Here is a 57,671-nt window from a genome sequence, read left to right as displayed (position 1 = left end):
AGTGTCTTTCCGTCGTAAATTCTAGTAATTCCAAGAATGTTTAGCTTATATTTTTCGCCTTGCATAACAACATCACCACGTGTTTCTTGATTAATATCTTCTGCAGTATTATGTAGTACATACTTAAAATCGATAGCAATATTATCATAGCTTTTTACTTTTTGAGAAACTTCGTCTAACAATTTTTTTGCATCATTTTGTGCAAAACTTGTAGCGCTTAATAAAATGGTGAATATGAAAATTAACTTCTTCATAATAAATACTTCTTTTTTTTGTTTGTTATAAACTTTCGTTTGCTAATAATTGGTCGAGACTTACTAAATCTGGAACTAAAACTTGTCTTGCTTTACTACCTTCAAAACCGCCAACAATTCCGGCAGCTTCTAATTGGTCTATTAAACGTCCTGCACGATTGTACCCTAATTTTAACTTCCGTTGTAATAGGGAAGCAGAACCTTGTTGTGCAATAACAATAAGTTCGGCAGCTTCACGAAATAGTTTGTCTCTGTCTGAGATATCTATATCAAGACTTGTGCCACTTTCTTCACCAACATACTCTGGCAGTAAATATGCATCTGGATATGCTTTTTGCGCACCAATAAAATCTACTATTTTCTCCACTTCTGGCGTGTCTACAAAAGCACATTGTATACGTACTAATTCATTTCCTTGGGTGTACAGCATATCTCCACGACCTATAAGTTGGTCTGCACCAGAGCCATCTAAAATAGTTCTAGAATCTATCTTACTCGTTACTCTAAAAGCTATTCTTGCTGGGAAATTGGCTTTAATAATTCCTGTAATTACATTGACAGAAGGTCTTTGTGTTGCAATAATTAAATGGATTCCAATGGCACGAGCTAATTGTGCTAAACGAGCAACCGGCGTTTCTACTTCTTTACCAGCAGTCATAATTAAATCGGCAAACTCATCGACAACCAATACAATATACGGCAAAAAAGCATGACCATCATTCGGATTTAATTTACGTGCTTTAAATTTGGTGTTATATTCTACAATGTTACGACATAATGCATTTTTAAGCATTTCATAACGATTGTCCATTTCAATACAAAGCGAATTAAGAGTATTAATTACTTTGGTATTATCGGTAATAATAGCTTCTGCTTCATCTGGAAGTTTTGCTAAATAATGACGTTCTATTTTATTAAATAAAGTAAGCTCTACTTTTTTAGGATCGACCAAAACAAACTTCACTTCTGCAGGATGTTTTTTGTAAAGGAGGGAAGTAAGTACCGCATTTAAACCTACCGATTTTCCTTGTCCTGTTGCTCCAGCCATTAACATGTGTGGCATTTTGGCAAGATCGACAACAAAAGTTTCATTACTAATGGTTTTTCCAAAAGCAATTGGTAATTGCATATCTGATTTCTGAAACTTTTGAGATGCTATTACAGATCGCATAGAAACGATGGTCGAATTTTTATTTGGTACCTCAATACCAATAGTTCCTTTTCCAGGAATTGGTGCAATAATACGAATACCTAAAGCCGAAAGCGATAAGGCAATATCATCTTCTAAGTTTTTAATTTTTGAAATACGAACTCCTGCTTCCGGAACAATTTCATAAAGTGTAACTGTCGGTCCAATAGTCGCTTTTATGCTTGCAATACCAATTTTATAATTATTTAGGGTTTCAACAATTCTATTTTTGTTGCCTTCCAGTTCTTCTTGGTTTATAGAAATGCCTTCGTTATCGTATTTTTTTAATAAATCTAAAGGCGGAAATTGGTAATTACTAAGTTCTAAAGTGGGATCAAATTGTCCAAAATCTTCTACAAGTTTGTTTGCTAGATTATCGGTTTCCGAAACTTCTTCGGCAACTTTCTCTACTTCCATAGCTAGCTCTTCTTCCTCAATTTCTTCTTCTTGTGCTACTTCTACTTTAAATGCTTCCGTTGTAACTAAAGGTTTTTCCTCTTTTTTTATTTCCGGTTTGCTTAGTTTTATTTCGCCTTTATCTAAAGGAACGTTAAATGCTGCTTTTATTTCTTCTGCTTCTGCAGTTAAATCATTATCTAAAGGAGTGAATTCTTCTTTAAAGTCTTCAATCTCTTCATTAATTTCTTTTTTCGCTTTACGGAATACTTTTTTAAACGTATCTACAGTCATTTTAAAACGTGTAGCTAAATACGTAATTAAACCAAAAACGAGCATCAATACGGTTCCTATTTTACCAATATAATCTTGTAAATAGGAATTGATTTCAAAACCAATTACACCTCCTAGTAAATCGTTTTTATGTGCAAAGAAACCGAATAGGATAGATAGCCAAATAACGATCAATGTTCCCCAAAACCAGTGTTTACCTAGTTTTTCTTTTTTTAGATTTAATAAAACATAAACACCAGAAAGAAATATTAAGCCAGAAAATATAAAGGAAGAAATCCCAAAACCACGTTGTATAAAAAAGTCGCTTAACCAAACGCCAGATTTACTTAACCAGTTTTGCGTTTCTACGTTTCTAGAAGCAAACTCAGATAAAGTACTTTGGTCTGCCTTTCCTGTAAAAAAGAAAGATAGAAAAGCGATAAAAAGCAATAATCCAAGTATTATTAATAAGCTTCCTAAAACCAATTTTTGCTGGCTAGACAACTTAAAACTTGGCGCTTTTAATGATTTAGTTTTCTTGGTGGTAGTCTTTGTAGTCTTCGTTTTCTTTTTTGCCATAGGTATTTTCCACAAAAGTGAAAATCTTTAAATTTCTAATTTTTGCTGAATATGTTTTCAGACCGTTTTAGTCTAGATTGAAAACAAAAATACAAATTACAAATGGTAACGAAACTTTATTCTAAAAAATTGTAAACAATGTTTATAAGAATAGGAAGTTTGGGGCATTCTATTAAAAAATTTTCGGAAAATATATAATACAACCTATGATAGCTGCTGCAATGGCGAAAATAAAAACAGCTCCAGCTGCAAGATCTTTTATAAGTCCGATTTTAGTATGATGCTCCGGGTGAATAAAATCTGCAATCTCTTCAATAGCTGTGTTTACGCCTTCTAGTGCTAGAATAAGTGAAATACATAATATTTGTATAATCCATTCCGAGGAAGAAATCTCGTAATAAAATCCTAGAAAGGTCATAATAATACCAATGCAAAACTGAACTTTAATGCTATTTTCGGTAGTTATTAATAAGAAGGCACCTTTAAAAGCATATTTCACACTTTTAAGTCTGTTTACAAGAAAAGATTCTTTTTTTGTCATTATATAACTTTTAAAGCTACCTCTTTTTAGGATATATTATTTTAAAGCTTCTAATGCAGCTTTATAATTTGGTTCATCACCAACTTCTTGTACTTGCTCTGTATAAGTAACAATTCCATTTTCGTCTAAAACAACTACACATCTGGAATGTAATCCTGCAAATGCTCCAGTAGTAATTTCTAAACCATAATCTTTACCAAACTGTCCTGTTTTAAAATCAGATAGCATACTAACGTTTTCTATACCTTCTGCACCACAAAAACGTGCTTGCGCAAATGGTAAGTCTCTAGAAATACACACTACTTTAGTGTTTGTCATTTTTGCAGCTTCCTTATTAAAAGTCCGCACAGAAGTAGCGCAAGTTCCTGTGTCTACACTAGGAAATATATTTAAGACTACTTTATGTCCTGTGAAATCAGATAGTTTTTTAGTAGATAAATCACTTACTGTTAATGTGAAATCAGGAGCTTTTTCTCCAACTGTTGGTAAACTACCACATGTTTCTGTAGGTGCACCACCTAATGTTATTTTAGCCATTTTTATATGTTTTAATTAAAATATAAAATTAAGAATAATTAAATGCTAATACTATCCAACGATAACTTTTTTTATTTTTTTTAAAACACTCAAAATGTTGTTGTATATGGCGTTATATCTAATGGCTACGTTAATTTCTTGTTAAAGCACCTGTAAACTCAAAACCAACATTAGTAAATCTTCGTTTATAGAATAGAGACAAGAAAATAACAATTTAAAAAAAAACGAAATTATGAAAACATCAAAATTATTAAAATCTGCATTATTTACTGTAACAATTTTCACTTCTATTAGTGGTTTTTCTCAAGATAAAATAATGAATAGTGACAAAATGCAACAAGAGAAAACGGTGATGGTTGGCGGAGCAGAAATGTATCCAAGTAAAAACATAATAGAAAACGCGGTGCATTCTAAAGAGCATACCACTTTAGTAGCAGCCGTAAAAGCAGCAGAATTAGTAGAGGTATTGACTAGCGAAGGACCTTTTACTGTATTTGCACCAACAAACGAAGCATTTGCAAAACTACCAGAAGGTACCGTCGAGACTTTGTTAATGACTAAAAATAAAAAAACATTGCAAACCGTATTAACGTATCACGTAGTTGCCGGAAAATGGAATGCAAAGGATGTTTTAAAGTTGATTAAAAAAGGAAATGGAAAAGCGGAAATAGAAACCGTAAGTGGAGGAATGATTACGGCTTGGTTAAAAGGGCAAGACATATATATTATAGATGCAAACGGAAACGAAGCAAAAATTACTATTGCAGATGTTAATCAATCTAATGGCGTTATTCATGTAATAGATACTGTTTTATTACCAAAATCTTAGTTTTAGGGATTAATTAAGGTTAGTTAGTGAAAAGTCACTTCAATTTGAAGTGGCTTTTTTTTGTTTAAGAAGGTAGCTTTCTTTAATTTTAATGATTAACTAAATATTTTAAGCATAAGTAAATATTATGAGAAAATAAAAATAATCAATTTTACTTATAGCTATTTGGTTTGTTTATGTAGTAAGTTTATAAAAAATTAAACTGTAAAATTTTAAAATATGGATCATAACAATAATGGAGACGCTAGTAAATGTCCTTTTATGCAAGGAGCAATTACTACCACAGAGAAAGCTGTAACAGACTGGTGGCCAAACACCTTAAATTTAGATATTTTACATCAACAGGATACCAAAACGAATCCACTAGGAGCCGATTTTGATTATCAAGAAGAGTTAAAGAAGTTAGATGTAGATGCCTTAAAAAAAGACCTTCATGAGTTTATGACCGATAGTCAAGATTGGTGGCCCGCAGATTGGGGACATTATGGCGGTTTAATGATTAGAATGGCTTGGCATTCTGCAGGTTCTTATAGATTAGCAGATGGACGTGGCGGTGGAGGAACAGGAAACCAACGTTTTGCTCCTTTAAATTCTTGGCCAGATAATGTTAGTTTAGATAAGGCAAGACGTTTACTTTGGCCTATTAAGAAAAAATATGGTAATACCGTAAGTTGGGCAGATTTAATTATTCTTGCTGGAACTATTGCTTACGAAAGTATGGGACTAAAAATATACGGTTTTGCATTTGGTCGTCAAGATATTTGGCATCCAGAAAAAGATGTGTATTGGGGTGCCGAAAAAGAATGGTTAGCACCAAGTGATGAACGTTATGGTAATGTGGATAGCCCAGAAACAATGGAGAATCCATTAGCAGCAGTACAAATGGGATTAATATACGTAAACCCAGAAGGCGTAAACGGGAAGCAAGATCCGTTAAAAACAGCATTGCAAGTACGCGAAACATTTAAGCGTATGGCAATGAATGATGAAGAAACGGTGGCTTTAACAGCTGGTGGACATACCGTTGGTAAAACACACGGTAACGGAGATGCTAGTATTTTAGGTCCAGATCCAGAAAGTGCTGATGTGGATGCACAAGGTTTAGGTTGGGCAAATCCAACAAAATCTGGTAAAGGTAGATATACGGTAACAAGTGGTTTAGAAGGTGCTTGGACAACTCACCCAACAAAATGGGATAACGGATTTTTTGAAATGTTATTTAACCACGAATGGGAATCTAGAAAAAGTCCTGCAGGCGCAGATCAATGGGAACCGGTTAGTATAAAAGAAGAGGATAAGCCCGTAGATGTTGAGGATTTAACAACAAGACTTAATCCAATGATGACAGATGCCGATATGGCCATGAAAATGGATCCTATTTACAGAGAAATTTCCTTAAAATTCATGAATGATTTTGATGCATTTTCTGATACATTCGCTCGTGCTTGGTTTAAATTAACACATCGTGATATGGGACCAAAAGACCGTTGGTTTGGTCCAGATATCCCTCAAGAAGATTTAATTTGGCAAGATCCTATTCCAAAGGGAAATTATAATTATAATGTCGATGCTGTAAAAGATAAAATTGCAAGTACAGATTTAACTGTTTCAGAACTTGTGTCTACCGCTTGGGATAATGCAAGAACCTATAGAGGATCCGATTTTAGAGGCGGATCAAATGGAGCACGTATTCGTTTAGAGCCTCAAAATACTTGGGAAGGTAATGAGCCTGCGCAATTACACAAAGTATTAGCTGTTTTAGAACCTATTGCAGATGAGTTTGGTATTAGTGTTGCAGATGCTATAGTGTTAGCTGGTAATGTTGGTGTAGAAAAAGCAATTAAAAAGGCAGGAATGCATATTAGTGTTCCTTTTGCTCCAGGTAGAGGAGATGCTACACAAGAGATGACCGATGTCGAATCTTTTGAGTCTATGGAGCCACTTGCTGATGGTTATAGAAACTATCAGAAAAAAGAATATGTAGTGAGTCCAGAAGAAATGTTATTGGATAAAACACAATTACTAGGTTTAACAGCGGTAGAAATGACGGTTTTAGTTGGAGGAATGCGTGTTATGGGTACCAATTATGGAGGGACAAAACATGGTGTTTTTACAGAAAATGAAGGTGCATTAACTAATGATTTCTTTGTAAATCTTACCGATATGATTTTTGAATGGAAATCTGTAGATAATGGTATTTATGAAATTAAAAATCGTAAAACTGGTGAAGTTAAATTTACTGCAACTCGTGTAGATTTAGTATTTGGTTCTAACTCTATTTTACGTTCTTATGCAGAAGTGTATGCGCAAGATGATAATAAAGAAAGATTTGTAACAGATTTTGTTGCAGCTTGGACTAAAGTGATGCGCGCTAATCGTTTTGATTTAAAATAAAAAACAGGAATTAATTTATAACAAGAGAAAAGGAGTGTGCTTAAAAACGCATTCCTTTTTTATTTATAAGAATGAGATGAAAGACATAAATAATTTATTTGAAAGTATAAAAAACAGAGATAATAATACTTTAAAAGTATTGTTAGAGGCAAACCCCAAACTAGCTGAAGTTCATGACGAACGTGGTTTTACTCCTTTAATTTTAGCAACGTATTTTGATAATGAAGCTGCGACAAAAATATTAGTAGAACATAAAGCACCAATTAATGCTAAAGATGCCTCGGGAAATACCGCTTTAATAGGCGTAAGTTTTAAAGGAAATGTTGCTTTCGTAAAATATTTAATGGAAAACGGGGCTAATTTGAATGAAGTGAATGTCAACGGAACTACTGCCTTGTCCTTTGCAACACAATATGATAAAGTAGAAGTAGTGAAGTTACTTTTAGAACATAAAGCAGATAAAACGATTAAAGATAACGAAGGAAAGACTGCCTTAGAGTATGCCGAAGCAAAGCATTTTATGAAAATTGTAGGGCTTTTGGAATAAGCTTTTTATGATTGTTTAACGTTAAAACCTAACAAATAGATATACAACGTGTTTACATTGCAGTATTTTAAATCGTATTCTCTAAATCTTGTCTTCCTATTATTGTTATTATATCTATAACATCTTCATTTGCTTTAAATAAAATACTATCAGATCCGCATACACAGCGTCTATACCCTTTTTTTATAAAATCAACCGATTGAAATGAATATGGTCTGTGAGCAATGCTATGGAAATACTCAAAAAAAGAATCAAAGTATTTATCTACTTGTGTAATTCCTAATTTTTCCACTCTGTACGGCTGTGTTCTTATCACGTCTTCTTTCGCAGTATTGCGGATTCTAAATGCAGCCATGGAGTAGGTCTTTCGATTGTTTTAGAATTTACTGTTTTTAAATTCTAATAGAAATATGTTGCAGTTGCAAACCACACTTCCGTGGAAAGTGTTTTTAATCCAGGCTATCTTGTTTATCTTTGATGTAATGAATAAAAAAATTGTAATTATTGGTGGCGGACTTTCTGGTTTGTATTTAGGATATATATTAAAAAAGGAAGGTTTTGTAGTTAAAATTCTGGAAGCTAATACTAGAATTGGTGGAAGAATTTTTACCAAGAATGTTTATAATACAAAAGTCGAATTAGGAGCAACTTGGCTTTGGAAATACAACGAGGAACTATTAAAACTGTGTAAAGAATTAAACATTACTTTATTTGAACAAAACATGCAAGGTGATGCTTTATTTGAAGCAATGCTCGCCAATTTACCAGAACGTTTTCAGCTTCCACAAAATCAAGAAATCAGTTATAGAATTGCTGGCGGAACAGTTGCTATTTTAGAAAAATTAGCAGCAGATCTCTCAAAGGATGAATTGTTACTAGACCAAAAAGTGGTTCAAATTAAAAGCGCGGAAAGCGGTATAGAAGTAGTTACAGAAAACACAGCTTTTACTGCAGATATTGTTGTTTCTACAATACCACCTCAATTACTAGTAAATACAGTAGGTTTTTCTTCAGAATTAGATGCAAACCTTTTAAAAGTTGCCAATAATACACATACTTGGATGAAAGATGCAATTAAGTTTGCTTTGGTTTATAAAACTTCTTTTTGGAAAGAGAAAGGCCTGTCTGGTGTTGGTTTTAGTAATGTTGGTCCGTTTACAGAAATCTATGACCATACTGATTTTGAAAATAACCACTTTGCATTAATGGGTTTTTTAAACGGAGGTTTGGCTATGGAGACTAAAGCATACCGAGAAGCAAAAGTAAAGGAGCAGCTTTTTAAATTTTTCGGAGAAGATGGAAGTGATTATCTTTCGTATGAAGAAAAGAATTGGAGGCAAGAACCTTTATTACATGTAGCTAATAATGCATTTTTAAGTCCGCATGAAAACAATGGTCATTCCATATATCAAAAAGAGTATTTGGGAGGTACGTTTATAATTGCTGGTTCTGAAACTTCACCAAGTTATGGTGGTTATATGGAAGGAGCGATTTATCGCGGGAATCAAATTGTAGAACAAATAAAAAGCAAGTTCATATAAACTAAAAAAAAAAACCAAGCTTTCACTTGGGTTTTTAGTTTTTATTCCTACTTATCTATAGCATGTAAAATATGTTTTATAAAGTAGATAGCTGCATCTCTTTTAGTTACTGCTTTGTTTAATCGTTTTCAGTAAAATAATCTTCATTAGAAACGGCCTCGTCACTTATAGATATGCTTCCTGTTTTAAACCAAACTTCCGCATAGTTTCTGTCTGCATATTGTTTTTGAATATCTCCACCATGTGTTTCCTTTTTTACAACTGTTTAGTGTTGTTAAAATACTAAAGAATAGGCCTATTGCCAATGCTGTAATTGGTTGTTTTGTCATTGTAACGTGGTTTTTATTTTTAAAGAAATAGGGCATTAGAGGAGTATGAAATGCTTTAATGTTGAAAATAAGATAGATAAATAATTGGTTAACCAATTATTTATAACAAAAAACCACCTTGCTTTAGCAAAGTGGCTTTTAAATACTAATTTTTATTTTTACTTATCAATAGAACCTAAAACACGTTTCATAAAGTTATTTACTGCATCTTTTTTAGTTGCACCTTCTTTAATCATTTTATTCACTTCAATTGCGCCATACATATTAGAGATTAATTCTCCAATAATGTCTAGTTCATCATCTTTTAATGAAGGAACTTCGGTTAAGGCTTCTAGAGTTTCAATGGTTTCAATGATATAGTCTTCATCATTGTCTTCTATAAATTGCGCTAAGTGCTTTATTACTGGTAATTTCATTGATACATTTTATTTTCGTTTCCGTGAAAACGGAAATCTATTTATAGTAAATTAAACGCAGTCGAAAGGTTTGAGGTTTCGACTGCGGGAAACTTGATATTTAAGCTACTTCGTCTACTAATTCTTTTAAAACGTCCAATTTGTTCGTCTGTACTTGATTTACAAATTTTCCATCTTTAAATGTAGCAAACGTTGGTAAATTATCTACAGTAGCTAATTTTCTAGATTCTGGGAATTTTTCCGCATCAGCGATAACAAATGTTATATTTTCTAACTCTCCAGCTAATTTCTTAACTTTTGGTTTCATAATACGACAGTTACCACACCAAGTTGCAGAATATTGCACAACAACAGTATTGTTTGCTGCAATAATTTCGGCTAAATTATCTTGACTTAATTCTTGAATCATAACCAATTAGTTTACGTGATTCGCTAAATATTCAGCAGTACCTATTCTATCCGCACTCATTGCGTCTTTACCTTCTTCCCAGTTTGCAGGACAAACTTCTCCTTTTTCTTGCACGTGCGTTAAAGCATCGATAATACGTAAAAACTCATTTACGTTTCTACCAATTGGCATGTTGTTTATACCTTCGTGTTGTACCACACCATCTTCATCTATTACGTAAGTCGCACGGTAAGTTACGTTGTCACCATCTACAGTAACAACACCCGTTTCTTCGTTATATTTTTCGTTAGTGATATCTAAAATACCTAAAGTATTTGCTAGGTTTCTGTTCGAATCTGCTAAGATTGGGTATGTAACACCTTCAATACCACCATTATTTTTTGGTGTATTTAACCATGCAAAGTGTACTTCTGGAGTATCACAAGAAGCACCAATTACAATCGTGTTTCTTTTTGCAAATTCTTCTTTAGCAGCTTCAAAAGCGTGTAATTCTGTTGGGCAAACAAAAGTAAAATCTTTTGGGTACCAGAATAATAATACTTTTTTCTTATTGTTTTTTGCTTCTTCAAGAACGTTTATTTTGAAAGTATCTCCCATTTCGTTCATTGCATCCACATTTAAATCGGGGAATTGTTTTCCTACTATTGCCATTATTTTAAAATTTTATAATTATTACATTGTGTTTTCTGAGAACAAAGATACATTGGAAGACTAAAAAAACAAGCCTAATAAAATTTTAAAATCTTATTAGGCTATAAGTTTTAATTATAGTAAAATGAAAACGTGATAGTTTACGGTTATTTGGATTTTAGCTGTCTTATTTTAATATTTAGTGCCGCAAAAAGGAGCGTGGTAAATGGGCTTAGCCAGTTAAAAATGGCATACACAAAGTACTCTCCAACACCAACACCTAAAACGCCAGATTGATATGCACCACAGGTATTCCAAGGGATAAGAACAGAAGTTACAGTACCCGAATCTTCTAAAGTTCTGCTTAGGTTTTCGGGAGCAAGACCTTTGTCTTCGTATGCTTTTTTAAACATTTTTCCGGGGATTACTATCGCTAGATATTGGTCACTGGCAATTGCATTTAATCCTAAACAACTAATTACGGTACTTGCAAATAAACCAAATACGGTAGTTGCTAATTTTAAAAGTTCTTTGGTAATTCTGGATAAAGCACCAATGGCATCCATGATACCTCCAAAAACCATAGCACAACAAATTAAAAAGATAGTCCAAAGCATACCTTTCATTCCTCCAGAACTAAATAAATCATTTAATTTTTCATTATCTGTAGTTATTTGTGTGTCTGTAAAAATAGCGTTTGAAATTGCAGAGAAGTTAGAATCGGATAACCCATTTAAAACATCCATTTGAAAAACAAAAGCAAAAACAGCAGCTAATAATACACCAGCACCAAGCGCTATTAACGGTTTTGTTTTAAGTAATATTAAAGCGATTACACCTAATGGCACAAGAAATAATAAAGGTGTAATATTAAAAGTGCTTTTTATACTAGTAAGTAAGCCGCTAATATCTGCACTTCCTGTAGTATCGATAGTAGCACTCATAATAGCAAATGCAATAAGTGTAATAATAATGGTTGGCACCGTTGTAATGGCCATGTATTTAATATGCGTAAACAAATCTGTTCCAGCCATTGCAGGAGCAAGGTTTGTTGTATCACTTAATGGTGACATTTTATCTCCAAAATAAGCGCCAGAAATTACAGCTCCAGCAATCATTCCAGGGTTTATACCTAATGCAGTACCAATACCAACTAATGCAATACCAACGGTTGCAGAGGTTGTCCAGGAACTTCCGGTTGCAATAGATATAATAGCACAAATAATTACGGAAGCTGGTAAAAATATAGCAGGACTTAGAACTTGTAATCCATAATATACCATTGCAGGAATTACACCACTAACTAACCAAGTTCCTGCTAAAGCACCAACAAGAAAAAGTATCATAATGGGAACAAAGACACTTCTGAGGTTCTCCCAAATTTCTTTAACCATTATTAAAGGAGTCACTTTATTATATAAACCATCAATAAACGCAACAAAACCACCAATTAATAGAATGATTTGATTGGAGTATTCCCCAAACATTTCGCCCTCTGCAAGAAAGATATTGTAAGCTAATAAGCCCATTAAAATAACAACAGGAATAAGCGCTTCCCATATATTAAGTTCTTTATTGTCAATAATTTTTTGGTCTTGAATATTTATTTCGGAAAGATTATCGTCTTTATTCATCAATTTAGTTGGTTTAAGAAATGTAATGTTACGATTTTCGTATAAAGTATGCAAATGGAATTATAGATCCTTTTTTCTATGTTAAAACGCTTTTTAGGTAACTGAGGATGGAAGAACATGTAATGCTTTCCTATAAAATTATATCTCTTGAAGCATGATCAATAGCTGCTTATTATGCTATAAGAAAAGAAAAGTTATGGCTCTTTTTTTTGATGTATATAGCTTGAATTTAGTGATTTAAGGTGATGTTTTGTCTGCTGTTTGTTGTAGTGTTTTTTGATCTCACAAAACCCGGAAAATGCTTATGGTTTTAGATAGAAAAGATTACTTTTGTCGCCCAAATCAATAACTTAATCTAAAATTATGAAAAAAATTACATTAAATTCTTTATTAGTTTTATGTGCCTTATTATTAAATAACAGCATGTATTCTCAAACATTAATCAAGCATGAAAGCTTTGAGGATTCTGATTATTCAGGGTATACTACTTCTGTGCTTTTTATGGATTATTCTGGTAGTGATTATTTTTTAAGAGGAAATAATGATACCACTTGTCCTACGTGTTGGACAAATATTTCAAATTACGAAGGTTCCAATTTCTTACTATGGGAAGATTTTGATGGTCATATTGGTGGCGATGGCTCCATAACGATTACACTAGATCCAATTAATATTTCTAATTATTTAAATATGGAGCTTAGTATTGGAATGGCAGCACCAAATGCAACATATAACCGATACGAAGCAGAAGATTTCATAATGGTGGAATACCAAGTGGATGGCGGAACATGGACACGAGCGCATTATGCTTCTGGAGGACCAGAGACAGCAAGTGAAGCAGGAAGGTTTAGGTATGATGATAATCGTGATGGTTTTTATAATGCTTTTGAAACCGTAATCGAAACAGAAATGGTATATTTTAACGCAAATTTAAATAGTATTTCGGGATCTAGTATAGCTGGTACTAGCATGAATATTAGAGTTACAACTTTAAGTGGTGTACAAGAAGAAATGGCTATTGACAATATTCGTTTAACAGGAACATTTACTTTATCTGCAGAAGATAATGTAATGGAGAGTTTAGCTGTATATCCAAATCCTGCTTACCATACAATTACGTTAAGCAATCCGAAGCAATTGGTTTTAAATAACGTGAATCTATATGATTTAAGAGGAAGGCTAGTAAAATCGATTCCTTTAAATTCTGGTTCTTTAGAAGAAACTATGGATATTTCTAATTTAGAAGCAGGAGTTTACTTGTTAGAAATACAAAGTAACAATGGAACGCTTACCAAGAAAATGATTAAAAAATAAGGTTACTAAGAAGCAAGCAAGTTTAATATTTAAAAATCCGTTGAAAATGTTTCAACGGATTTCTTATGTACTATTATTTCACTTAGCTATTTTAGGAAATAGATTAGAATTAAACCATTTCTGGTTTAAGAATATCTAATGTTTTCATACACGATTTCATAGTGTCAAAAGTACGTTCTATATCTGCATCCAATCCTATAGAAAAACGAATAAGGCCATCACTTAATCCCATTTCTTTTTGTTCGTCTTCTGGTATTTCAGAAGAAGTAGAGCTTCCTGGAGCAGAGAAAAGCGTTTTGTAAAACCCTAAACTTACTGCTAAATAACCTAGGTTTTTTTCTTGCATTAATTCCATTAAAGCATTCGCTTTATCTATAGAACCAACATCGATAGTAAGCATGCCGCCAAATCCATATTTTTCGTTCATCATAGATTTAAATAATTCATGCGAAGGATGCGAAGCTAATCCGGGATATACGGTTTTGATACCTAAATTTTCAAATTTCTCAGCTAAATACGTCGCATTTAAACTATGTTGTTGCATTCTAATATGAAGGGTTCTTAGATTTTTTAAAACCGAGGCTGCTCGTAAACTATCCATGGTAGATCCTAAAAGCATGCAAGCACCGTTATTTACATTGCGTAAATCATTAATAAATTCTTGGGTACCACAAACAACACCACCAACAGTATCACTAGAACCATTAATGAATTTTGTTAAACTGTGGATCACAATATCTGCACCCAATTGTCCCGGAGAAATAGATAAAGGGGAAAAGGTGTTATCTACTACCAATTTTAAATTATGTTTTTTTGCTAGCTTGGCTAATCCTGCTATATCTGCAACCTCTAATAACGGATTACTAACAGATTCACAGAATATTATTTTGGTATTCGGAGTAATAGCAGCTTCCACAATATCTAATTTTGTAATATCTACAAAAGACGTTGCAATACTAAAACGAGGTGTAAAGTTTTTTAAGAAAGCGTATGTCCCTCCGTAAATAGTTCTGCTAGAAACAATATGATCTCCAGAGCCACATAATTGTAAGATTACAGGAGTAATTGCACCCATTCCTGATGCAGTAACGTTTGCCGTTTCTGTACCTTCCATTGCAGCAAGTGCTTCACCCAAATATAAATTAGAAGGCGTAGAGTGACGCGAGTATAAATAGCATCCATCTGCATTACCTTCAAAAGTATCGAACATGGTTTTTGCAGATAAGAAGGTATAGGTCGAGGAATCTGAAATGGAAGGGTTTACACCTCCAAATTCTCCAAAGTATTGAAGATCTTGTATGTTATTTGCTGGTTTAAATGCCATAATGGTAAGTTGATTTAGTTTATATAGATGTAAACTTCCGTGTTATTAGATTAATAATCAATAGATGTGTTTATATTTAGATTTTAAATCTATTATTTGTTATTTTAGTAGTTTAATAGTAATTGGAAATAAGGTTATTTCTGTTTTTACTGAAAATTTTTCGATATGACTTTTGATGGAATAGATAAAAAACTGATTCAGCTTTTACAAGAAGATAGTAAGCAAACCAATAAAGCCTTGTCTAATAAATTAAATCTTTCTGTTACCGCAGTTTATGAAAGAATAAAAAAACTGGAGAATCAAGGTGTTATTAATAAGTATGTGGCTTTGGTGAATAAGGAAAAAGTAGCCAAATCTTTTGTCGCTTTTTGCCATGTAAAATTGACGCAACACACCCAAGATTATGTGATTAAATTTGAAAAAGAAGTAGCAGATTTACAAGAGGTTTTAGAGTGCTATCATATAAGTGGAGATTACGATTACCTTTTAAAAGTGCTTGTAAAAGATATGGAAGCTTTTAGAGAGTTTATGGTAAATAGGTTAACGAAAATTAATCATATTGGGAGCACACATAGTATGTTTATGATTAATGAAGTGAAGCATACTACTGCAATAACGATTTAATTCTAAAAGTAAATAATTTTCATAAAATTATCAAAAAATCTAGATTCAAAAATCAGATTAACATTATATTTAAAGTGAAATAAGAGGGTTTAATTTTCATCTTATTGTTAATCAATGATATACGAATTACATGAAAAAACTTTTACTTCTTTTATCCATAGCTTTAGTTTTAGCTTCTTGTGCAAATACTGAAAAATATAACACCCAAATAACATCTTTGCATACCGTAGAAACTTTACAGAACGATGTCGATAAAGCCTACGCACAATTAAAGCGACACCATCCTAATCTTAATTTATATATCTCTAAAGAACGATTAGATTTTAAGATGGATAGCTTAAAAAAGAGTATCGATAAACCGTTAACAAGTTATGCGTTTTACGCAAAAATAGGGCCAGTTATTGGTAGTATAAGACAAGGGCATATTAGTGTGTTTGCGCCAAAAAAGCGATTGGAAAGAAAAGAGTATAAAGCGCTTTCTAAAAAAGAATTTACATTTAACGACTTAGATTTTGATTATTTAGAAGATAAACTTTTAGTTACCAATATCAGGTCTAAAGATTCTTTTCTGTTAGGAAGTGAAGTGCTTAAAATAGAGGGTGAAAATATTTCGGATTTAGTAGCTAAATACAAAACACAAATTACTTCCGATGGGTATAACACCACATTACATAATAGAGTTTTAGGAAAAAGATTTGCTTCCTTTTATAGTAGCGATAAATATTTTATAGATAGTTTACAAGTTACTTTTAAAAAGAAAGACTCTTTGTTTCAAAAGGTTTTTAAACGCGTAAATAAAGAAGAAGTAAAGAAGGATACGATACAGAGCGATAGCACAAAAAAAGAAATAGCCGTTAAACTTACAAAGGAGGAACGTAAAGAAAATAAGCAAAAAGCAAAGGTAATAAGAAAACATAATCAGATGTATGGCTATGTAAAATCTAGAAATGAATACACTCGAAATGTAGAATTTATTGGCAAAGATAGTACCGTTGCTTATATGCAAATAAGAGGTTTCATGGGCGGTAGATATAAAGCATTTTACGAGGAAGTTTTTAAAGAAATAGATTCCGTAAAAGCCGAAAACTTAATCATTGATTTACGAGATAATGGAGGAGGAAGTCTAGCTGAAATAGCCGAACTATATTCTTATTTAACAGATAAACCATTTCAGTTTCTGGAAGCAGGTGAAGTAAATAGTAGAATTCCTTTTTTAAAAATGGCAATGTCTAATACGTCTTCCACAGTATCTAAAGTTTTAGTTGGTGCATTTTCACCATTTATAGCAACGTATGGTCTTTTTAAAACTAAAAAAGAAGATGGTAAATTATATTATAAATTTAAACAAAGTAAACAAGCAGATCCTAACGAAAATAATTATAAAGGAGATGTTTATGTGCTAATTAACGGACATTCCTTTTCTGCATCCTCCGTTTTGTCTAATCAGTTACAAGCCAATAAAAGAGCTGTTTTTGTTGGAGAAGAAACAGGTGGTGCATATAATTCTACCGTTGCAGGTATTTTTAAAATCTATGAATTACCAGAAACGAAATTGAAAGTTAGAATAGGTTTAATGGAATTAGAAACACCACATAAACAAGAACCAGAAGGTTATGGCGTGAAACCAGATCATGTAATTTTACCTACTATTAAAGATAGAATCGAAAACAACGATCCAGAATTAAATTGGATTTTAAATACGATTGAAAATAAAAGGGAGTAGGGCTTTTACCCAAATAATAACTGTGCTACTTAACGCTATTTTTTGTACATTTAATTATGCAACCTAAGTTTTATAGATTTATAGAATTCTTTATTATTTTTATTCTACTTCCAGTAAGTTTTATATGGAACTACTCCGTTATTATAAAACTAATTTTTAGTTTTTTGGGGTTTGGGTATGTACTTTATATTTTGCTTAAAGTAGAGAAGAATACATTTAAAATAAATCCGAATTTAAATTGGATTCATTTTTGGAAAATGACGTTACTAAAAACGTTTTTGATAGCAATTTTAACGATATTATTTGTATGGTTTACAAGTAAAGAAAGTCTTTTTAGTGTGTTATTAGATAAACCTTTTTTATGGATTGCTATTTTGTTTTTTTATAGCGTTTTTTCTGTATATCCGCAAGAGTTGTTGTATAGAACTTTCTATTTTCAACGGTATAAAAAGTTATTCAAAAGTGAGGTTGTACTCTTTTTAGTCAATGCGATAGTGTTTTCTTTAGCACATTTGTTTTTTAAAAATATTCTAGTACTAATTATGACTTTTTTAGGAGGAATACTTTTCGCAATAACCTATAATAAAACGAAGTCTACGCTTTTAGTTTCTATCGAGCACGCTATTTATGGTTGCTGGCTATTTACAGTTGGTATGGGAGAAATGCTTGGTTTTCCTAGTTAAAAATATATTTTATAAATTGCTAATTATTTTCTAATAGTTAGCAATTCGTATTTATGAAATTTACTCAAATTAAAGAACAGTATAAATCCATTTTCGAGTCTTACGATACACCATCTTTAGAAACGCATATTCAAAAAATTATTGACTTAGATTTTTATTTGCCATATAGTTCCACTTTTTACTGTATTACAAATACGCAGGACCTTACCTTCGAATATATAAGTAAAAACTTTAAGTCTTGCTTAGGGATTGATGCCAATGACTTAAAAGCAAAAGGAATGCGGTATTTCTGGAGTAGAATACATCCAGATGACATTGATGTGTGGTTGAGCGCCTTAAATAGCTTGATGGAGTTCACTATTGGTAAAATACCAGAAGATAAAAGGAAGAATGCCAATTACACCTGGAACTATAGATTAAAAAATGCAAAAGGGGATTATGTAAATATTATTCAAAACACAACGCCTTTAGCTTTTGATTCGGATATGAAACCCATTATAGGTTTAGCGCATTACACGGTTTTAGATGGGAATATAAAAATGGAAATTACAGCTTCTGCAAAGTTGTTAAACAATAAAAATGAATATGAAACCGTATACTTTAATAATCATTCTCAAAAACTATTGCAAGGCGGAATAAGTAATAGAGAGCGCGATGTTGTTCGGTTATTGGTGTTAAATAATACCAGTAAGCAAATTTCAGAAAAACTAAATATTAGCTCACATACCGTAGATACACACCGAAGAAATATTCTGAAAAAATTAAATATCTCTTCTACAGGAGAATTAGTAGGAATGCTAAAAACAAATAAAAATCTAATTTAAAAGTTTTCTAAAAAATTACTCAATTTGAGTATTGTGTTTAGCTTCTAAATAGATGAAATTTGTATTGCTATTAGTCAGTACTAGGGAATTAGCCTATTCTAAAGTTTAAATTTATTTATTCTTATGAGTAGGCTATTTATATTTAATAGTTTCCTGCTTCCTTTTCTTTCCCATACAAATTCTATTAAATTTCGTTAATCGTAATTCGTAAAACATAAATCAATGTTGTACTTTTGTTATACAAATTAATAAATCACAAAAATTATCTTATGAATTCATACGATGTAGCAATAATAGGTTCAGGACCTGGAGGATATGTAGCAGCAATACGTTGCGCACAATTAGGAATGAAAACTGCAATTATTGAAAAATATTCTACACTTGGAGGAACCTGTTTAAATGTTGGTTGTATACCAAGTAAAGCACTTTTAGATTCTTCACATCATTACGAAGATGCTGTCAAACATTTTGAAGAGCATGGTATCGATATTCCAGGGGAAATAAAAGTGAATTTAAAGCAAATGATTGCAAGAAAACAATCTGTTGTAGATCAAACTACAAGCGGAATTGATTTTTTAATGAAGAAAAATAAGATCGATGTTTATGTTGGTGTAGGAAGCTTTAAAGATGCGACACATATCACGATTACTGGTGAAGAAACTACAGAAATTGAAGCAAAAAATACCATTATTGCTACAGGATCTAAACCGTCTACATTACCATTTATAAAATTAGATAAAGAACGCGTAATCACTTCTACCGAAGCTTTAAAATTAAAAGAAGTTCCGAAACACTTAATCGTAATTGGTGGTGGAGTTATTGGGTTAGAACTTGGTCAAGTATATAAAAGATTAGGTGCGGAAGTGTCTGTGATAGAATATATGGATAGAATCTTACCAACCATGGATTCTGGTATTTCTAAAGAATTAAACAAAGTTTTAAAGAAGCAGAAATTTAAAATAAATATCTCGCATAAGGTAACATCTGTAGAGCGTAATGGCGATGCCGTTGTTGTAAAAGCAGAGAATAAAAAAGGAGAAGAAGTAACCTTTACTGGAGATTATGTCTTAGTTTCAGTTGGTCGTCATGCATACACAGATGGTTTAAATGTAGAAGCTGCAGGAGTAAAATTAACAGAAAGAGGAAAAGTAGAAGTGAATGAGAATTTACAAACTAGCGCTTCTAATATTTATGCTATTGGTGATGTTATTAAAGGAGCAATGCTTGCACATAAATCGGAAGAAGAAGGAACTTTTGTTGCCGAAACTTTAGCCGGACAAAAACCACATATCGATTATAACTTAATTCCTGGTGTTGTTTATACTTGGCCAGAAGTAGCTTCTGTTGGTAAAACAGAAGAACAGTTAAAAGAATCTGGAGTAGATTATAAAGTTGGTCAATTTCCAATGCGTGCTTTAGGTAGAAGTAGAGCGAGTATGGATTTAGACGGATTTGTAAAAATTCTTGCAGATAAAACTACAGACGAAATTTTAGGAGTACACATGGTTGGTGCTCGTGCAGCAGATATGATTGCAGAAGCAGTTGTTGCTATGGAATACAGAGCGTCTGCGGAAGATGTTTCGCGTATGTCTCATGCACATCCAACATTTACAGAAGCAATAAAAGAGGCGGCTTTAGCGGCAAACGATAGAGCTTTGCATATCTAAACTTATAGGTTACACGGAGCGCAGTCGAAGTGTCTTAAATAAAAAAAAAGCGAATCATTTAGATTCGCTTTTTTTATTATTAATATTTTTCCAATACGCTTAAAACATCCTTTTTGTAACTTCTGCTTATTGGCAACGCTTTTTCTTTTATCGTAACATGCTCATTGGTAAAAGAAGTGATATGATGTAACGAAATGATAAACGATCTGTGGATTCGTAAAAAGGTGTTCGATGGTAACTTTGCTTCAATGGCGCTAATGGTTTCGCGAGTAACTATGGTTTCGTTTGCAAGGTGAATCTTTATATAATCGCTATAACTTTCTACATAACGGATGGCTTCAAAATCGACTTTTAGCATGCGTCTGTCCGATCGGACAAACATAAAATCCGCAATTTCTATTTCTTTTGGTGCATCTACTTTTGTAGTACTATACACTTCAAAATAGGTGTTTACCGCCTTTAATAAACGCGCAAACGGAATGGGCTTCAACAGGTAATCGACAGCTTGTAATTCAAAACCTTCTACCGCATAATCTCTGTATGCAGTGGTGAAAATAATTTTAATGTCTTTGTTTATAGATTTAGCAAAAGAGATTCCGGAAATCTCTGGCATATTAATATCTAGAAAAACCAAATCGATGGTATGATTGCTAATTACATTAAAAGCTTCCATCGCATTACTACAACTTGCAACAACGTTTATATTGTCGATTTTAGAAAGATGCGTTGCTATAATTTCTCTAGCAATAGCTTCATCATCTACAATCAGGCAGTTTATGTTTTTTTGGTTTTGCAATTAGTTGTTGTTTAGTTTTAAAGCGACTTTAAAGTGCTTTTCTGAAGTATCAATTGTTAAGTCGTACTTATCCTTATAGAGTAAATCTAACCTTTTTTTTATGTTCTGCAAACCGATACCTTTATTTTCGTTTTCGGGAATAGCACTTGTGTTTTTAATGGAAAAAAGAATATTTTCTGGAGTAGTCACTAATTCAATTTCAATTTTTAATACCCCATTTTTTATACTTCCATGTTTAAAACTGTTTTCTATAAATGGAAGCAAAAGCATAGGCGCTATTTGGGTGGTTTCTAGAATATCTTCACTATTAAAAGTAATATCTAAGGAATTATTAAAACGCATTTTTTCTAAAGCGATATAGTCTTTTATGTGATTTATTTCATCTGCTAAAAGCACAAAAGGCTTATCTACTTGATACAGTAAGTAATCTAATAAATTAGAAAGTTTTAATATCATTTCTGGCGTTTCATCTGCTTTTTTTAAAGCGAAACCGTACATGGTATTTAAGGTGTTGAACAAAAAATGAGGATGAATCTGCATCTTTAAATAGTGCAATTCTTGTTCTTTTAATTTTAGCTGACTATCTAGAACTTTAGTTTCTAATGCTTTGGTTTTTTCGGCATGTTTCAAATTCAATTTTAATAATTTAAAAGCACTAACCAAAACAACTACTATGTAAACTGCAGTGGTAATTAAAATAATGTTCCTCGTTAACGGATTCATATCCGCATACTTAAAATTCGATACATATATCAGACTAAAAAAAACGGAAACCATGATTAAATATCCAGAAATAATTATCGTGTAGACGCTATATAAAACAAATCGAAAGTACCTTTTAGTGACTAAATAATCTGGTATTAATTTATAAATGGAAACATAAGTAGTCGCTATTGTTATTGGTAATAAAAACAAGGAAAACGTTAAGGTTTCTTCATAGTTTTTACTGCCGACACCAAAAAAATAAGTAAAAAACAAGAGCACAATACCCCAGAAAATGATGTGAAGTGCTATTTGTCCTAATTTATTTAAAATGTCTTTTTTGGAAAACATGTGCTTTATTAATTTACAATAATACTATATTTTTTGCGCGATTATATTTTTTGTAGACGAATAACAGTTTTAGCACTTGTTTTAACACCCTAGTTATTTTCATTGCTAAGCAAGTCGCTCATCGCAAATAAACGGAGGCTAAGTCTTTCTTTTTTACGTTTGTAGTATGTTTAATTTAATATCTTAACAATGAGAAAAACACTTATAATACTTCTGTTTATTATCGCTTACAATAGTTCTAAAGCACAAAATTTCGAACAGTTAGATTCATTTTTAGAAGTCCTTCATGCTAATAATAAGCTCATGGGAAGTATGTCTGTTTTAAAAGAAGGGAAATCGGTTTACCATAAATCGGTAGGATATCGATCTATTATTTCGGAAGAAAAAATACCAAATACCATAACTTCCAAATATAGAATAGGCTCGGTGACAAAGACATTTACAGCCGTTATGATTTTTCAGCTTGTAGATGAAGGAAAGATAAAGCTAGAGGAAAAGCTATCGAATTACTTTCCTGAAATTCCAAATGCGAGTGCCATTAGCATTGCCAATTTATTAGATCATAGTAGTGGCTTGTTCAATATTCCTAGAGACGAAAATTTTAACGAACACCATCCGATTACGAAAAACGAAATGGTAGCCTTAATTAAATCGCATGCTGTAGATTTTCAGCCAAACGAAAAAAATGAATACAGCAACACCAACTATATTTTACTAGGTTATATTTTAGAAAAGATAGAGAATGCATCTTATAAAAACATTTTACAGGATCGTATTATTAATAAACTACAACTAAAAAACACCTATTATGGCGATGTGATTAATCCAAAAAATAACGAAGCACTTTCTTATTATTACGACGAAGAAGAAACACTACACGAAGCAAATCAAGCACATTTAAGTAATCCTGGAGGCGCAGGAGCAATCGTTTCTAATCCTGAAGATTTAGTGGTTTTTATGGATGCATTGTTTACTAATAAACTCATGTCAAAAAAGAGTTTTAAAAGGATGACAACTATTAGAGGAGAATATGGAAGCGGCATTATGAGTGCAGAAAAAAACGGACAAACCATTTATGCGCACAATGGTTCCATCGATTCTTTTAAGTCTATGGTTATGTATATTCCCGACTCTAAAATTGCAATAGCCTTTACAGCGAATGCATTAGATTTTGGACTAATGCCAATTATGTTTAATGCTATGGCTGTAATGCAAGGGGAAGCATTATTTATTCCAAATTTTGATTCTGTTTCTTTATCCGAAAAGGAGTTGCAACAATATGAAGGTGTTTATTCTTGTGAAGGTTTACCTTTCAATTTAGTTTTTAAGTCGAATGGAAAAGGATTACAAGGCGCTCCAGAAGGAAGAGATTTAAAAACATTAGATGCAACTAGCGAAAACGAATTTAAATTAGACTTAGGAGTGGTCTTAAAATTTAATATAAAAGAAAAATCGCTGTTGTTTAATCAAGTTGGCGAAACACCAAAAAAATGCTTTAAAAATAAATAAATAAGAATAAAGAGGAATAAATAAGAAATACTTATTCTTGGCTTCGGTTATTTAAGGAGCTAAATTGGTTATCTATCGCGTTTTAATTTTTAAACTAAAAAACGAAACTATGTTTGTTACATCATTAATTATAAAACGAATACTTATGAAATTTTTAACCATCCAAATTGCCGATCGTTTTGAAGAAGGCGGATCCTTTATGATGACTTTAATTCTAATCTGTTTATTGTTATCTATTTTCTTTTTAATTAAAGGATTTCTTACTTTAAAGAAGCACGTAATCACATCCAAAAAAATGATAAAACTAGCTGCAGATAGTAGTTTGCTAGGTCTAGTCATTGGCTTTTTTGCTTCTGTTTTTGGATTAATTGGGGCTTTCGATTCTTTAGAAGCATTAGGAAATGCAGATCCAGCAGTTTTTGCAGGAGGACTAAAAGTGTCTTTATTAACAGCGCTATTTGGTTTGCTAACTTTTATTATTGCCAGAGTTGGAATTCTTCTTTTAAAAGGATTGCATAAGGAGTAGTTATGCTATTAACCCATTATTAATATATCCTACAAGGTTTTTTTTAACCTTGTAGGTATTTATGTAAAGGCGAAAAAATTACAAAATTTATAATAATTAGGTTTGCAATAAGAATCCATTATAATTCCTTAATCAAATCCCTAATTCGCAATCGTTTATTGTAATTGTATTCATTTACGTCTCTTACAAAACAATGAATGCTTATTTTTTTATTTTCTACTTTTTCCGAAAGTTGTGCCACAGTAAAAGGGCCAAATTCTTCGGCTTTTTCAATATAGTAAAACTCGTGATCCGATATTAAACTCGCTGCTTTTTCCTTGTATTTGTCATGAAGAAATTGTTGTACGTCTTCCAACGTATTTAAGGTTTCCGAAAAGCTTCCTTCGTTAATAAAAACAGCACAATCGTCTGTTTGTGTTCTGTTTAAAACTAAAATATCTTCGTCTTTAAAATAGGCTTTTACGGTAGTTTTGCCGTCTTCGGTTTCAATAGAAAAAGTGTTTTTGAGTTCAATACACCAAGAAGTTTCTGAAGTGTTTTCGTTTTCTATAATATGAAGCGTGTTTTCATCTTTAAAAATATAAACAGCTTTTTTATTCGTAATGCCATTTACTAAAACCCAATGCTGATTTAAGAACAAATTTTCATAATGGGTGTCATGATGAAAAGGTTCTAGGTTAGGAAACAAATTAAAAATAGCAGTAGACATGGACAATTTATTTATGGTACTTCCATAAATCTAACGAAAAATTATTTTTTTTATTCGGAAACAGAACTTTTTTCGATGAGATACATCTGTTTTTCGAAAATGAAGTTGAAATAAAATTTTTAAATTGCTAACAGCTAACGGCCAATAGCTCTAACGCTTCTTATTCTTATTATGTTTCGCGTAATTCTTGTCACCACGTGTTTTAGGCTTCTTATACTTCGCAGCAATTTTAAATTTATACGAACCACCTAAATTTTCTTTCGAATTTTTTTCCGATTTGTCATGAAAAGCTGGTCCAGGAGCATCTTCGTCTTTTAAACGTTTATGCGGATTGTTATGCTCTTTTATTTGTGGTCTTTCTTCTTCTATTAACTCATCCGAAATTTGCACTTCGTCAGGAAAAGCAACAAAAGGAATTTCCATTTGCATTAGCTCTTCGATGTTTTCAATGTATTCTTGTTCTTTTTCCGTAGAAAAAATAATAGATTGTCCTTCACGTTCTGCACGACCAGTTCTACCAATTCTATGCATGTAATTCTCTGGGAAATCTGGTGTGTCAAAATTGATAACATGACTTACATTATCAATATCCAGACCACGAGCCATTACATCTGTAGCCACTAAAATTCTATTAAAACCTTCTCTAAATTGCTCAATACTTCGCAATCTATAGTTTTGTGTTTTGTTCGAGTGAATCACACAAAGTTCTTCATGAAACTCTTCGTCTAAGGCTTCAAACAGTCTGTCTGCCATTTTTTTATAGGCCACAAAAATTAAAACTTTATTAAATGCTTCGGTATCTTTCAGCAAATACTTTAATAAATTAAGTTTGGTGTGAAAGTTAGGTGTTGTATATTTTGTTTGTGAAATATTATCTAATGGCGTACCAGAAACAGCAATAGAAACACGTTCTGGTTTAATAAAGAAATCATTAATAAGTGCGCTTACATCTTCCGTCATAGTTGCAGAAAACATGATGTTCTGTCTTTTTTCTGGAAGGATATCAAAAATATTAATAAGCTGATGTCTAAAACCAAGGTCTAGCATCACGTCTACTTCATCAATTACTAATTTTTGTATCGATTTTAATTGTAAAACTCTAGATAAAGCTAAATCGTACATTCTTCCAGGAGTCGCTACTAAAATATCAATACCGTCTGCAATAGCTTGCTTTTGGGTGTTAATATTAGTTCCACCATAAACGCCAAGTACACGATTGTTTATGTATTTAGAAAGCTTTTCAATTTCATCTACCACTTGTACCACCAATTCTCTAGTTGGCACTAAAACTAACACTCTAGGGTTTTCTTGTTTAGAATAAGAAAGGTTTTTTAAAATAGGTAACATGTAGGCAAAAGTTTTACCTGTTCCTGTTTGTGCAATACCTACCATATCTTTTCCGCTAGAAACAACATTAAATGCTTCTGCCTGAATAGGTGTTGGTGTAGTAAAACCTAAATCGTCTAAAGCGTTGTATAAAGGTGTATTTAAATTTAAATCTCTAAAAGTACTCATGGTTTTCTTATAAGCTGCAAAGCTACTACTTATATATTAATTACACTAAATGCGCTTTATGTATTTCTATGGCGTATTTTGCTTTAAAATTACGTGCTGCTTCTAGCTTTATAATGCCTTCTTTGGTAGTTATATCTTGGTTTGTGGTTTCCAAATCAGCGTAACCTATCCAGGGTTCTATACAAACATAATCTGCGTTTGGTTTTGCCCAAATTCCTAAATGCGGAAAATCGGCGTGTGTTACGGTTAAAATATCTCCTTTTGTTTTACTGTTTAGCGTTACTTTTCTAGATTTTAAATCTTTAAAAATAAGTGCGTCTTTATTAAATAGATTATAATTTAAAGGTATCGTATTACTAGTATTAAATATGGCTTTTGTGGTATCTGTGAGTAAACCATTTTGAGTGTTTAGTAAATAGGTTTCTGCAGTTTCTTGGTGTTCAAATACTAAACTGTAATCGGTATATTTTTCGTTTTCATAGACTGGGCATTTAAAAGCCGGATGTCCGCCAAGAGAGAAATATATGGACTTATCATCTAGATTTGTAATCTCATTAGTAACGTTTAATACGTTGTTTTCTAAAGTGTATGTTATGGTATAGCTGAATTTAAAAGGATATATTTTCATCAACTCGGTATTGTTTGTCAGCTGAAAAGTAATGCTGTTTTCGGCTTCTTTAATACATTTTATATCCTGATTATGTCTAACAAAACCATGTTTTGGCATTTGGTAAGTGTTATTATCAAAAGTGTATGCATTGTTTTTTAATCCGCCAATCACCGGAAATAGGTTAGGAGCAAAGCTTCCCCATATATTTGGATCGGCATGCCACATAAATTGTGTGTTGTTTTCTACGGAAGAAATTTCACAAAGTTCTGCGCCAATTTTTCGGATAGCAATTTTTAGTAAGGCGTTGGATATCTGATACATTTAAAAAAGGAATTAATCTAACACCGAAAATATATTATTTTTTAACTATTCTCATTAACTTTACACGTAATATTTTTTTATTGAGAACAACAACTACACATAAACCGAAGTCTATTGCAGCTTTTAAAAATCAGTTATTGATTTGGAGTCAGCAATTTGAGGATGTCGTTTGGTTAGATTCTAACGACCATAAATCTAAATATTCTAACTACGATGCGGTTTTGGCAGTAGATGCTTTTACAAGTATTCAAACCGATTACACCAATGGTTTTATAAAGCTGAAGGAATATCAATCCATAACTAACGATTGGATTTTTGGCTATCTAACCTACGATCTTAAAAATGATGTGGAGGAATTAAAATCTGCTAATTTGGATGGGTTAGCGTTTCCGGATTTGTACTTCTTTCAACCAAAAAAGCTTTTTTTAATAAAAGGAGAAACAGTAAAAATTAAATATCTAAATGCGGTAGATGATGAATTGGAAGCCGATTTAAAAGAAATTCATCTTTGCGAGGACGCCGGACTTGACAAACAGCCAAAGGATATTAAAATAAAATTAAGAATCCATAAAGACGAATATTTCCGTAAGCTAGACAAAATGCTTGCACATATTCATCGAGGCGATATTTACGAAGCTAATTTTTGTCAGGAATTCTATGCCGAAGAAACCGTAATTAATCCGTTAGAAACCTACAATAAACTCAACGCTATTTCACAAGCGCCTTTTGCAAGCTTTGTTAAAAGGAACGATAAATATATTTTGTCGGCTTCACCAGAACGCTATATAAAAAAGAAAGGCAACACTATTGTTTCGCAACCTATAAAAGGGACTGCAAAACGTAGCGCCTATCACAATGAAGATCAAGCTTTAAAATATGAATTAAAGCATGACGATAAAGAACGAAGTGAAAACATAATGATTGTAGATTTAGTTCGGAATGATTTATCTAAAACTGCAAAAAAAGGAAGTGTAAAAGTAAAAGAATTGTGTAAAATATATTCGTTTGATCAAGTACATCAAATGATTTCTACGGTAGTTTCTAAAGTAAAAAAAACGACACATCCTGTAGATATTATTCAAAGTACGTTTCCAATGGGAAGCATGACTGGCGCTCCAAAAGTTTCAGCAATGCAAATTATAGAAGACTTAGAAGAAACCAAACGCGGTGTATATTCTGGTGCAGTTGGCTATTTTTCACCAAAAGGGAATTTCGACTTTAATGTGGTTATTCGCAGTATTTTATACAATGCAACTAATAAATATGTTTCGTATTCTGTTGGCGGAGCAATAACTGCCAAAAGCGTACCTTTAAAAGAATACGAAGAATGCTTGGTGAAAGCCAAAGCAATGCGTGAGGTTTTAGAAAATTAATTTATATGGAGCATACTACATTTCAATTAAAGATAGAGAATCAGGTATTACATGCAGCATATTGGCAGCCTGAAAACCCTAAGGCAACCGTAGTTTTATTACACGGCATGGGAGAACATCTAGGACGATATAAAGCTTTTGTTATTCCGAAATTAACAGCAAATAATTATGCAGTATTGGCATATGACCAAATCGGACATGGTAAAACGGAAGGTAAAAGAGGACATGTAGCCAGTTATCAATTGCTTTTAGATTGTTTAAACAGAGCTGCCATAGAAGCTAAAAAACGTAACCCAAACGTCCCCGTTTTTCTTTATGGACATAGTATGGGCGGAAATGTGGTGATTAATTATGCGCTTAAATATCAGTCCCAAATTAAAGCAGTAGTTGCTACTAGTCCGTTGTTGCGTTTAGCATTTAATCCGCCAAAATGGAAAGTCGCTCTAGGTCGTTTTATGTTGCATATTCTACCAGGTATTACGTTACCAAGCGAGCTAGATGCTTCCGGGATTTCTAGAGATAAAGCAGAAGTAGCGCGTTATCAAAAAGATCCGTTAGTGCACGATAAAATTAGTCCAATGTATTCGTTTCCTGTTTTTGATGCAGGCGAATATGCTATTGCGAATGCCGATAAATTAAATATTCCAATGCTAGTTTGTCATGGTACAGGTGATAAAATTACAAGTTGGGAAGCTTCCAAAGCATTTGCCGAAAATACACCCAAAGCAGAAGTAAAGCTTTTTGAAGGTGGTTTTCATGAATTGCATTATGATTTTTGTAAAGAAGAATTGATAAATACTATAATTGCGTGGTTGGATGATAAAGTGAAAAGTGAAAAGTGAAAAGTGAAAAATGAAAAATGAAAAGTGAAAAATGAAAAGTGAAAAGGCATAAGGGAAATGGCAAAAGGAAAATGCAAAAGGCAACAGTCGTTAAGGTGTAAGTAAAAAGGTAAAAAGATGGAAGTAAAAAGTTAAATGTTTAAGTTTGTTAAATGAAAAGTTATAGAGATTTAATTGTTTGGCAAAAATCGGTAAACATGGTAACTCTTGTCTATAAATTAGTCCATGATTTTCCAAAGGATGAAAAGTTTGCTTTGACTTCACAAATTAAACGAAGTTCCGTTTCTATTCCTTCGAATATAGCTGTAGGCTATGGTCGGAATTTCACAAAAGAGTATACTAGATTTTTGCAAATCTCCAGAGGTTCTTTATTTGAAATGCAAACACAATTTCAAATAGCAGTAAACCTAAATTTTATAAAGGAAGAGAATCGAGAAAAAATAAAATCGTTTTCCATAGAAATTGAAAAAATGCGCAATGTTTTAATTAAAAAACTGCTAAACGAATCTCTTCTAACTTTTGCCTGATAACTAATGACTTTTCAATTATTTAAAGAACATATAAACCAAAACCTTCCTTTCCTTCAAGAAAGCAAACTTCTTATTGCTATTTCTGGCGGATTAGATTCTGTAGTTTTAACGCATTTATGTCATCGTGCAAATCTGAATTTTGCATTGGCACATTGTAATTTTAATTTACGCGGAAACGAAAGTGATGGCGATCAAGATTTTGTATTACAATTAGCCGAAGATTTACAAGTAGAAGTTTTTACCCAAAGTTTTGATACTAATACCTTTGCCGAAACAAATAGGGTTTCCACACAAATGGCAGCAAGAGAATTGCGATATGATTGGTTTGAAGCTTTATGCGAACAACTACAATTCGATTATATCTTAACAGCGCATCATGCAGACGATAATCTGGAAACTTTTTTAATCAATCTTACTCGAGGTACAGGATTAGACGGACTTACAGGGATTCCCGAAGTGAATGAAAATGTGGTAAGACCATTATTAAAATGTACTAGAGAAGAAATTGAAAATTTTGCTAAAAGCAATAATTTTAAATGGCGAGAAGATAGTAGTAATGCTTCCACAAAGTATTTGCGAAACAAGCTTCGTCATGATGTAATTCCTGTTTTGAAGGAAATGAATTCTGAACTACTTCAAAATTTTGAAACCACACAAAATAATTTACAAGATTCTAAAAGCATTATTGAAGATGCTATAATTGGAGTGCAGAAAAAAGTAGTTTCGGTGGAAGATGGTATTATAAAATTCGATATTAAAAAGCTTCAGAAACTATCCAATTCCAAAGCATATTTATTTGAATTGCTAAAAGAATTCGGATTTACGGCTTGGAATGATGTTTACCATTTATTGGATGCACAATCCGGAAAGCAAGTCTTTTCTAATACACACAGGTTATTAAAAGATAGAGCATATTTGTTGTTAACGGAAGTAGATTCTAATGTCGCCTCGAGCGCAGTCGAGAGGTTATTCATAGAAGAAAATACAAAAAAACTAAAAACGGATTTAGGAGTTTTATTCTTTGATGAAGCAGATGCCATTTTGGGCAAACATACCAATGTGTCTTTTGTTGATAAAGATTTGTTAAAGTTTCCGCTATCGGTAAGAAAATGGAAAAAAGGCGACTATTTTTACCCTTTAGGTATGCAAGGCAAAAAGAAGCTGAGTAAGTTTTTTAAAGACGAAAAATATTCCTTAGTAGAAAAAGAGAAAACTTTCGTTTTGTGTTCCGGCGAAGATATTGTTTGGGTTATAAACAAGCGTGGTGACAATCGGTATAAAGTCACAGAAAAGACAGAAAATATATTAAAAATTACATTACAATAATGAAGCATTTTTTACTCGTACTACTAGCATTTTTTTCTTTTAGCCAATCTTTTGCTCAACTAACACCAGTAAAATGGTCGACAGAAGTAGAGAAAATTTCAGAAACAGAATACCATCTTATTTATCAAGCGGAAATAGACGCATATTGGCATTTGTACTCGCAACATTTACCAGAAGGTGGCGCATTACCAACAGAATTTGAATTTGATTCTATTGCACAAACGCAAGATTTTAAACGAATTGGTGAAGTTTTAGAAAGTGAAAGTATCACGAAATTTGATAAAGTCTTTGGAATGGATCTAACCTATTTTGATGGTTCGGCAACGTTCACCCAAAAAATAGAAGTACTCAATCCTGAAGTAACGACTATTTCTTCTGAAGTGTTTTTTCAAGCCTGTGATGATGAGAAATGTATTTTTGACAGTGAAGTTTTAAATTTTGAACTTCCTAGGGATTCTAATACTGCGAATTCCAATATTCTAGATCCGGTAACATGGACGACAAATATTACAGAAATAGAAAAAGATGTATATGAAATTGCATACGAAGCAACCATAGATAAAGACTGGCATTTTTATTCACAAAAGGTTGTAGAGGATGCTGAATTAGGACCAATACCAACCGAGTTTGGTTTTAATAATGCGTCGCAAGATTATGAATTGGTCGGTGATATAGAAGAATCTAAAACCAAAGAAGTTTTTGAACAAGCATTTCAAATGAAAGTGCGCTATTTTGAAAACAAAGCCGTTTTTAAGCAAAAATTTAAAGTTTTAAATTCCGATTTAAAAACCATAGAAGCAGAAGTGTTTTACCAAGCTTGTGACGACGTAAAATGTCTTGCACCAACGACGTATACATTTACCACAAATTTAGACGGAAGCTCGAATGCAAAAACTACTACAGCTATCGATGCAAGAAGCAAAGAGTTGTCTGATAAACTACAACTTAATGTAACGGGTTGGGATAAATATGAAAAAGAAGAAGTAGCAGAAAAATCAAACTTCGGTATTTTTGTTCTTGGGTTTCTTGGCGGATTAATCGCATTATTAACACCTTGTGTTTTTCCTATGATTCCGTTAACGGTTTCCTTCTTTACCAAAAGTGCTAGTAATAGTCAGAAAGGATTAGCAAATGCGATGCTTTACGGATTGTTTATTCTAGTGATTTATGTGCTTTTAAGCTTACCATTTCACTTTTTAGATTCACTAAATCCCGAGATTTTAAATACTATTTCTACAAATGTTATTCTAAATATTATCTTCTTTATTATTCTTGCTTTTTTCGCGTTTTCTTTCTTCGGATTTTATGAAATCACATTACCAGCATCTTGGGGGAATAAAATGGATTCGGCATCTAACGTTGGTGGAATTATCGGTATTTTCTTTATGGCATTAACACTTGCTATTGTTTCCTTTTCTTGTACTGGACCCATTTTAGGTTCCTTACTAGCTGGATCGTTAACTAGTGATGGTGGAGCGATGCAACTAACGATGGGAATGACAGGTTTCGGACTAGCATTAGCGTTACCATTTACTTTATTTGCAATGTTCCCGAAATGGTTAAACGCATTACCAAAATCTGGTGGATGGTTAAATACCGTTAAAGTAGTTCTTGGATTTTTAGAATTAGGAATGGCTTTTAAATTTTTATCGAATGCCGATTTAGTAAAACATTGGGGTCTTTTAAAACGTGAAGTTTTTATTGGTATCTGGATTGTTTTAGGAATAGGTTTATTACTGTATCTTTTAGGAAAAATTAAGTTTCCACATGATAGTCCGCTTAAAAAATTAAGCTTCGGTAGAATTTCTTTCGCTGTATTAGTAGGTGCATTTGTAATCTATTTAATTCCGGGTTTAACCAATACAGAACACGCAAACTTAAAACTGTTAAGTGGTTTTCCGCCACCTTTACCATATAGTTTATATGAAAAAGATTCGGATTGTCCGTTAGGATTAAATTGCTATAAGGATTTAGAAGAAGGCGTTGCAGCAGCAAAAGCAGAGAACAAACCAATCATGCTAGATTTTACAGGTTGGGCTTGTGTAAACTGCCGAAAAATGGAAGAACAAGTTTGGAGTAAAGACAAGGTTTATACTATTTTAAACGAAGAATATGTTATCATTTCTTTATATGTGGATGATAGAAAGGAATTGGAAAAAGACGAGCAATTTCAATTCTTAAAACACAACGGAAGCATTAAGAATATAAAGACCATTGGCGACAAATGGGCAACCTTACAAACGCTAAATTTTCAGAATAACTCACAACCATTTTATGTGTTATTAGATCATAATATGGAACTTTTAAATCATACTACAGCATATACACCAAATGCAGATGAATATTATGATTGGTTGGTTAAAGGTGTGGAGAATTTCAAGGAGTAATTAAGTGTCAGATAATAAGTGATTTAGATGAATACCTTCAATTTAATTGAAGGTTTTTTTTTTGTCATTTTTTTAAAAATTGGGCCTAACTAAAAATAATTAATTTTATCTTAGGTCAATAATCTAAACTTATGAAATTAAAATTACTTTTAGTAGTTACTACTTTTTTTTATTGTTTTACAGTTTGTGGGCAAATTGGGTTTGAAGAAAATAATGTTATTCTTAATTATGAAGCTTATTCTGGCTTTTTCACTCCTATATACTCAGGAGATATTGATGGCGACTCGGACAATGATTTGATTGTTGGCTTAAAAGGTGCTTCTGAACTTGCTTGGCTAGAAAATCTAGATGGTTTAGGGGATTTTGGAAGGCCTAAAACTATTGATTTTTCGAATGTTTATGAAGATAAGCATTCATCTATCTATCTAGTGGATATCGATGATGATGGAGATAAGGATATTCTTTCTGGACGGCTTGGATCTATAGTCTGGTATGAAAACTTAGATGGATTAGGGACATTTAGTATTTCTCAAACCATAAATTTTGATGCTGAGTTAATTTATTTTGCAGATATTGATGGAGATATGGATGTAGATATTATTGCATCTAGTGGGGAAATTGTTGGGGGAGATAGGATATTTGCTTGGTTCGAAAATACGGATGGACAAGGAACTTTTGGAGCACCAAATATTATTAATGATGAATTTGATATTTATTCTTTTCATTTGGTTGATTTTGATAATGATAATGATTTAGATATAGTTAGTGGAGGTTATAATTACGTACGTTTTTATGAAAATATAGATGGTTTAGGTACTTTTCAGTTTGTAGGAAACATAATTGATTCTGTAATAAAATCAATCTCTTCCATTGATTATGATAATGATGGAGATATGGATGTTATTGCTATTTCAGACGAAAATGGACAGATGAAGTGGTTTGAAAACACCGATGGAATGGGGAGTTTTTCATCTGGAACAGAAATTGGTGGGGGAGGATCATTTGTAGATGTAGTTGATATAGATGGTAATGGATATTTGGATATAATTACCCCTGGATCTTTGCGTAAAAATAATGGTTCAGGTAATTTTTCCTCTTCTTATTTTCCAATAAATATGAATAATCCAAATCATGTACAAGCAATTGATTTAGATAGTGATGGAGATTTAGATATCCTAAGAGGATATAGATTTGATAATAATATTTCATGGAATGAGAATTTAGATACGCAAGGAAATTTTGGTGATGAGAAAATTATATTAGCAAAAGTATCCGACCCCAATGATGTTCTTTCCGTAGATATGGATTTAGATGGAGATGAAGATATACTTTTTTGTTCGGATAATATTTTGGGTTGGTTTGAAAATACTGATGGATATGGTCTTTTTGGGAATATTAAAGTAATAGATTATAATAGTAGCACTAATTCTGGTAGTTATAATTTTGTTTTTGCATTTGATATTGATGGAGATGGAGATTTAGATGTTGTTTCTGCTACTTCTAGTAGTGTAAGGTGGTTTGAAAATATAGATAGTCAGGAAACTTCTTTTGTAAGGCACTTTATTGGTAGTGTGCCCAATAATAATATTTATGGAACATCAATAAGTGTTGAAGATATTGATGGTGATAATGATGGTGATATTTTAATAAATAGTCATGGTAATATCTTATGGTTTGAAAACTTAGATGGACAGGGGGATTTTAGTGCTTCGGAAGTATTGATTTCAAACGCATATTCTGGTCCTATTTACTTAATTGATATGGATCATGATAACGATAATGATATTGTTTTTGGTAGTTCTGATATTTATTGGGTAGAAAATATTGATGGACAAGGAACTTTTGGAAATCCACAACTTATATCTACAGGTATAGGTGAAATAGATGTGGTTTATGTAGCAGACATTGATAACGACAATGATATGGATATTGTATCCGCTTCTTCCGAAGATCATGAAATAGTCTGGTATGAAAATTTAGATGGTTTAGGGTCTTTTGGTACAAAACAAACAATATTTACAGATGAATCTTCTTTAATAAAGTCCATTTTTTCGAACGATATGGATAACGATGGAGATATGGATATAGTTTCAACTTCATATTCAAGTAGTGGATTAACTATTGGCGATATATTTTGGCATGAAAATATTGATGGCCAGGGAACATTTACCTCAAGTCAATTAATATCTACTAATCCACAAAGACCAGTATCTGTTTGTTCTAGTGATATTGATGGTGATGGTGATGCGGATGTACTCATGTCTTCAATAAATGATAACAGAATAACCTGGTACAAAAACTTGGGCGTTTTAGGAAACGAAATAAATGGGGTAATACAACTAGATTTAGATTTAAATGGTTGTGATAATAATGATATAAATGTTAGTAATTTACTAATAAATGCCGATAATGGCAACGACAGCTTTTCTACATTTACTTTGAATAATGGTAGTTATCAAATAGCAGTTAATGAAGGGAGTTTTACGACTTCTATTTCTAATTTACCTAGTTATTATACATCTAACCCTGTTTCTCAAACATCAAATTTTATAGGTATTGGTAATGTAGATACAATAGATTTTTGCTTAACTTCCAATCAAACGGTAAATGACTTAAAAATAGTGGTTTACCCTTCGCAAGATGATCTAAGACCAGGTTTTGATACAAGTTACCAAATAGTGTATAAAAATGTAGGAACAACAATATTAAGCGATAATATTACCTTTGAGTTTGACAATACAAAACTTAACTTTTTAAACGCGAGTAAACCAATAAGTTCTCAAACATCAAACACACTGACTTTTAATTTTACAGATTTAAATCCTTTCGAAACTAGAACCATTGATTTAGAATTTAATGTATTTGCACCACCAACAACTAATATAGATGATGTTCTAATTTCAACTGCAACTATAAATCCAGTGACAGGAGATGAAACAGAAGAAGATAATACATTTATTCTTAATCAAACCGTTATCGGCTCTTACGATCCAAATGATATTCGAGTTTTAGAAGGTGAAGAGATTCTATTAGAAGAGGCAGATAAATACTTACATTATATCATTCGTTTTCAAAATACGGGAACCGCAAGTGCCATTAATGTGCATGTAGAAAATGTACTAGATGATAAGTTAGATTATACTACCATGCAGATAGAAAGTCTAAGCCATACCGGAAAAGTAGAAATTACAAATGGTACGATGGTTGATTTTATATTTAATAATATCAACTTAGCAGATAGTACCAATGATGAAACAAACTCGCATGGATTTATAGCCTATAAAATAAAACCAAAAAGCGATGTAGTAGTTGGTGATGTTTTTTATAATACTGCAGATATTTTCTTCGATTTTAATCCTGCTATTACAACCAATACAGTAGCTACAGAAATTGTAGAAAATTTATCGGTTAGCGAGTTTAATACCAATACTTTTTCTGTGTATCCAAACCCAACAGAAAATCAATTAACCATTACCAGTAAAACACCTTTAAGTGCTATTACTATTTTTGATATTAATGGTAGAAAAATTAAAGATGTAAAACTATCCAATCATACATTACAATACCAATTAGATGTCGCTAATTTATCTAACGGAATGTATTTTGTAGAACTAGTTTCTGAATACTCGCAAGAAACACAGAAGTTTATTAAAAAGTAAATTATTGAACATTAGTATTTTAAAGAGCTTCCGTTTTAAGGGAAGCTTTTTTTTGTTTTATATTAAAGTGACTTTTCAATTTAATTGTAGAGCACATTGTTCTGTTCTTGCAATTCGTTTTTAATTTGCTCGGGCAATTAATAATTTTGAAGATCTTAAAAAGCTATAGGTGATTCTAGATTTAAAATGGTCTAGTTTTGAAGTGTATTTGTAAAATAATTTATTTATTTATTGTAAGTTAGTATCCTAAATCTATTAGACCTAAATTATGAAAAAACAAGTACTCCTATTCCTTTTTACTTTTTGTCTTACTTTTTATGCAACTGCCCAAATAGGGTTTCAGGAAAATGTAATCATTGATGATACCTATAACCCAAAAGGAATCAGAGATATTTCAATTGCCGATATAGACAGTGATGGCGATTTAGATATTCTCACAGCATCTTTTCAAGGGGAAAATGTATATAAAATTGCATGGAACGAGAATTTAGATAACAATGGTGTTTTTGGTGTACAAAAAAACATATTTACCATAGAAATTTCTACAAGTTCTTTAGTGGATGCTCAAGCTAAAGATATAGATAATGATGGCGATATAGATATACTATTTTCTTATGGTAATGGAGGGGATTCTTTTACTATAGCTTGGTTTGATAATGTAGATGGATTAGGAACTTTTAGTGAAGAACAACTAATTGGAACATCTGATATTACAGATATTGTAGCTTTAGACATTGATAATGATGGCGATTTAGACGTAACAGGAAATATTAATAATTCGCTAACCAGAGTATGGTATGAAAATACTACTGGTTTGGGCGATTTTGGTAGTGAGCAAGTATTGGCAAATAATATAAATATTAATAAATTAGTATTTGCAGATATAGATGGTGATGGTGATTTAGATATGTATGATAGTAAAGAAACTAGTTTAGATGTTTTTTATTGGTATGAAAGAACTACGCTTTTTGGTGAATTTATAGAACATACTATAGATTATCCAGTTACAACTTTACAAAAATTTTATCTTGTAGATATTGATGAAGATAATGATCTAGATTTAGTAAGAGCGGCAGGAGATATCCTTTTACATAGAAATGATGGTTCTGGAAATTTTGGTTCCGAAGAGATAATTGGAACAGGAGTCACTTTAGGTGTTTTACACATTGAAGATTTAGATGGTGATGGTTTTAAAGATCTTTTAGTTGCATCGCAATATGAAGATGAAGTAGTATGGTATAGAAGTATAGATGGTGATGGTAATTTTGAGAGTAGTCAAGATTTAAATATAGAAACAGATCCGTTAAATGCTCTTTTTTATCATGATTTTAATGGGGATGGTGATACAGATATTCTTTCCTTCTCAGGATCAGATCAAAGCTCTCATATTCTTAAATTACATAAAAACTTAGATGGTATAAGTAATTTTAATGGAGGAGATATTATTGAACAAAATGCAGATATGCCTAAATCTGTATATTCGGCAGATATAGATGGTGATGGTGATATGGATGTTATATCTATATTTCATGGAGATAATGAAATTTCATGGTATGAAAACATGGATGGTTTGGGTACTTTTAGTCTATCGCATGTAATTACTACTAACTTTACTGATGGTTTAGATGTACATTTAGACGATATAGATGGAGATGGAGATATAGATGTATTAGCTGTGCCTGAACGTGCTTTATTTGACCCTAAAGTAGTATGGTTTGAAAATATAGATGGTCTAGGGAATTTTGGTTCAGAGCAAATTATTACAACCGCTATTAGTACCGCAACCTCTATTTATACTTCAGATATGGATGGCGATGGCGATAAAGATGTGCTTACTTCTTCAGAATTTGATGATAAAATTGCATGGTTTGAGAATCTGGACGGTCAAGGTTCTTTTGGTACAGAGAACATTATTACAGTTAATGCAAATGGTGCTTTCTCTGTTTATGCTCAAGATATGGATGGGGATGGAGATATGGATGTGCTTTCAGCTTCCAAGTATGATGATAAAATAGCTTGGTATGAAAATGTAGATGGATTAGGGGATTTTGGTGACGAACAAATTATTAGTCAAAATGATGATGGAGCGTCTTTAGTATATGCGATTGATATAGATAATGATGGTGATTTGGATGTGCTTTCTGTGTCTGAAAATATCGCTAAAATTTCATGGTATGAAAACCTAGATGGTTTAGGAGATTTTGGACCAGATAATATTATAGATACTAACGGTTCTACATTTTCTTTTGGAGATAAAACTTTAGCTGTTTTTCCAATGGATGTAGATGGCGATGGAGATATAGATGTTTGCTCTGCTACTTCAAGGGAGAATAAAATATCTTGGTATGAAAACATAGATGGATTAGGGAGCTTTGGAACAGAACAAATAATATCTACAGATGCCGACGGAGCTAATTCAATTTTTGCAATGGATATAGATAATGATGGAGATATGGATATCATTTCATGTTCTGAAGACGATGATAAAATTGCGTGGTATAGAAATATTGGTATTGTTGCGAATGAAATTAATGGAATTTTAAGTGTAGATTTAAATGCGGATGGCTGTGATGCTTCAGATCCTACGCTTGAAAATATAATGATTTTGACGGAAAGTGATTCAGAAAACCTTGCTACCTTTTCATTAAGTAATGGATTTTATCAGCTTTTCCCAAATGAAGGCGAATATACAACTTCTATAACATCGCAATTACCGTATTACTATGTTTCTAATCCAACATCACAAACCTCTACTTTTACTGGAGTTGGTAATGTAGATACCATCGAGTTTTGTTTAGAGCCAATAGGGTTGGTAAATGATTTGGTTGTTAGCGTTTATCCTTCTTTTGATGATCCTAGACCAGGATTTGATACTACGTATCGCATCGTGTATAAAAATATAGGTACAACGACTATGAGTGGTACTGTAACTTATGAATTTGATGATACAAAACTTTATTTCGTAGAAGCTACTGAATCTGTTGCATCGCAAACTACAAACACGGTAACTTTTGATTATTCCGATTTAAACCCGTTTGAAACTAGAATAATAGATGTAGTATGCAGCTTATTTACTTTACCTACTACAAATCTTGGAGATATTTTAAACGCATCCGCAACAATTGAACCAATTACAGGAGATAACACTCCAGAGGATAATATATTTTTATTAAATCAAACCGTAATTGCTTCTTACGATCCAAATGATATTAGCGTTTTAGAAGGGGAAGAGATTCTATTAGAAGATGCAGATAAATACTTACACTATATCATTCGTTTTCAAAATACAGGAACCGCAAGTGCCATTAATGTGCATATAGAAAATGTACTGGATGATAAGTTAGACTATACTACCATGCAGATAGAAAGTCTAAGCCATACCGGAAAAGTAGAAATTACAAATGGTACGATGGTTGATTTTATATTTGATAATATTAATTTAGCAGATAGTACCAATGATGAACCAAACTCACATGGGTTTATCGCTTATAAAATAAAGCCAAAAAGTGATGTGACAGTTGGAGATGTTTTTTATAATACGGCAGATATTTTCTTCGACTTTAACCCAGCAATTACAACAAATACAGTTGCAACAGAGATTGTGGAAAATTTATCTATGGAAGAATTCAATAGTAATAATTTTTCTATCTACCCAAACCCAACAGAAAGTCTGCTTACCATTAAAAGTAAAGTAGCTTTAAATAGTTTGACTATTTATGATGTGAACGGAAGGAAATTAAATGCCATAGAATTATCAAATAATGCATTACAATATCAATTAGATGTAACTACATTATCTAACGGAATATACTTTTTAGAGATAATTTCAGAAAATGCAAAACAAACGCAGAAGTTTATTAAAAAATAAATTTTAGTAAAAAATTATTTTAAAGAGCTTCCGTTTTAATGGAAGCTTTTTTTTGTTATATGGAATGGTGAAAATCTCCAGTAAAATATGTATATTTATATTGTAAAATATTGATTTGTAGGATTTTGCGTTTATTTTAACGAATTAATTTTAAATATAAAGTTATGGCTGCAGTTGGAGATTACCCTTTGGTGAAATTTCATTTCTCCGTAGAATGGGGAGACGATTTTAGATTAGACTTCTCAGAAGTAAGCGGATTAGATTTTGAAACACAAGTCATAGAATATCGTTCCGGAATTAGCAAAAAATATAATAAATCCAAGCAACCAGGTCTCACTAAGTATAGTGATGTTACCTTGAAAAGAGGCACGTATCAAGGAGATTTCGACTTTTTTAAAGAGTGGCAAAAAACATATTTTTTTCAAGAAGGAAACAGTACTGGATCTTTATATAGAAGAAGTGTATCTATAAAGCTGCTCAATGAAAATCATGAGCCCATAGTAACATGGCTTCTGGAAAATGCTTGGCCAAGTAAAGTGCAATCGGCAAGTTTAAAAGCAGATAGTAATGAAATTGCTATAGAAAGCATGATATTAGTGCATGAAGGGATACGTATTTTAGAAGCAAAATAACACAATGGCCAAAGATGTATATCCTATTGTTGGTTTCCATTTTAATGTAACTTTTGTTGGTTTGTCTAAAACGAAACAATTACAAGTGGGCTTTCAGTCTGTTGTTGGGTTGCAGGCACAAATGCAGAGTAAACCCTTAGTAGAAGGTGGCGAAAATAGATTTGTGCATCAACTTCCTTCCGGTATTATTTATACACCACTCACCTTAAAAAAAGGAATGGTTACCCAAGAAAATACAGCGCTAGTGCATTGGTGTCAAGAGGCTTTTCAAAATCATGTAAAACATCCAATTGAAGCAGTAGATATAGATGTTTTAGATGAAAAACATGCCGTTTTATTACGTTGGCGCTTATTTCATGTGTGGCCAATGCGTTGGGAACTAGGGAAGCTGAATGCAGAGAAAGGAGAGATTCTTATAGAGACTTTGGTCTTGAAATATAATTACTTTCAACCCATTTAATAACTGCGATCTATACACAAATTTTTACAATAAAATATTTTAAAAGGAATTATGGGAAGTCCAGAAAAACAAATTAAGGTTTTGATTTTTGCTTACAACGATAGAAGCTTTTCTACATTGTGTAAATTACAATCAAACCCAATTTCACTACCCGTTAACCCTAAAGGGTTTTCTCAAAACTACCGATTAACAACCAACAAAATAACCATTAAATCGTATGTAGTGTCAGAACCAAAAGAGTTAAAGTTGGATTTTATTTTGGACGGCACAAATACCATTGCTGGTTATACTTATAATTCCATTAATCATGCGGTTAAAGAGCAACTAGCCCTTTTTGTGCACACGGTTTATTTTAAAAAGGCTAGTGAAAAGTATCCTCGGTTTTTAAAAATTAAATGGGGAGATAGTTTGGCGTTTACGGGAATTCTTTCCGATTTAAATTTAAACTATACCTTGTTTGAACCTAATGGCGATCCGTTGCGAATAGAAGTTAGCGCAACGTTTTCTAGTATTCCCAATACAGTAAAAAATGCAGAAGTTTTAGAAACAACATGGAATTGGGATCATCTAGTTTTAAATGATAAAACAAAGGAAGGATTAGAAGATGTATTAGATTGGATAGCACATAGCGCGGTGCTTTTTAAAGAATGGGAAATGTCTAATAAAATAAAACCTAGTTATTTCGCGCTATTTCATGGACCTCCAGGTACAGGGAAAACTTTAACAGCAACTTTATTAGGAAAGAAAACCAATCAAAAGGTATATCGAGTAAACCTATTTCGTATGCTTTCAAAATATATTGGGGAGACCGAAAAAAATCTAATGGAGGTGCTTCGTTTTGCTGAAAAATCGAATAGTATTTTATTTTTTGATGAAGCGGATTCACTATTTGGAAAAAGAACGGAAGTTGGAGATGCACATGACGGTTATGCAAATCAAGAAATTTCTTATCTATTAAATATAATGGAGAACTTTAACGGCATTATCATTTTTGCGGTTAAGGATAGTATTCAAGACCCAGAAATTAGTCGGAGGTTTCAAGTAAAAGTGCCTTTTTTCTTACCTAATGCCGCCGAAAGATTTAAACTATGGCAAAATGCACTTCCTGAAAAAACGAAGCTAGATCCAAAAATAAATCTAGAAATGCTTTCTGAAAAACATGAATTGAGCGCAACAGAAATAAGGAATGTTATCCAATTTGCAAGCTTAAAAACAATTAAAGAAAAAGAAGAAAAGATTAGTGATACTTTGCTTGTTAAAGGAATTCGTCGGGAATATGAAAAACGTAACTAGCAGTTTTATTTACGGATTTTAGTAGACGTAAAGCAAGCTGCAAAATGGTTTAAAAAATAGTTCTGCTAAAACAAAATAAAGCTTCCGTTTTAATGGAAGCTTTTTTTTGTTTAATATTACATTTAATAAATTAGATTAAAGGATAAGATTCCTTTTTTCAAAGGAATACATATGAAATTACAAGGAAACATAGTAGACATACAAAACAAGAGAATCTATACAGGAGAAATCACTATTACAGATGGTAAAATAGCGTCTATTGTAGAAAAAGAAACCACAAGTAATCATTACATTCTTCCAGGTTTTATAGATGCACACATACATATTGAAAGTTCGATGCTAGTGCCAAGCGAATTTGCGAAACTAGCAGTACAGCATGGAACCGTTGCTACCGTTTCTGATCCGCATGAAATAGCAAACGTTTTAGGCGTTCCTGGTGTGGAATTCATGATTGAAAACGGAAAAAAAGTGCCTTTTAAATTTAATTTTGGTGCACCAAGTTGCGTTCCTGCAACTAGTTTTGAATCTGCTGGAGCAATTATAGATTCCGAAGGCATAAAAAAGCTAATGGAAAATCCAGATATTAAGTATTTGGCAGAAATGATGAATTATCCTGGTGTTTTGTTTGATGATGAAGAAGTGCTTAAAAAAATAGCACATGCAAAAGCGAATAATAAACCGGTAGATGGTCATGCTCCAGGCGTTCGAGGAGAAGATATTACCAAATATATAGCGGCAGGTATTTACACCGATCACGAGTGTTTTACCTATGATGAGGCTTTAGAAAAACTGCAAAAAGGAATGAAAATTCTAATTCGTGAAGGTTCTGCAGCCAAAAACTTTGAAGCGCTAATCGATTTAATGCCAAAACATTTTGAAAATATGATGTTTTGTAGTGATGATAAGCATCCAGACGATTTAATCATTTCGCATATCAACGCATTGTGTGCAAGAGCAATCGCTAAAAATATAGATGTATTTCAAGTATTGCAAGCAGCATGTATCAATCCGGTGAAACATTATAATCTAGATGTTGGTTTATTGGAAGTTGGGGATGCAGCAGATTGTATTGTGGTAGAAGATTTAACCAATTTTAAAACGCTTCAAACCTACGTAGATGGGGAATTGGTGTATGACTTCGGAAAGGTTAATATTAAAGATGTAGCTTTTAAAAATCTGAATAATTTTAATACGGAAAAGAAAACGGTTTCCGATTTTAGATTCGATTCCTCTGCTGAAAAAATTCGGGTAATTGAAGCTTTAGAAGGGCAGTTAGTAACTAACGAGCTGATTGAAGAAGCTACCATTGAAAATGGAAACCTGGTTTCTAATACCGAAAATGATATCCTAAAAATGACGGTCGTAAATCGCTATAATAACGATAAACCAGCAATCGCATTTATAAAGAATTTCGGATTAAAAGAAGGCGCAATAGCAAGTTCTGTTGGTCACGATTCGCATAATATTATTGCTGTTGGTGTTTCTGACGAAGCGATTTGTAAAGCGGTAAATCTAATCATTGAAAATAAAGGCGGAATTTGTGCGATTAGCAATTCCGAAGAAAAAATTGTTCCACTTCCAGTTGCAGGAATTATGAGCGATCAAGATGGTGCCACTATTGGTAAAGATTACGCAGATTTGGATAAAATGGCAAAACAATTAGGAAGCACGTTGCATGCACCTTATATGACTTTATCTTTTATGGCTTTACTGGTCATTCCAGATTTAAAATTAAGTGACAAAGGACTATTTAGTGGTACCGATTTTAAATTTACTAGTTTAGAAGTGTAATGCCAATACTTAACACCACATACAAACCACCCTTTTTATTTAGAAACGGAAATATTGCTACCATATATTCTGGACTAATCCGAAAAGTAAAAATCAAACAAACTCGGGAACGCTTAACGCTTAGTGATGGCGATTTTCTAGATTTAGATTGGAGTTATGCAAAAGAAAAATCCAACAAATTAGTGATTGTTTTACATGGTTTAGAAGGCAATGCGCAACGACCTTATGTTACTGGTCCAGCAAAATTATTTAATGAAAATGGAGTAGATGCTGTTTGTGTAAATTTTAGAGGTTGTAGCGGAGAACCGAACTTAAAATATTATAGTTATCATTCTGGTGCAACCGAAGATCTACACGAAATCATTCAGCATATATTAGAAAATAAAAGCTATTCCGAGATGTATATAAAAGGAATTAGTTTGGGAGCAAATATTACACTAAAATATTTGGGGGAAGGCCGAATGCTTCCAAAGCAAATAAAAGCAGCTATAGCTATTTCTGTGCCTTGTTTTTTAGAAGGTTCTGCTAACGAATTACACAAGCTAAAAAACAAACCATATGCAATCCGATTTAAAAAACACCTAGTAGAAAAATTAAAACCGAAGTTGCTTCAGTTTCCAAATCGAATCACCTCACAAGAAGTCGATTCTATAAAGTTGTTGAGAGATTTTGATGCCGTTTATACCTCTAAAGCACATGGTTTTAAAGATGCAACAGACTATTATACAAAGTCTAGTTGTCTTCAGTTTCTACCAAATATAAAAGTGCCCACTTTAATCATAAATGCTTTAAATGATTCGTTTCTATCTCCAGAATGTTATCCGATAAAAGAAGCAAAAAACAATAAAAATCTACATTTAGAAATGCCTAATTTTGGTGGTCATGTTGGCTTTATTCAAAAAGGAGCATATTACTATAATGAACTTCGGGCTTTAGCTTTTGTTTCCCAATTATAAAGGAGTTGCATTATCTATGATTTTTACGTGAAATAATATTAAAAATTAAGTTTTTGTAGCAATAAATTAGTGTAAATTTATTGTTTAAAAATCATTAAAAAGGATGAAACCAAAATAGTTGGTATTCTCTTAGATTATTTCTAAATTAGTTCCTCCTTAAAGAAATTATTTACCTGCATATGATGACTTTAATGTTTTTTAATCATTAAAAGTAATAAACAAACTTAATAGATATGTCCGATTATGTATTTTCCAATACACTAAAAGAAGCAATTCATATAGCACAAGCGGTTGCAAAAGAATATGCACACAAACAGTATGCATCTGCACATTTACTAAAAGCACTAATGCATAAAAATATAGGTTTGATTAGTTACTTAGATAGTATCGGTCAAGACGGTTATTATGTAGAAGAATGGGCAGAAGTACGACTAGAATCTTATCCGAAAACCACAAAAATTCCAGAGAATCCTTCTGGAGATAGTTCTGTGGAAGCTGTTTTGTATGAAGCAGACAATATTAAACTAAAATTAGGTTTAGAAGAAGTTACAGAACATTGTGTGCTTATTGCATTATGTACTCCAGGTGTTGGCTTTACTTTTGAGCAATTAAAATCATTTTCTTTAACACCAAATGAGATTATTGATAATTTGGGAGTGAAAGAAAGTACCTCGAATACTTCTTCTGGAAAAACGACTACTTCTAACCAAAATAAAGCGATAGGCACAAGTACACTTGCGCAATATTGTATTGATAAAACCTTAAAAGCTAGTAACAATGAGTTAGATGCTATTTCAGGACGGGAATCGGAAATAAAAATGATTGCTGAAATTTTAGGAAGAAGATCGAAGCCAAACGTATTAATTCTTGGAGATCCTGGCGTTGGTAAAACCGTTTTGTTTAATGGATTAGCCTATGCGTCTGTAAATAATAATGTGCCAGAACATTTAAAAAGTGCTAGAATTTTTGAGTTAGATTTTATCAACTTAGTTTCTGGAGCAGGTTATAAAGGTGAAATTGAAGACCGTTTAAAAAAGGTAATTGAAGAGATTAAACAATTTCCGAAAGCCATTTTATTAGTAGATGAAATCAATAATCTAACCGATAAAAATCAAGGAAATCAAGGTTTAGCCAATTTATTGAAATCGGAATTATCTAAAGGAGAACTTACCGTAATAGGAACAGCAACTAATGATGCTTTTAGAAAGCATATAGAAGTAGATGAAGGATTATCGCGTCAATTTGAAACGGTAAGACTGCTAGAACCGAATGAAGATGAGGCACATCGAATGATACAAAACACCGTGTCCTATTATACCGAGCATCATGATTTAGAAATTGATACGGAAACCATACAAGAGGCGATACGACTAGCAAAACGATATAATAAAGAAAGAAGTTTACCAGATTCTGCAATAGATTTAATCGATAGAACGATGTCTGCTGCAAAATATATGATTGAAACTTCTGTTGATGAAATTAATAGTATTCAAGAAAATTTAGAAGTACTAAAAAATAATAAAGAATTAAAAAAGGAAGCGGTTTTAAAAGAACAAATTTGGGAATACGCGTTAATGAAAAACAGATTAAGTTATTTGTTATTCGATGAGTTAGGGGATGAGAACCATTTTGAAAAAGTAAAGACGCCAAAACAAGGATTTACCGCTTTAGATAAAATTTTAAAACAGTTATTAGAAATTGCTTCACAAGAAAAAACGGCCATTAATAAAAATGATGTTGCTTCTACAATAGCAAATAAAACAGGAATTCCAACAGGTAAATTACAAGCCGACGAAAAAGAAAGGCTTCTTAATATGGAAGAAGTTTTACAACGAAGAGTGATTGGTCAAGACCACGCTATTAGTGTGATCACTTCGGCAGTTTTAGAATCGCGTTCTGGTTTAAGTAAACCAGGATTACCAGTCGGTTCTTTTTTCTTTTCTGGACCAACAGGAACTGGAAAAACAGAGTTAGCAAAATCATTGGCAGAATTTTTATTTCAAGACGAAAATGCTATTATTCGTTTTGATATGAGTGAATTTAAAGAAGAACATTCTGCAGCCTTATTATATGGAGCACCTCCAGGATATGTAGGGTATGAAGAAGGTGGATTGCTAGTTAATAAAATAAGACAAAAACCATATTCTATTGTTCTTTTTGACGAAATTGAAAAGGCACATCCTTCGGTTTTTGATATTTTTCTTCAAATATTAGATGAAGGAAAACTAAGTGACCGATTGGGAAAAGTAGGAGATTTTTCAAATGCAGTGGTTTTATTTACCTCTAATATTGGAAGTCAGCATATTGTAGAATCCTTTGATGAAGGAATTATTCCAAAATCTAATGATTTATTAGAAATAATGGGAAGCTATTTTAGACCAGAATTTTTAGGAAGATTAACTGAAATCATTCCGTTTTCACCAATAACCAAAGAAAATGTAGTGAAGATTTTTAAAATTCAATTAAAAGGATTGCTTAAAGCTTTAGAGAAACAAGAAATCACTTTAAATATATCTGAAAAAGCAATGACGCACCTTGCAGAAAAAGGGTTTACACCAAAATATGGAGCAAGACCTTTACGCGGTGTGATTAGAACAGACTTACGCTCGCCTTTATCTAAGATGATAATATCTGGAGAGATTACAAAAGGAGCAAAAGTTTCACTAGATATAGATGCTAAAAAAGAATTAAAGTGGCAATATAAATAAGTTGAAAAACTAATAATTTGCTTATATTTATCATTATTAAAGAATTAATTAAACCAAAATAATATGGATACTTACGGAATTGGTGGTACAGAAGTAAAAACAGATGCTAATGAAGCCATTCAAGAAATACCTCAAAACAGAACCCTCTTTGTTGAAAAATTAACACAAGATCAACCAATAAAGCCAGAAGTTGTAACAGGATTAAAAACGGTAGAAGAAGTTTTTGAACATTACAAGCCAGAAGTAGAAGTAGAGTTCGAAGACATGGATGGTGTTGGTAGAAAAGAAAACTTAAATTTTAAAAATTTAGGGGACTTTGGCGGAAAAGGAATTACAAAACAAAGCAAGTTTTTAAAAGACCTTAACACAGAAAAAGATCAGTATATTAAAATTGTAAAGCAATTAAAAACGAATAAAATTTTAAAAACGGCTTTAGAAAACCCAGAAGCAAAAGCATCTTTATTAGAAGCTATGAGAGCATTACTAACAGAAATTGAAGAAAGCAAATAATTATGTCAAAAGCACAAGAACAATTTTCTCCAGTAGAAAACCCAGCACAGTATTTAAAAGAAAAGAGTGAGCAACTTGCTAAGTATGGCGGATTTGACCTGTTAGAATCCTGTATTGAAGGCGTTCAAAATATGAATCCAGAACGTAAGGCTCGTAAACGAATATTTCTTACCGAACAGGCTAAGAAAGAAGATAGAGAACAGCTTAAAAAAGTATTAGAGATTTGGTCTTCTGTTTTATCCGAATCGGATAGCATTCCAGAAATGGTAGAAGCTTCAGAAACGAAGTCGCAAACGGCTAATGATTCCTTAAAGAAAAACTTGCATAAGGCTTTAGAAGCTACCAATGACTTAGAGAGATCATATCGTTCTATGGCATTATTTTATAAAAATACAGAATCTGATAAGTTGAAAAACATATCGATAATGAATGCAGAACTAGAACAAGTTAAAGATCTAGATAATACGCGTTTTATTGATGCTGTAGCAGAAGAATTAAAATCTACTTATGACCGTTTGGATTTAAGAGATAATTACGGATTATTAGTAATTCCTGGTTATTTAGGATCTAATAAAGTGGTTGAAAAATGGGCTAAAATTGCATATGAAAATAAAGCAATGTTAGTAACCGATTTTGAGCATTTAGATGAGCCGGATGATGTTATGGAAATGTTTGAAGCTGCTAATTTAACAAGTGGAGACAAATATAAGTCGAACGTAATCATGGCTTGTAACTGGTTAGTAGGTAGAGAAAAAGTAGATGAAGTAGGAGAGGAAGATGATTTATATGTTCCACCAGCAGGTGCTTTAGCAGGTAAAATTTACCAAACCTTAATGTCTCAAGTTACTGCAGGTAAAAAGTTTGGTGGTATTAATGAAATAGATGGTGTACGTTTTGATCTTAAAAAGAGTGAAATTGCACATTTAGAAAAAATGGGATTAGTACCAATGGTTAATGAATACGGTAAAGTAATGGCATTCTCTGCTAAAACTTTATTTAATGGAGATAATCTAGGTTTACAAACCTATTCTGTAGTTAGAGTATTCGATTATGTAACCAAAGTATTAATGGATTTCTTAAACCGTCGTGCTTTTGAGAATTTTAATGCAAAAACTAGAAAAGAATTAATGGGACAAATCGTTAAGTTTTTAGATGGTATTACAGGACCGGATAAGCTTATTGAAGATTTCTCTATTAAAAGATTTGAACAAGATCCTAACCAGAAAGATCGTGTGTTTTTAGATATACACATGAAACCTTACTTTCCAGCCAAAAACTTTATGATTAAAATGGATGGTCAAAAAGGAGATGATGGTACAGAATGGGATGCAGATTATGAGCAACAATAAATCTTAAAATTCATAACCTCTTCTTATTCCTTTAAGAAGAGGTTTTTTTTTGTTAATTTTTAATCGTAAAAAAATGCCTTATTATACAAAGAAAACAGATAGAATGGATATTCATATCGAAGCAGATAGGAGTGCTATTTTAATAAAGCAGAAATGGCAATATACTTGGCTTAAAGATGCTACAAGTTCCGATTGGAATTATATTGAAAAGAAAACCTTTCATAAAAAAGTAGATAACCTTATTTGGAATAATTGGGGGAAAAGTTTTTATCTAAAAGTAACTGGTAATTCGGATTTTGCAAAACAATACGCAAAGGTAAAATGGGATGTTAATTTTGATATTGAATGGGTTTTAGAATCTCAACATTGGGAAGTTTTAGTAACAAAATATCCTTCCGGTTATATAGGAAATCCAACAAGTAGTGTTAGTTGGGGTAGTAAAAAAATTAACCTGGATACTAAAGATACCAGTTTAAGAAAACGTGTACTTGCTAGTAAAAGCTATTATCAATATCCATTAACGCATGAATTTGGACATGCCGTTGGAAACTCTATCTATGCAAGCAGTAATATGCATGGAGACGAATATAATCCGGCTAGTGCTTATTATAACGATAGGAAAAGCTTAATGAATATTGGTAATACATTAAAAGATAGACATCTAGATTATATTATTTCGCAATTGAATACGATGTTAAATGCTACAAAATTTTCAAAATATTAAATATGAAATTCTACTATATTCTACTTTGTGTTTTAATATTAAATTGTAATAAAAATACGGAAAATGCTAAAACTACTTTCCATGAAGAAGCTACGCTTAAAAAAGAGATTGTAATGCAAGAATTAGACTTTAATGATATAATGAAACTTAGTAAAAAGGATGCTGTTGAAAAATATGGTGCCCCAAATAAAACAGAAACAGAGGTATTAGATAATATGCACGGAGAATTTTATAATAACATTCAAGATGCTTTTATTGATAGTACTGTTTCACCTGAATTCATTCAAATTGAAGGACTAACCTGGTCCAAAGATGCTATAAATAATATTACTGTTTGGTATCAAATATTAGAAGAAAGCAGTGCGCCCAAAGCCTCTTTGACTTGGGATAAAAAAGCTGAATTTTAATATTTATTCATAAAACTGAATAGTTTCGTAATTACCAGATAAAGCTATCGTTTTTATAAGTTCTTTTTTTATGGATTGCATTACTTCTTCTGTAACCGCAAAGCTATTAGTGAATATGAGATAGATTGCATCTTCTTAGTATACCCAAATCCAGTTAATTGTTTTAAAATAGATTTCTTTTTCTTTATAATTTTTTAGACTTTCAAAAACAGATTTTGCTTTTTTTACACTTGGATATTGCCATTGTTCTATGGTAATATAATTGGCAACTAAGTTATCTTTTGGTGTGATAAATGAATAGTATTTTGTTTCTATATCTAGAAAATTCTTATTATCAAAATCTCTTGCCAATGTATTAATGAAATCTTTAGACTTATAAATATCCATGAATTCTTCAAATTCATTTGGATGTTTATCAAAAGGATACGCTTTATATTTTAAGAGTAAATTTTTTGTAACCGAAGAAATATTTTCAGTACTTTCTTTAGCTTCTTTAGCTAAAAAAGAAATGCTATAAACAGGTATTGCTTTTTTTGTACTTTCTACAATATCCAATGTAGTGTTTTTCTCTTCTACTTGTCTTGATTCGTTTTTACAACCTATAAGCGGTAAAAGAAAGAGAACGATATATACCTTATAACTCATGAATTTATATTTTTTCAATGCCGTTTGTTCGCCTTCTGCATTATGCATGCATTCCCAGCGCGCCAGCTGGCTCATTCGCTAAAAAGATCTACAAGACCTTTTTTATACGCTCTGTTCCCCAAATGGTCTGCTAAAATATAAAAAGCTACCTAAATGAATAGATAGCTTTTATTGTTTAAATCTTTAGTAGAACTTACTCGATACGGCACGCGCTACAAACGAGCGCTAGCGGGGGATGATGGTACAGAATGGGATGCTGATTATGAGCAGCAGTAAAATCTATAATTAATATACAATTACACAAAGTAATTTAAATAAAAAGCACAGTAGAAAATAATTTTTTACTGTGCTTTTTTTATGTTTTAAATTTAAAGTTTTATTCGTAAAATTGAAGTGTTTCGTAATCTCCAATAGCTGAAGCTGTTTTAATAATTTCTGTTTTTATATTTTGCATGGCGCTTTCTTTTACCATAAACGCTGTAGAAAATATAAGATAGATTTTCTCTTTTTGATGCACCCAAATCCAATTAATGGTTTTAAATTTAATTTCTCTATCTCTATACGTTTTTAAACTCTCAAAAACTGATTTTGCTTTTTGCGTAGTTGGATATTGCCATTCTTCTACTGCAATGTAATGCGATTCTTGATTATTATTAGGCACTACAAAAGAATAGTATCTCGTTGAAATATCTAAAAAGTCATCATTTTTAAAATCTCTAGCTAACATTTTTAAAAAACTTTTAGAATCGTAATTCGTTCTAATTTCTTCTAGTTCATTTACAAATTTAAATGGATAAGTAATGTACTGCGATTGCAATTTTTTTGTGATTATAGAAAGATTTTCTAATGTTTTTTGGCTAGTATCTTTCGTGTAGGAAACGCTGTAAATAGGTATAGAATCTTGCTTGTTCTTTGATGATTTTTCAGGTTTTGTGGTGTCTACATTTAGTTCGATATTTGGATTATCGTTGACATCGTTTTTTATCTCTTTTTTACAACTTAGCAGAAGACAAAATATAATAATAATAATTTCTATTTTAAATTTCATAAATTTCTATAACTTTTTAAGTGCCGGTTTTTGGGCATACATATAAGTAATTTTTACAAACCTACCATTACTAACTTCATCTAAAGTATTACAATCGGCTAATTCTAATATTAAATTATTAAATTTTGTCCATTCACCATAACCACATATTTCAATGCAACCAACAGAACCATATCCTTCATCTAAAGGTCTATCAGGTCCTTTATGTACAAAAAAACCAGCATAGACTCTCCAAGCTTTTCCTGGCATAGTAGTTATATTATCCCATTTTAAGGTATACGATTGTGCATCTTGTAAACCTACCATGTGCGCATTAATTGTTTTGGTTCTTTTAACACCAAAACGTATAGCTTTAAATTTGGTTTCAATAATATTTCCATCTTTATCTGTACCTTTTACTTTTACAATATATAAGGGTACTTCATATCTAATTCTATCTGGTCTATAATCATAGCTAGTTAATTTAGCTATACCATTTTTTGAATTGGTTACTGTAACAAAAACTTTGTGCATTTTATCTTTACGTTTTTGAAGTTTTAAATTGGGTTTTAAAAATTTCTAAGTGTACGAATTAATTTACTAATTTATAAAATACCTATCAATAGATAGTTACGTTTTTATTTTTAATTAAAAAATTTGATGTATGTCGTTAACTTTAAATGATTTGTTTCATTAAAACGGTAATGTAACCTTTAAGAGTGAAATAGAAATGACACCATTACAATACAAATCGCAGTATCTTCATTTAAGAGTTCTGGAGAGATTATTACAAACTACTCCAGATCAAGATAGTCAAATAAGAGCAACTATTGTGAGTGTAAGTAAATATAGAAGTGCTAGAAACACTACAAGTACTATAACTGCTACAAGTTCTAGAAGTGCGATTGCATCTGCAATAAATGTAATGGAGAAAACGAGGATTATTGGTTTAATTAGGCAAACAGGTAATAATGGATTAGATCGCGAAGCGGTTTCTAAATGCTTTCATGGAAAGGGTAGTGTTGCAGATTGTCAAAAAACATTAACTGCACTTGTAGCTGTGCATGCTACAGATCATTTACAGTCTTATTGTGATCGATATTTAGGAACAGATTGCTCAGGATTTGTGAATAGTTATTTTAGTAGTGTACATGGTGTGCCTGCAAAAGCGATACGTTTTTATTTTACTAGAGGAAGAAGGAATCAAAGAACCAGTTTTAACGCTTTTAGAAATAACGATGTATTAATATGGTGTGATGTTTATGGTAATACCAATGATGCTAATGAAAAATCAGAACATATAGCAATTATTAATACCGTAAGAGGAATTAGTACCAATGAGTTACAAGCTTTGGTTGTAGAATCTACAGGAACATTTGGCTTGGTACATTCTAATTACACTTTTTTTAATACGCGAATACCAGAGGTTTATAGAATATGTAGACCATTAAAACCAGGTATAACAAATTATGTAAAAGTGGTACCTGCGCTTTTGCAATAAAATGATGTTTTAAGAATTTTAATAAACTTTACGTTTTCAATCATGCTTCATATAACCTTGGTGTTTGTAGTGATTTCGCAAAGGGTGAATGATCTTTTTATTGTTTTTTAGTTTGGGCTCTTCTTGGATTATGAAATTTATATGTATACCTTAAAAATACAAAAAGCTACCTAAATGAATAGATAGCTTTTATTGTTTAATTCTTTTGTAGAACTTACTCGGTACAAACGAGCGCTAGCGGGGTAGCAACGAAGTTACAAACTTTGTAGAGCAGAGTACTAGGCGATGGATATTTATTTCAAAATATCTTCTAATGGTAAAGAAAATGTAACTTTATCTCCAATTCCCAAAACTTTTATTGCAGTTTCCTCTATAACTAATTTTTTCATTTTATTAGCATAAACTAATGTATCTGGAACTGTTTCTAACACAATTTTATTATAAACTTCTTTTTTGTCTTGATAGACTTTTAAAGTTAAAATAAATTTATCTATTGTAACAGAAGAATGTAGTTCTGCAAGTAGTTTTCTAGTTCTATCTGACTTTTTTATTGACAACCTTTCATTGATGAAATTTTTACTTTTTAACTCTTCATAAGAAGCTAACATTTCTGTTGATGGAATTTCATATTTAGTTTCTATCTTTTTAAAAGATTCAACCATATATTCATAAATGAAATCTCTAAACTCATTGTCTGTTTTTAAGGAATCATATTTCTTCTTATCAAAACGAATATAAATACCTATTGATGTACTAGGTGTTATAAATGGATTATCATAGTTAGACCATTTTTTATCATCATAGCCATGCATAAGTGAAATTACAATACCTCTAAATTCTTCAGTCTTGAATTTTAATTGTTTAAGACAATTTAATTCGATATAATTTGTTATATGTTTTGACTTTAAACGAAGGTTATAGCAATACTCAATTATTTGATCCCTATTAATTTCGCTATCTATTTTTAGTTGAAAATCCAAATTTGTTAAAGTCTTCATTTATATTTATTTAGGTGTTGGGAGTTTATGGATATTAGGATCTAAAGTGCCAGCATTAGTATTAGTGTTTGATTGCTCCCAATCGTATATTTTTCCTCTTGCACCTTCTCCAGCATCTATTTCCACTTGCGCGTCATCTATAATCTCAGAACCTGGCGCGCTTTTGTAAAGCATGACTAATTGTTTTTCTATTTCAAATTACCATAGCGGATGTACTTTAACCGAAGGTATTTCTAAATTGTTTTCTTCATAGATTGCATAACTACTGTTTTTCCAATCTCTTTCATGATAAACTAATTCTGAAGCCACAGGATTATAATGTATATAATTTATACGTTGTTCTATTTTTTTGCTAGTATCTAAAATTACAGGATGAAATCCATCTTTCCAAACTTTAAAATTAACACCTTTCTTTACACGCTTAGCAGCATAATTAAATTTAGCTAAAAGCCATTCTCTTCTACTTTCAGGACTTTCTTTTATCGCTTTTATAAATTGTTTTGAGGTGTGTTTTTTAAAATCTCTAATAATGTCCTGCAACTCGTTTTCTTGAGAACTTATAATAAGATGTATATGACTACTCATATATATGTATGCATGTACGGTTAATCCTTTGTTAGCAATACAATAATTTAGAGAGTCATCTAATATTTTAAAATGGGTTGGTCGAATAAATAAATCTACCCAATCAATTATTGTTATTGTCACAAATGTTGGAACTGTACTATCTATAACTTTATATCTCTGAGACATTGTTTAAAGATAACAAATAGCATTGCAAATACTAAAGAAAATTAGACACACTTCACAGAAGTGCGCCAGAGTTACGGATATGTCGCGCGAGTGGTTTTTCTTTCCATTCGTGTAATGGTACGTTACCATCCCAAAGCCATTAGGTTGTGGTGCTTTTAAAGGTTTTACTTAGTCTTCTGCCTAAAGCATCGTAGGTAAAATGTACTTGTAATTTATCTGGTCGTGTTACGGTTTGT

Annotated in this window: 52 protein-coding genes (1 of these 52 running past the window's edge); 30 read left to right on the top strand and 22 right to left on the bottom strand. The window is 32.0% G+C overall.

Going from position 1 to position 57,671, the window contains the following annotated elements:
- The 4 genes from ACVCXO_RS08165 to tpx all read right to left on the bottom strand — a co-directional run.
- Positions 1-254 carry the 5' end (the start) of a LolA family protein gene (locus ACVCXO_RS08165; RefSeq protein ID WP_452229107.1) on the bottom strand. 382 nt of this gene lie to the left of the window's left edge, so only the first 254 of its 636 coding nucleotides appear in the window; its start codon is at positions 252-254; its stop codon lies beyond the left edge, outside the window.
- 25 nt (positions 255-279) lie between these two features.
- Positions 280-2,691 carry a DNA translocase FtsK 4TM domain-containing protein gene (locus tag ACVCXO_RS08160; protein ID WP_452229106.1) on the bottom strand — a complete coding sequence of 804 codons (2,412 nt, stop codon included), beginning with the start codon at positions 2,689-2,691 and terminating at the stop codon, positions 280-282.
- A gap of 172 nt (positions 2,692-2,863) precedes the next feature.
- Entirely contained in the window at positions 2,864-3,232 is a 369-nt protein-coding gene (locus tag ACVCXO_RS08155) for a diacylglycerol kinase family protein (RefSeq protein WP_452229105.1), read from the bottom strand.
- 36 nt (positions 3,233-3,268) lie between these two features.
- Positions 3,269-3,769: a thiol peroxidase gene (gene tpx, locus ACVCXO_RS08150; RefSeq protein ID WP_452229104.1), complete on the bottom strand. Its 501-nt coding sequence runs from the start codon at positions 3,767-3,769 to the stop codon at positions 3,269-3,271.
- Positions 3,770-4,001: 232 nt separating this feature from the next.
- On the opposite strand from tpx, the gene ACVCXO_RS08145 reads away from it, so the two are divergent.
- The 3 genes from ACVCXO_RS08145 to ACVCXO_RS08135 all read left to right on the top strand — a co-directional run bounded on the left by ACVCXO_RS08145 (position 4,002) and on the right by ACVCXO_RS08135 (position 7,539).
- Positions 4,002-4,598 (top strand): fasciclin domain-containing protein, encoded by a 597-nt coding sequence (locus ACVCXO_RS08145; RefSeq protein ID WP_452229103.1) that lies wholly within the window; start codon positions 4,002-4,004, stop codon positions 4,596-4,598.
- Between the two features lie 219 nt (positions 4,599-4,817).
- Positions 4,818-6,992 (top strand): catalase/peroxidase HPI, encoded by a 2,175-nt coding sequence (katG, locus tag ACVCXO_RS08140; protein WP_452229102.1) that lies wholly within the window; start codon positions 4,818-4,820, stop codon positions 6,990-6,992.
- Between the two features lie 76 nt (positions 6,993-7,068).
- Positions 7,069-7,539, top strand: a complete 471-nt coding sequence (locus ACVCXO_RS08135; protein WP_452229101.1) for an ankyrin repeat domain-containing protein — start codon at positions 7,069-7,071, stop codon at positions 7,537-7,539.
- A gap of 67 nt (positions 7,540-7,606) precedes the next feature.
- On the opposite strand, the gene ACVCXO_RS08130 is transcribed toward ACVCXO_RS08135, so the two are convergent.
- Positions 7,607-7,894 (bottom strand): type II toxin-antitoxin system RelE/ParE family toxin, encoded by a 288-nt coding sequence (locus ACVCXO_RS08130; RefSeq protein ID WP_452229100.1) that lies wholly within the window; start codon positions 7,892-7,894, stop codon positions 7,607-7,609.
- 127 nt (positions 7,895-8,021) lie between these two features.
- On the opposite strand from ACVCXO_RS08130, the gene ACVCXO_RS08125 reads away from it, so the two are divergent.
- On the top strand, positions 8,022-9,080 hold the full coding sequence (locus ACVCXO_RS08125; RefSeq protein WP_452229099.1) for a flavin monoamine oxidase family protein: 1,059 nt from the start codon (positions 8,022-8,024) through the stop codon (positions 9,078-9,080).
- Positions 9,081-9,265: 185 nt separating this feature from the next.
- Here ACVCXO_RS08125 and ACVCXO_RS08120 read toward each other — a convergent pair whose 3' ends face one another.
- The 5 genes from ACVCXO_RS08120 to nhaC all read right to left on the bottom strand — a co-directional run bounded on the left by ACVCXO_RS08120 (position 9,266) and on the right by nhaC (position 12,498).
- Positions 9,266-9,409 (bottom strand): hypothetical protein, encoded by a 144-nt coding sequence (locus ACVCXO_RS08120; RefSeq protein ID WP_452229098.1) that lies wholly within the window; start codon positions 9,407-9,409, stop codon positions 9,266-9,268.
- Between the two features lie 158 nt (positions 9,410-9,567).
- Positions 9,568-9,825, bottom strand: coding sequence for a DUF6952 family protein (locus ACVCXO_RS08115; protein WP_452229097.1), 258 nt, complete (start codon positions 9,823-9,825; stop codon positions 9,568-9,570).
- 100 nt (positions 9,826-9,925) lie between these two features.
- Positions 9,926-10,234, bottom strand: a complete 309-nt coding sequence (locus ACVCXO_RS08110) for a thioredoxin family protein (RefSeq protein ID WP_452229096.1) — start codon at positions 10,232-10,234, stop codon at positions 9,926-9,928.
- Between the two features lie 6 nt (positions 10,235-10,240).
- Positions 10,241-10,885 (bottom strand): redoxin domain-containing protein, encoded by a 645-nt coding sequence (locus ACVCXO_RS08105; protein ID WP_452229095.1) that lies wholly within the window; start codon positions 10,883-10,885, stop codon positions 10,241-10,243.
- Between the two features lie 146 nt (positions 10,886-11,031).
- Entirely contained in the window at positions 11,032-12,498 is a 1,467-nt protein-coding gene (gene nhaC, locus ACVCXO_RS08100; RefSeq protein ID WP_452229094.1) for a Na+/H+ antiporter NhaC, read from the bottom strand.
- A 363-nt stretch (positions 12,499-12,861) separates the two neighbouring features.
- Here nhaC and ACVCXO_RS08095 point away from each other — a divergent pair, with 363 nt between their 5' ends.
- Positions 12,862-13,812 (top strand): T9SS type A sorting domain-containing protein, encoded by a 951-nt coding sequence (locus ACVCXO_RS08095; RefSeq protein WP_452229093.1) that lies wholly within the window; start codon positions 12,862-12,864, stop codon positions 13,810-13,812.
- Positions 13,813-13,921: 109 nt separating this feature from the next.
- Here the strand turns inward: ACVCXO_RS08095 and ACVCXO_RS08090 are convergent, their stop codons facing one another.
- Positions 13,922-15,136, bottom strand: a complete 1,215-nt coding sequence (locus tag ACVCXO_RS08090; RefSeq protein ID WP_452229092.1) for an aminotransferase class I/II-fold pyridoxal phosphate-dependent enzyme — start codon at positions 15,134-15,136, stop codon at positions 13,922-13,924.
- Between the two features lie 165 nt (positions 15,137-15,301).
- On the opposite strand from ACVCXO_RS08090, the gene ACVCXO_RS08085 reads away from it, so the two are divergent.
- The 5 genes from ACVCXO_RS08085 (at position 15,302) to lpdA (ending at position 20,657) form a co-directional block, all read left to right on the top strand.
- Positions 15,302-15,760, top strand: coding sequence for an Lrp/AsnC family transcriptional regulator (locus ACVCXO_RS08085; RefSeq protein ID WP_452229091.1), 459 nt, complete (start codon positions 15,302-15,304; stop codon positions 15,758-15,760).
- Between the two features lie 130 nt (positions 15,761-15,890).
- Positions 15,891-17,483: a S41 family peptidase gene (locus ACVCXO_RS08080; RefSeq protein ID WP_452229090.1), complete on the top strand. Its 1,593-nt coding sequence runs from the start codon at positions 15,891-15,893 to the stop codon at positions 17,481-17,483.
- A gap of 278 nt (positions 17,484-17,761) precedes the next feature.
- Positions 17,762-18,166: a CPBP family intramembrane glutamic endopeptidase gene (locus ACVCXO_RS08075; protein ID WP_452229089.1), complete on the top strand. Its 405-nt coding sequence runs from the start codon at positions 17,762-17,764 to the stop codon at positions 18,164-18,166.
- A gap of 53 nt (positions 18,167-18,219) precedes the next feature.
- Positions 18,220-18,990, top strand: coding sequence for a LuxR C-terminal-related transcriptional regulator (locus tag ACVCXO_RS08070; RefSeq protein WP_452229088.1), 771 nt, complete (start codon positions 18,220-18,222; stop codon positions 18,988-18,990).
- Positions 18,991-19,259: 269 nt separating this feature from the next.
- Positions 19,260-20,657 carry a dihydrolipoyl dehydrogenase gene (lpdA, locus tag ACVCXO_RS08065; RefSeq protein ID WP_452229087.1) on the top strand — a complete coding sequence of 466 codons (1,398 nt, stop codon included), beginning with the start codon at positions 19,260-19,262 and terminating at the stop codon, positions 20,655-20,657.
- Positions 20,658-20,736: 79 nt separating this feature from the next.
- Here lpdA and ACVCXO_RS08060 read toward each other — a convergent pair whose 3' ends face one another.
- Both ACVCXO_RS08060 and ACVCXO_RS08055 read right to left on the bottom strand, forming a co-directional pair.
- A complete protein-coding gene (locus ACVCXO_RS08060; protein WP_452229086.1) occupies positions 20,737-21,453 on the bottom strand; it encodes a LytR/AlgR family response regulator transcription factor in 717 nt (238 codons plus the stop codon).
- The gene (locus ACVCXO_RS08055) at positions 21,454-22,506 is read right to left on the bottom strand and encodes a sensor histidine kinase (RefSeq protein WP_452229085.1); all 1,053 of its coding nucleotides are present in this window, start codon (positions 22,504-22,506) and stop codon (positions 21,454-21,456) included.
- Between the two features lie 189 nt (positions 22,507-22,695).
- Between ACVCXO_RS08055 and ACVCXO_RS08050 the strand changes: the two genes are divergently transcribed.
- Together ACVCXO_RS08050 and ACVCXO_RS08045 are read left to right on the top strand one after the other, a co-directional pair.
- Positions 22,696-24,015, top strand: a complete 1,320-nt coding sequence (locus tag ACVCXO_RS08050) for a serine hydrolase domain-containing protein (protein ID WP_452229084.1) — start codon at positions 22,696-22,698, stop codon at positions 24,013-24,015.
- Positions 24,016-24,160: 145 nt separating this feature from the next.
- A complete protein-coding gene (locus ACVCXO_RS08045) occupies positions 24,161-24,541 on the top strand; it encodes a MotA/TolQ/ExbB proton channel family protein (RefSeq protein WP_452229083.1) in 381 nt (126 codons plus the stop codon).
- 118 nt (positions 24,542-24,659) lie between these two features.
- On the opposite strand, the gene ACVCXO_RS08040 is transcribed toward ACVCXO_RS08045, so the two are convergent.
- The 3 genes from ACVCXO_RS08040 to ACVCXO_RS08030 form a co-directional block, all read right to left on the bottom strand.
- Positions 24,660-25,250: a hypothetical protein gene (locus ACVCXO_RS08040; protein WP_452229082.1), complete on the bottom strand. Its 591-nt coding sequence runs from the start codon at positions 25,248-25,250 to the stop codon at positions 24,660-24,662.
- 150 nt (positions 25,251-25,400) lie between these two features.
- Complete coding sequence (locus tag ACVCXO_RS08035; protein WP_452229081.1) at positions 25,401-26,765, bottom strand: DEAD/DEAH box helicase; 1,365 nt, start codon at positions 26,763-26,765, stop codon at positions 25,401-25,403.
- Between the two features lie 40 nt (positions 26,766-26,805).
- Positions 26,806-27,696 carry an aldose 1-epimerase family protein gene (locus ACVCXO_RS08030; RefSeq protein WP_452229080.1) on the bottom strand — a complete coding sequence of 297 codons (891 nt, stop codon included), beginning with the start codon at positions 27,694-27,696 and terminating at the stop codon, positions 26,806-26,808.
- Between the two features lie 80 nt (positions 27,697-27,776).
- On the opposite strand from ACVCXO_RS08030, the gene pabB reads away from it, so the two are divergent.
- The 17 genes from pabB to ACVCXO_RS07945 all read left to right on the top strand — a co-directional run bounded on the left by pabB (position 27,777) and on the right by ACVCXO_RS07945 (position 52,511).
- Positions 27,777-29,069 carry an aminodeoxychorismate synthase component I gene (gene pabB, locus ACVCXO_RS08025; protein ID WP_452229079.1) on the top strand — a complete coding sequence of 431 codons (1,293 nt, stop codon included), beginning with the start codon at positions 27,777-27,779 and terminating at the stop codon, positions 29,067-29,069.
- Between the two features lie 5 nt (positions 29,070-29,074).
- Positions 29,075-29,911, top strand: coding sequence for an alpha/beta hydrolase (locus ACVCXO_RS08020; RefSeq protein WP_452229078.1), 837 nt, complete (start codon positions 29,075-29,077; stop codon positions 29,909-29,911).
- 152 nt (positions 29,912-30,063) lie between these two features.
- Positions 30,064-30,438 (top strand): four helix bundle protein, encoded by a 375-nt coding sequence (locus ACVCXO_RS08015; protein ID WP_452229077.1) that lies wholly within the window; start codon positions 30,064-30,066, stop codon positions 30,436-30,438.
- 6 nt (positions 30,439-30,444) lie between these two features.
- A complete protein-coding gene (tilS, locus tag ACVCXO_RS08010) occupies positions 30,445-31,767 on the top strand; it encodes a tRNA lysidine(34) synthetase TilS (RefSeq protein WP_452229076.1) in 1,323 nt (440 codons plus the stop codon).
- Entirely contained in the window at positions 31,767-34,154 is a 2,388-nt protein-coding gene (locus tag ACVCXO_RS08005) for a cytochrome c biogenesis protein CcdA (RefSeq protein ID WP_452229075.1), read from the top strand. The genes tilS and ACVCXO_RS08005 overlap by 1 nt, the downstream gene beginning before the upstream one ends.
- Positions 34,155-34,285: 131 nt before the next feature.
- Positions 34,286-37,813, top strand: a complete 3,528-nt coding sequence (locus ACVCXO_RS08000) for an FG-GAP-like repeat-containing protein (protein ID WP_452229074.1) — start codon at positions 34,286-34,288, stop codon at positions 37,811-37,813.
- Between the two features lie 268 nt (positions 37,814-38,081).
- Positions 38,082-41,681: an FG-GAP-like repeat-containing protein gene (locus ACVCXO_RS07995; protein ID WP_452229073.1), complete on the top strand. Its 3,600-nt coding sequence runs from the start codon at positions 38,082-38,084 to the stop codon at positions 41,679-41,681.
- 164 nt (positions 41,682-41,845) lie between these two features.
- Positions 41,846-42,313 carry a phage tail protein gene (locus ACVCXO_RS07990; RefSeq protein WP_452229072.1) on the top strand — a complete coding sequence of 156 codons (468 nt, stop codon included), beginning with the start codon at positions 41,846-41,848 and terminating at the stop codon, positions 42,311-42,313.
- Between the two features lie 4 nt (positions 42,314-42,317).
- Positions 42,318-42,773 (top strand): phage tail protein, encoded by a 456-nt coding sequence (locus ACVCXO_RS07985; RefSeq protein WP_452229071.1) that lies wholly within the window; start codon positions 42,318-42,320, stop codon positions 42,771-42,773.
- 51 nt (positions 42,774-42,824) lie between these two features.
- On the top strand, positions 42,825-44,066 hold the full coding sequence (locus ACVCXO_RS07980) for a CIS tube protein (RefSeq protein ID WP_452229070.1): 1,242 nt from the start codon (positions 42,825-42,827) through the stop codon (positions 44,064-44,066).
- A gap of 171 nt (positions 44,067-44,237) precedes the next feature.
- Complete coding sequence (gene ade / locus ACVCXO_RS07975; protein WP_452229069.1) at positions 44,238-45,857, top strand: adenine deaminase; 1,620 nt, start codon at positions 44,238-44,240, stop codon at positions 45,855-45,857.
- The gene (locus ACVCXO_RS07970) at positions 45,857-46,813 is read left to right on the top strand and encodes a YheT family hydrolase (RefSeq protein ID WP_452229068.1); all 957 of its coding nucleotides are present in this window, start codon (positions 45,857-45,859) and stop codon (positions 46,811-46,813) included. Before ade ends, ACVCXO_RS07970 begins: the two co-directional genes overlap by 1 nt.
- A gap of 233 nt (positions 46,814-47,046) precedes the next feature.
- The gene (locus tag ACVCXO_RS07965; RefSeq protein ID WP_452229067.1) at positions 47,047-49,521 is read left to right on the top strand and encodes an ATP-dependent Clp protease ATP-binding subunit; all 2,475 of its coding nucleotides are present in this window, start codon (positions 47,047-47,049) and stop codon (positions 49,519-49,521) included.
- Between the two features lie 63 nt (positions 49,522-49,584).
- Positions 49,585-50,031, top strand: a complete 447-nt coding sequence (locus ACVCXO_RS07960; protein WP_452229066.1) for a hypothetical protein — start codon at positions 49,585-49,587, stop codon at positions 50,029-50,031.
- Between the two features lie 2 nt (positions 50,032-50,033).
- Positions 50,034-51,380, top strand: coding sequence for a DUF5458 family protein (locus ACVCXO_RS07955; protein WP_452229065.1), 1,347 nt, complete (start codon positions 50,034-50,036; stop codon positions 51,378-51,380).
- Positions 51,381-51,453: 73 nt separating this feature from the next.
- Positions 51,454-52,104, top strand: a complete 651-nt coding sequence (locus ACVCXO_RS07950; RefSeq protein ID WP_452229064.1) for a hypothetical protein — start codon at positions 51,454-51,456, stop codon at positions 52,102-52,104.
- 2 nt (positions 52,105-52,106) lie between these two features.
- Positions 52,107-52,511: a hypothetical protein gene (locus ACVCXO_RS07945; protein WP_452229063.1), complete on the top strand. Its 405-nt coding sequence runs from the start codon at positions 52,107-52,109 to the stop codon at positions 52,509-52,511.
- A gap of 135 nt (positions 52,512-52,646) precedes the next feature.
- Here ACVCXO_RS07945 and ACVCXO_RS07940 read toward each other — a convergent pair whose 3' ends face one another.
- The 3 genes from ACVCXO_RS07940 to ACVCXO_RS07930 form a co-directional block, all read right to left on the bottom strand.
- Entirely contained in the window at positions 52,647-53,231 is a 585-nt protein-coding gene (locus ACVCXO_RS07940) for a hypothetical protein (RefSeq protein ID WP_452229062.1), read from the bottom strand.
- Positions 53,232-53,532: 301 nt separating this feature from the next.
- On the bottom strand, positions 53,533-54,204 hold the full coding sequence (locus ACVCXO_RS07935) for a hypothetical protein (protein ID WP_452229061.1): 672 nt from the start codon (positions 54,202-54,204) through the stop codon (positions 53,533-53,535).
- Positions 54,205-54,210: 6 nt separating this feature from the next.
- Positions 54,211-54,717 carry a hypothetical protein gene (locus ACVCXO_RS07930; protein ID WP_452229060.1) on the bottom strand — a complete coding sequence of 169 codons (507 nt, stop codon included), beginning with the start codon at positions 54,715-54,717 and terminating at the stop codon, positions 54,211-54,213.
- A 196-nt stretch (positions 54,718-54,913) separates the two neighbouring features.
- On the opposite strand from ACVCXO_RS07930, the gene ACVCXO_RS07925 reads away from it, so the two are divergent.
- Complete coding sequence (locus tag ACVCXO_RS07925; RefSeq protein ID WP_452229059.1) at positions 54,914-55,684, top strand: hypothetical protein; 771 nt, start codon at positions 54,914-54,916, stop codon at positions 55,682-55,684.
- A 293-nt stretch (positions 55,685-55,977) separates the two neighbouring features.
- Here the strand turns inward: ACVCXO_RS07925 and ACVCXO_RS07920 are convergent, their stop codons facing one another.
- The 3 genes from ACVCXO_RS07920 to ACVCXO_RS07910 are packed head-to-tail and all read right to left on the bottom strand — an operon-like array spanning position 55,978 to position 57,435.
- Positions 55,978-56,682 carry a hypothetical protein gene (locus tag ACVCXO_RS07920; protein WP_452229058.1) on the bottom strand — a complete coding sequence of 235 codons (705 nt, stop codon included), beginning with the start codon at positions 56,680-56,682 and terminating at the stop codon, positions 55,978-55,980.
- A 6-nt stretch (positions 56,683-56,688) separates the two neighbouring features.
- A complete protein-coding gene (locus ACVCXO_RS07915; protein WP_452229057.1) occupies positions 56,689-56,856 on the bottom strand; it encodes a hypothetical protein in 168 nt (55 codons plus the stop codon).
- 24 nt (positions 56,857-56,880) lie between these two features.
- Positions 56,881-57,435, bottom strand: coding sequence for an REP-associated tyrosine transposase (locus ACVCXO_RS07910; protein WP_452229056.1), 555 nt, complete (start codon positions 57,433-57,435; stop codon positions 56,881-56,883).
- Positions 57,436-57,671 lie beyond the last annotated feature (236 nt).

It is taken from the genome of Lacinutrix sp. MEBiC02404, from assembly GCF_053601575.1.
This window is presented reverse-complemented; position numbering and strand designations above follow the sequence as displayed.

Bases quoted from the DNA above. Each gene is read 5' to 3' on its own strand.
- ACVCXO_RS07910 (WP_452229056.1), bottom strand. From the start codon at position 57,435: ATGTCTCAGAGATATAAAGTTATAGATAGTACAGTTCCAACATTTGTG.
- tilS (WP_452229076.1), top strand. From the start codon at position 30,445: ATGACTTTTCAATTATTTAAAGAACATATAAACCAAAACCTTCCTTTC.
- ACVCXO_RS08080 (WP_452229090.1), top strand. From the start codon at position 15,891: ATGAAAAAACTTTTACTTCTTTTATCCATAGCTTTAGTTTTAGCTTCT.
- ACVCXO_RS07930 (WP_452229060.1), bottom strand. From the start codon at position 54,717: ATGCACAAAGTTTTTGTTACAGTAACCAATTCAAAAAATGGTATAGCT.
- ACVCXO_RS08085 (WP_452229091.1), top strand. From the start codon at position 15,302: ATGACTTTTGATGGAATAGATAAAAAACTGATTCAGCTTTTACAAGAA.
- ACVCXO_RS07945 (WP_452229063.1), top strand. From the start codon at position 52,107: ATGAAATTCTACTATATTCTACTTTGTGTTTTAATATTAAATTGTAAT.
- ACVCXO_RS08000 (WP_452229074.1), top strand. From the start codon at position 34,286: ATGAAATTAAAATTACTTTTAGTAGTTACTACTTTTTTTTATTGTTTT.
- lpdA (WP_452229087.1), top strand. From the start codon at position 19,260: ATGAATTCATACGATGTAGCAATAATAGGTTCAGGACCTGGAGGATAT.
- ACVCXO_RS07950 (WP_452229064.1), top strand. From the start codon at position 51,454: ATGCCTTATTATACAAAGAAAACAGATAGAATGGATATTCATATCGAA.
- ACVCXO_RS07980 (WP_452229070.1), top strand. From the start codon at position 42,825: ATGGGAAGTCCAGAAAAACAAATTAAGGTTTTGATTTTTGCTTACAAC.
- ACVCXO_RS07985 (WP_452229071.1), top strand. From the start codon at position 42,318: ATGGCCAAAGATGTATATCCTATTGTTGGTTTCCATTTTAATGTAACT.
- ACVCXO_RS07920 (WP_452229058.1), bottom strand. From the start codon at position 56,682: ATGAAGACTTTAACAAATTTGGATTTTCAACTAAAAATAGATAGCGAA.
- ACVCXO_RS08035 (WP_452229081.1), bottom strand. From the start codon at position 26,765: ATGAGTACTTTTAGAGATTTAAATTTAAATACACCTTTATACAACGCT.
- ade (WP_452229069.1), top strand. From the start codon at position 44,238: ATGAAATTACAAGGAAACATAGTAGACATACAAAACAAGAGAATCTAT.
- ACVCXO_RS08070 (WP_452229088.1), top strand. From the start codon at position 18,220: ATGAAATTTACTCAAATTAAAGAACAGTATAAATCCATTTTCGAGTCT.
- ACVCXO_RS08115 (WP_452229097.1), bottom strand. From the start codon at position 9,825: ATGAAATTACCAGTAATAAAGCACTTAGCGCAATTTATAGAAGACAAT.
- ACVCXO_RS07970 (WP_452229068.1), top strand. From the start codon at position 45,857: ATGCCAATACTTAACACCACATACAAACCACCCTTTTTATTTAGAAAC.
- ACVCXO_RS08130 (WP_452229100.1), bottom strand. From the start codon at position 7,894: ATGGCTGCATTTAGAATCCGCAATACTGCGAAAGAAGACGTGATAAGA.
- ACVCXO_RS08090 (WP_452229092.1), bottom strand. From the start codon at position 15,136: ATGGCATTTAAACCAGCAAATAACATACAAGATCTTCAATACTTTGGA.
- nhaC (WP_452229094.1), bottom strand. From the start codon at position 12,498: ATGAATAAAGACGATAATCTTTCCGAAATAAATATTCAAGACCAAAAA.
- ACVCXO_RS08110 (WP_452229096.1), bottom strand. From the start codon at position 10,234: ATGATTCAAGAATTAAGTCAAGATAATTTAGCCGAAATTATTGCAGCA.
- ACVCXO_RS07955 (WP_452229065.1), top strand. From the start codon at position 50,034: ATGTCAAAAGCACAAGAACAATTTTCTCCAGTAGAAAACCCAGCACAG.
- ACVCXO_RS08045 (WP_452229083.1), top strand. From the start codon at position 24,161: ATGAAATTTTTAACCATCCAAATTGCCGATCGTTTTGAAGAAGGCGGA.
- ACVCXO_RS08155 (WP_452229105.1), bottom strand. From the start codon at position 3,232: ATGACAAAAAAAGAATCTTTTCTTGTAAACAGACTTAAAAGTGTGAAA.
- ACVCXO_RS08145 (WP_452229103.1), top strand. From the start codon at position 4,002: ATGAAAACATCAAAATTATTAAAATCTGCATTATTTACTGTAACAATT.
- ACVCXO_RS08125 (WP_452229099.1), top strand. From the start codon at position 8,022: ATGAATAAAAAAATTGTAATTATTGGTGGCGGACTTTCTGGTTTGTAT.
- ACVCXO_RS08050 (WP_452229084.1), top strand. From the start codon at position 22,696: ATGAGAAAAACACTTATAATACTTCTGTTTATTATCGCTTACAATAGT.
- ACVCXO_RS08120 (WP_452229098.1), bottom strand. From the start codon at position 9,409: ATGACAAAACAACCAATTACAGCATTGGCAATAGGCCTATTCTTTAGT.
- ACVCXO_RS08105 (WP_452229095.1), bottom strand. From the start codon at position 10,885: ATGGCAATAGTAGGAAAACAATTCCCCGATTTAAATGTGGATGCAATG.
- ACVCXO_RS08095 (WP_452229093.1), top strand. From the start codon at position 12,862: ATGAAAAAAATTACATTAAATTCTTTATTAGTTTTATGTGCCTTATTA.
- ACVCXO_RS07990 (WP_452229072.1), top strand. From the start codon at position 41,846: ATGGCTGCAGTTGGAGATTACCCTTTGGTGAAATTTCATTTCTCCGTA.
- ACVCXO_RS08015 (WP_452229077.1), top strand. From the start codon at position 30,064: ATGAAAAGTTATAGAGATTTAATTGTTTGGCAAAAATCGGTAAACATG.
- ACVCXO_RS07960 (WP_452229066.1), top strand. From the start codon at position 49,585: ATGGATACTTACGGAATTGGTGGTACAGAAGTAAAAACAGATGCTAAT.
- ACVCXO_RS07925 (WP_452229059.1), top strand. From the start codon at position 54,914: ATGACACCATTACAATACAAATCGCAGTATCTTCATTTAAGAGTTCTG.
- ACVCXO_RS08030 (WP_452229080.1), bottom strand. From the start codon at position 27,696: ATGTATCAGATATCCAACGCCTTACTAAAAATTGCTATCCGAAAAATT.
- ACVCXO_RS07965 (WP_452229067.1), top strand. From the start codon at position 47,047: ATGTCCGATTATGTATTTTCCAATACACTAAAAGAAGCAATTCATATA.
- ACVCXO_RS08135 (WP_452229101.1), top strand. From the start codon at position 7,069: ATGAAAGACATAAATAATTTATTTGAAAGTATAAAAAACAGAGATAAT.
- ACVCXO_RS08160 (WP_452229106.1), bottom strand. From the start codon at position 2,691: ATGGCAAAAAAGAAAACGAAGACTACAAAGACTACCACCAAGAAAACT.
- ACVCXO_RS08055 (WP_452229085.1), bottom strand. From the start codon at position 22,506: ATGTTTTCCAAAAAAGACATTTTAAATAAATTAGGACAAATAGCACTT.
- tpx (WP_452229104.1), bottom strand. From the start codon at position 3,769: ATGGCTAAAATAACATTAGGTGGTGCACCTACAGAAACATGTGGTAGT.
- ACVCXO_RS07935 (WP_452229061.1), bottom strand. From the start codon at position 54,204: ATGAAATTTAAAATAGAAATTATTATTATTATATTTTGTCTTCTGCTA.
- katG (WP_452229102.1), top strand. From the start codon at position 4,818: ATGGATCATAACAATAATGGAGACGCTAGTAAATGTCCTTTTATGCAA.
- ACVCXO_RS08040 (WP_452229082.1), bottom strand. From the start codon at position 25,250: ATGTCTACTGCTATTTTTAATTTGTTTCCTAACCTAGAACCTTTTCAT.
- ACVCXO_RS07995 (WP_452229073.1), top strand. From the start codon at position 38,082: ATGAAAAAACAAGTACTCCTATTCCTTTTTACTTTTTGTCTTACTTTT.
- ACVCXO_RS07940 (WP_452229062.1), bottom strand. From the start codon at position 53,231: ATGAGCCAGCTGGCGCGCTGGGAATGCATGCATAATGCAGAAGGCGAA.
- ACVCXO_RS08005 (WP_452229075.1), top strand. From the start codon at position 31,767: ATGAAGCATTTTTTACTCGTACTACTAGCATTTTTTTCTTTTAGCCAA.
- ACVCXO_RS07915 (WP_452229057.1), bottom strand. From the start codon at position 56,856: ATGCTTTACAAAAGCGCGCCAGGTTCTGAGATTATAGATGACGCGCAA.
- ACVCXO_RS08020 (WP_452229078.1), top strand. From the start codon at position 29,075: ATGGAGCATACTACATTTCAATTAAAGATAGAGAATCAGGTATTACAT.